Source organism: Bacillus sp. TH30 (assembly GCF_016650875.1).
Taxonomy (GTDB): domain Bacteria; phylum Bacillota; class Bacilli; order Bacillales; family Bacillaceae_G; genus Bacillus_A; species Bacillus_A mycoides.
Genome location: NZ_JAEKEY010000002.1, coordinates 2520001 through 2577671 on the forward strand (window position 1 = coordinate 2520001; position 57671 = coordinate 2577671).

At 35.5% G+C, this 57671-nt stretch carries 52 protein-coding genes, 4 tRNA genes and 1 pseudogene (1 of these 57 running past the window's edge); 44 read left to right on the forward strand and 13 right to left on the reverse strand.

Annotated elements, in window-relative coordinates:
- Positions 1-167: 167 nt before the first annotated feature.
- The 6 genes from gyrA to dnaA all read right to left on the reverse strand — a co-directional run bounded on the left by gyrA (position 168) and on the right by dnaA (position 8838).
- Positions 168-2639 (reverse strand): DNA gyrase subunit A, encoded by a 2472-nt coding sequence (gyrA, locus tag JFU20_RS15140; protein ID WP_002016488.1) that lies wholly within the window; start codon positions 2637-2639, stop codon positions 168-170.
- A gap of 88 nt (positions 2640-2727) precedes the next feature.
- Positions 2728-4650 (reverse strand): DNA topoisomerase (ATP-hydrolyzing) subunit B, encoded by a 1923-nt coding sequence (gene gyrB, locus JFU20_RS15145; RefSeq protein ID WP_002034986.1) that lies wholly within the window; start codon positions 4648-4650, stop codon positions 2728-2730.
- Between the two features lie 38 nt (positions 4651-4688).
- On the reverse strand, positions 4689-5816 hold the full coding sequence (gene recF, locus JFU20_RS15150) for a DNA replication/repair protein RecF (protein WP_002016486.1): 1128 nt from the start codon (positions 5814-5816) through the stop codon (positions 4689-4691).
- A gap of 12 nt (positions 5817-5828) precedes the next feature.
- The gene (yaaA, locus tag JFU20_RS15155) at positions 5829-6041 is read right to left on the reverse strand and encodes a S4 domain-containing protein YaaA (protein WP_002016484.1); all 213 of its coding nucleotides are present in this window, start codon (positions 6039-6041) and stop codon (positions 5829-5831) included.
- A gap of 128 nt (positions 6042-6169) precedes the next feature.
- Positions 6170-7315: a DNA polymerase III subunit beta gene (gene dnaN, locus JFU20_RS15160; RefSeq protein WP_002016482.1), complete on the reverse strand. Its 1146-nt coding sequence runs from the start codon at positions 7313-7315 to the stop codon at positions 6170-6172.
- 182 nt (positions 7316-7497) lie between these two features.
- Complete coding sequence (dnaA, locus tag JFU20_RS15165; protein ID WP_002016481.1) at positions 7498-8838, reverse strand: chromosomal replication initiator protein DnaA; 1341 nt, start codon at positions 8836-8838, stop codon at positions 7498-7500.
- 563 nt (positions 8839-9401) lie between these two features.
- Here dnaA and rpmH point away from each other — a divergent pair.
- The 10 genes from rpmH to spo0J all read left to right on the forward strand — a co-directional run bounded on the left by rpmH (position 9402) and on the right by spo0J (position 18458).
- Positions 9402-9536, forward strand: coding sequence for a 50S ribosomal protein L34 (rpmH, locus tag JFU20_RS15170; RefSeq protein ID WP_000831901.1), 135 nt, complete (start codon positions 9402-9404; stop codon positions 9534-9536).
- A gap of 76 nt (positions 9537-9612) precedes the next feature.
- On the forward strand, positions 9613-9960 hold the full coding sequence (gene rnpA, locus JFU20_RS15175) for a ribonuclease P protein component (protein ID WP_002089963.1): 348 nt from the start codon (positions 9613-9615) through the stop codon (positions 9958-9960).
- A 52-nt stretch (positions 9961-10012) separates the two neighbouring features.
- Complete coding sequence (gene spoIIIJ, locus JFU20_RS15180) at positions 10013-10780, forward strand: YidC family membrane integrase SpoIIIJ (RefSeq protein WP_002016477.1); 768 nt, start codon at positions 10013-10015, stop codon at positions 10778-10780.
- Positions 10777-11394: an RNA-binding cell elongation regulator Jag/EloR gene (gene jag, locus JFU20_RS15185; protein WP_002166368.1), complete on the forward strand. Its 618-nt coding sequence runs from the start codon at positions 10777-10779 to the stop codon at positions 11392-11394. The genes spoIIIJ and jag overlap by 4 nt, the downstream gene beginning before the upstream one ends.
- Before the next feature lie 227 nt (positions 11395-11621).
- Positions 11622-12998, forward strand: coding sequence for a tRNA uridine-5-carboxymethylaminomethyl(34) synthesis GTPase MnmE (gene mnmE / locus JFU20_RS15190; RefSeq protein WP_002016475.1), 1377 nt, complete (start codon positions 11622-11624; stop codon positions 12996-12998).
- Positions 12999-13056: 58 nt separating this feature from the next.
- On the forward strand, positions 13057-14946 hold the full coding sequence (gene mnmG, locus JFU20_RS15195) for a tRNA uridine-5-carboxymethylaminomethyl(34) synthesis enzyme MnmG (RefSeq protein ID WP_002016474.1): 1890 nt from the start codon (positions 13057-13059) through the stop codon (positions 14944-14946).
- Between the two features lie 22 nt (positions 14947-14968).
- Positions 14969-15688, forward strand: coding sequence for a 16S rRNA (guanine(527)-N(7))-methyltransferase RsmG (rsmG, locus tag JFU20_RS15200; RefSeq protein ID WP_002016472.1), 720 nt, complete (start codon positions 14969-14971; stop codon positions 15686-15688).
- A 105-nt stretch (positions 15689-15793) separates the two neighbouring features.
- Positions 15794-16666, forward strand: coding sequence for a nucleoid occlusion protein (gene noc / locus JFU20_RS15205; protein ID WP_002016471.1), 873 nt, complete (start codon positions 15794-15796; stop codon positions 16664-16666).
- Positions 16667-16852: 186 nt separating this feature from the next.
- Positions 16853-17614, forward strand: coding sequence for a sporulation initiation inhibitor protein Soj (gene soj, locus JFU20_RS15210; protein ID WP_002016469.1), 762 nt, complete (start codon positions 16853-16855; stop codon positions 17612-17614).
- Positions 17607-18458: a stage 0 sporulation protein Spo0J gene (spo0J, locus tag JFU20_RS15215; RefSeq protein WP_170935246.1), complete on the forward strand. Its 852-nt coding sequence runs from the start codon at positions 17607-17609 to the stop codon at positions 18456-18458. The genes soj and spo0J overlap by 8 nt, the downstream gene beginning before the upstream one ends.
- 20 nt (positions 18459-18478) lie before the next feature.
- Here spo0J and yyaC read toward each other — a convergent pair whose 3' ends face one another.
- Positions 18479-19075 (reverse strand): spore protease YyaC, encoded by a 597-nt coding sequence (yyaC, locus tag JFU20_RS15220; RefSeq protein WP_002089953.1) that lies wholly within the window; start codon positions 19073-19075, stop codon positions 18479-18481.
- 260 nt (positions 19076-19335) lie between these two features.
- Here yyaC and JFU20_RS15225 point away from each other — a divergent pair, with 260 nt between their 5' ends.
- The 24 genes from JFU20_RS15225 to JFU20_RS15340 all read left to right on the forward strand — a co-directional run bounded on the left by JFU20_RS15225 (position 19336) and on the right by JFU20_RS15340 (position 38710).
- A complete protein-coding gene (locus tag JFU20_RS15225) occupies positions 19336-20193 on the forward strand; it encodes a mechanosensitive ion channel family protein (RefSeq protein ID WP_002016466.1) in 858 nt (285 codons plus the stop codon).
- 20 nt (positions 20194-20213) lie between these two features.
- Positions 20214-20411: a DUF951 domain-containing protein gene (locus JFU20_RS15230; RefSeq protein ID WP_000436054.1), complete on the forward strand. Its 198-nt coding sequence runs from the start codon at positions 20214-20216 to the stop codon at positions 20409-20411.
- Between the two features lie 115 nt (positions 20412-20526).
- Positions 20527-21627: a redox-regulated ATPase YchF gene (gene ychF, locus JFU20_RS15235; RefSeq protein WP_002166369.1), complete on the forward strand. Its 1101-nt coding sequence runs from the start codon at positions 20527-20529 to the stop codon at positions 21625-21627.
- A 191-nt stretch (positions 21628-21818) separates the two neighbouring features.
- A complete protein-coding gene (gene rpsF, locus JFU20_RS15240; protein ID WP_001233782.1) occupies positions 21819-22109 on the forward strand; it encodes a 30S ribosomal protein S6 in 291 nt (96 codons plus the stop codon).
- Between the two features lie 26 nt (positions 22110-22135).
- Positions 22136-22657, forward strand: a complete 522-nt coding sequence (gene ssb, locus JFU20_RS15245; protein ID WP_000981963.1) for a single-stranded DNA-binding protein — start codon at positions 22136-22138, stop codon at positions 22655-22657.
- 44 nt (positions 22658-22701) lie between these two features.
- Positions 22702-22935 carry a 30S ribosomal protein S18 gene (gene rpsR, locus JFU20_RS15250; RefSeq protein ID WP_000918874.1) on the forward strand — a complete coding sequence of 78 codons (234 nt, stop codon included), beginning with the start codon at positions 22702-22704 and terminating at the stop codon, positions 22933-22935.
- A 79-nt stretch (positions 22936-23014) separates the two neighbouring features.
- Positions 23015-23950, forward strand: coding sequence for a YybS family protein (locus JFU20_RS15255; RefSeq protein ID WP_002016461.1), 936 nt, complete (start codon positions 23015-23017; stop codon positions 23948-23950).
- A gap of 78 nt (positions 23951-24028) precedes the next feature.
- A complete protein-coding gene (locus tag JFU20_RS15260; RefSeq protein WP_002016460.1) occupies positions 24029-26002 on the forward strand; it encodes a DHH family phosphoesterase in 1974 nt (657 codons plus the stop codon).
- On the forward strand, positions 25999-26445 hold the full coding sequence (gene rplI, locus JFU20_RS15265; RefSeq protein WP_002130186.1) for a 50S ribosomal protein L9: 447 nt from the start codon (positions 25999-26001) through the stop codon (positions 26443-26445). The genes JFU20_RS15260 and rplI overlap by 4 nt, the downstream gene beginning before the upstream one ends.
- A gap of 27 nt (positions 26446-26472) precedes the next feature.
- Positions 26473-27834 (forward strand): replicative DNA helicase, encoded by a 1362-nt coding sequence (dnaB, locus tag JFU20_RS15270; protein WP_002016457.1) that lies wholly within the window; start codon positions 26473-26475, stop codon positions 27832-27834.
- A gap of 215 nt (positions 27835-28049) precedes the next feature.
- Positions 28050-29339 carry an adenylosuccinate synthase gene (locus tag JFU20_RS15275; protein WP_002016456.1) on the forward strand — a complete coding sequence of 430 codons (1290 nt, stop codon included), beginning with the start codon at positions 28050-28052 and terminating at the stop codon, positions 29337-29339.
- Between the two features lie 153 nt (positions 29340-29492).
- A tRNA-Lys gene (locus JFU20_RS15280) sits at positions 29493-29568 on the forward strand.
- 13 nt (positions 29569-29581) lie between these two features.
- Positions 29582-29653: transfer RNA gene (locus JFU20_RS15285), tRNA-Glu, on the forward strand.
- 21 nt (positions 29654-29674) lie between these two features.
- A tRNA-Asp gene (locus JFU20_RS15290) sits at positions 29675-29750 on the forward strand.
- Between the two features lie 41 nt (positions 29751-29791).
- Positions 29792-29864 (forward strand) — tRNA-Phe (locus JFU20_RS15295).
- Between the two features lie 282 nt (positions 29865-30146).
- Positions 30147-30854 carry a cell wall metabolism DNA-binding response regulator WalR gene (gene walR, locus JFU20_RS15300; RefSeq protein WP_000971867.1) on the forward strand — a complete coding sequence of 236 codons (708 nt, stop codon included), beginning with the start codon at positions 30147-30149 and terminating at the stop codon, positions 30852-30854.
- Positions 30855-30857: 3 nt separating this feature from the next.
- Entirely contained in the window at positions 30858-32693 is a 1836-nt protein-coding gene (gene walK / locus JFU20_RS15305) for a cell wall metabolism sensor histidine kinase WalK (protein WP_002166370.1), read from the forward strand.
- A complete protein-coding gene (locus tag JFU20_RS15310) occupies positions 32690-34027 on the forward strand; it encodes a YycH family regulatory protein (protein ID WP_201038713.1) in 1338 nt (445 codons plus the stop codon). Before walK ends, JFU20_RS15310 begins: the two co-directional genes overlap by 4 nt.
- Positions 34008-34844, forward strand: a complete 837-nt coding sequence (locus tag JFU20_RS15315) for a two-component system regulatory protein YycI (RefSeq protein ID WP_002166372.1) — start codon at positions 34008-34010, stop codon at positions 34842-34844. The genes JFU20_RS15310 and JFU20_RS15315 overlap by 20 nt, the downstream gene beginning before the upstream one ends.
- Positions 34828-35622, forward strand: a complete 795-nt coding sequence (locus JFU20_RS15320; protein WP_002143955.1) for an MBL fold metallo-hydrolase — start codon at positions 34828-34830, stop codon at positions 35620-35622. Before JFU20_RS15315 ends, JFU20_RS15320 begins: the two co-directional genes overlap by 17 nt.
- Positions 35623-35685: 63 nt before the next feature.
- Positions 35686-36873, forward strand: a complete 1188-nt coding sequence (locus tag JFU20_RS15325; RefSeq protein ID WP_002035000.1) for a S1C family serine protease — start codon at positions 35686-35688, stop codon at positions 36871-36873.
- Between the two features lie 53 nt (positions 36874-36926).
- Positions 36927-37112 (forward strand): CxxH/CxxC protein, encoded by a 186-nt coding sequence (locus JFU20_RS15330; RefSeq protein WP_002035001.1) that lies wholly within the window; start codon positions 36927-36929, stop codon positions 37110-37112.
- A 59-nt stretch (positions 37113-37171) separates the two neighbouring features.
- Positions 37172-37651 (forward strand): 23S rRNA (pseudouridine(1915)-N(3))-methyltransferase RlmH, encoded by a 480-nt coding sequence (gene rlmH / locus JFU20_RS15335; protein ID WP_002130178.1) that lies wholly within the window; start codon positions 37172-37174, stop codon positions 37649-37651.
- A 180-nt stretch (positions 37652-37831) separates the two neighbouring features.
- Positions 37832-38710 (forward strand): radical SAM/SPASM domain-containing protein, encoded by an 879-nt coding sequence (locus tag JFU20_RS15340; RefSeq protein ID WP_002016446.1) that lies wholly within the window; start codon positions 37832-37834, stop codon positions 38708-38710.
- A gap of 36 nt (positions 38711-38746) precedes the next feature.
- Here the strand turns inward: JFU20_RS15340 and pepF are convergent, their stop codons facing one another.
- Together pepF and guaC are read right to left on the reverse strand one after the other, a co-directional pair.
- Positions 38747-40564 carry an oligoendopeptidase F gene (pepF, locus tag JFU20_RS15345; protein WP_201038714.1) on the reverse strand — a complete coding sequence of 606 codons (1818 nt, stop codon included), beginning with the start codon at positions 40562-40564 and terminating at the stop codon, positions 38747-38749.
- Between the two features lie 138 nt (positions 40565-40702).
- The gene (gene guaC / locus JFU20_RS15350) at positions 40703-41686 is read right to left on the reverse strand and encodes a GMP reductase (RefSeq protein WP_002068771.1); all 984 of its coding nucleotides are present in this window, start codon (positions 41684-41686) and stop codon (positions 40703-40705) included.
- Between the two features lie 238 nt (positions 41687-41924).
- Between guaC and JFU20_RS15355 the strand changes: the two genes are divergently transcribed.
- Both JFU20_RS15355 and JFU20_RS15360 read left to right on the forward strand, forming a co-directional pair.
- Entirely contained in the window at positions 41925-42956 is a 1032-nt protein-coding gene (locus JFU20_RS15355; protein WP_002016443.1) for an acyltransferase, read from the forward strand.
- Positions 42957-43185: 229 nt separating this feature from the next.
- Positions 43186-44631, forward strand: a complete 1446-nt coding sequence (locus JFU20_RS15360) for a DEAD/DEAH box helicase (RefSeq protein ID WP_002016442.1) — start codon at positions 43186-43188, stop codon at positions 44629-44631.
- 43 nt (positions 44632-44674) lie between these two features.
- On the opposite strand, the gene JFU20_RS15365 is transcribed toward JFU20_RS15360, so the two are convergent.
- Positions 44675-45235 carry a DUF1836 domain-containing protein gene (locus JFU20_RS15365; RefSeq protein WP_002035007.1) on the reverse strand — a complete coding sequence of 187 codons (561 nt, stop codon included), beginning with the start codon at positions 45233-45235 and terminating at the stop codon, positions 44675-44677.
- A gap of 164 nt (positions 45236-45399) precedes the next feature.
- Between JFU20_RS15365 and trhA the strand changes: the two genes are divergently transcribed.
- The 3 genes and pseudogenes from trhA to JFU20_RS15380 form a co-directional block, all read left to right on the forward strand.
- Positions 45400-46047 carry a PAQR family membrane homeostasis protein TrhA gene (trhA, locus tag JFU20_RS15370; RefSeq protein ID WP_002016441.1) on the forward strand — a complete coding sequence of 216 codons (648 nt, stop codon included), beginning with the start codon at positions 45400-45402 and terminating at the stop codon, positions 46045-46047.
- A 183-nt stretch (positions 46048-46230) separates the two neighbouring features.
- The gene (galE, locus tag JFU20_RS15375) at positions 46231-47247 is read left to right on the forward strand and encodes a UDP-glucose 4-epimerase GalE (RefSeq protein ID WP_002016440.1); all 1017 of its coding nucleotides are present in this window, start codon (positions 46231-46233) and stop codon (positions 47245-47247) included.
- Positions 47248-47334: 87 nt separating this feature from the next.
- Positions 47335-47796 (forward strand): annotated as a pseudogene (locus JFU20_RS15380) (putative glycoside hydrolase); the annotation flags it as partial.
- A gap of 117 nt (positions 47797-47913) precedes the next feature.
- On the opposite strand, the gene JFU20_RS15385 reads toward JFU20_RS15380, so the two are convergent.
- On the reverse strand, positions 47914-48315 hold the full coding sequence (locus JFU20_RS15385) for a hypothetical protein (protein WP_002016437.1): 402 nt from the start codon (positions 48313-48315) through the stop codon (positions 47914-47916).
- Between the two features lie 522 nt (positions 48316-48837).
- Between JFU20_RS15385 and JFU20_RS15390 the strand changes: the two genes are divergently transcribed.
- Positions 48838-49428: an AmiS/UreI family transporter gene (locus JFU20_RS15390; protein ID WP_002016436.1), complete on the forward strand. Its 591-nt coding sequence runs from the start codon at positions 48838-48840 to the stop codon at positions 49426-49428.
- A gap of 43 nt (positions 49429-49471) precedes the next feature.
- On the forward strand, positions 49472-50416 hold the full coding sequence (locus JFU20_RS15395) for an NAD-dependent epimerase/dehydratase family protein (protein ID WP_176280942.1): 945 nt from the start codon (positions 49472-49474) through the stop codon (positions 50414-50416).
- Positions 50417-50504: 88 nt separating this feature from the next.
- On the opposite strand, the gene sodA is transcribed toward JFU20_RS15395, so the two are convergent.
- The gene (gene sodA, locus JFU20_RS15400; RefSeq protein WP_002016434.1) at positions 50505-51131 is read right to left on the reverse strand and encodes a superoxide dismutase [Mn]; all 627 of its coding nucleotides are present in this window, start codon (positions 51129-51131) and stop codon (positions 50505-50507) included.
- A gap of 218 nt (positions 51132-51349) precedes the next feature.
- On the opposite strand from sodA, the gene JFU20_RS15405 reads away from it, so the two are divergent.
- Complete coding sequence (locus JFU20_RS15405; RefSeq protein WP_002016433.1) at positions 51350-52420, forward strand: nitric oxide synthase oxygenase; 1071 nt, start codon at positions 51350-51352, stop codon at positions 52418-52420.
- Positions 52421-52781: 361 nt separating this feature from the next.
- Positions 52782-54350, forward strand: coding sequence for a BCCT family transporter (locus JFU20_RS15410; RefSeq protein WP_002089904.1), 1569 nt, complete (start codon positions 52782-52784; stop codon positions 54348-54350).
- A gap of 119 nt (positions 54351-54469) precedes the next feature.
- Here JFU20_RS15410 and JFU20_RS15415 read toward each other — a convergent pair whose 3' ends face one another.
- Positions 54470-55768: an MFS transporter gene (locus JFU20_RS15415; protein WP_002166376.1), complete on the reverse strand. Its 1299-nt coding sequence runs from the start codon at positions 55766-55768 to the stop codon at positions 54470-54472.
- Between the two features lie 329 nt (positions 55769-56097).
- On the opposite strand from JFU20_RS15415, the gene lytS reads away from it, so the two are divergent.
- On the forward strand, positions 56098-57671 hold the 5' portion of the coding sequence (gene lytS, locus JFU20_RS15420; RefSeq protein ID WP_002089899.1) for a two-component system sensor histidine kinase LytS. 196 nt of this gene lie beyond the right edge of the window; the window shows 1574 of its 1770 coding nt (coding positions 1-1574); it begins with the start codon at positions 56098-56100; its stop codon lies off the right edge, out of view.

Consider the following 57671-nt stretch of genomic DNA (forward strand, 5'->3'; position numbering starts at 1 on the left):
CATCGCGTTTCAGCGACTTTCATAATATATCATAGTATATTATTTTCGTCAACAAGTTTTTTCGATAACTTGTATCTCTCATTTGCTGACTTTTCCTATTATATACACTTTCCTATTGCTATGCAAGTATTATTATAAAAAAATAAGAGGGGGAGAAATCCCCACTCTTACTCTTCAGAAGAATCCTCTTCATTAGATTCTTCTTCTTCATCTTTTTGCGCTTTTGCTACTGTCGCTACCTCTTGCTCATCTTCTAATCGAATTAGACGAACACCTTGTGTATTACGTCCCATTTGAGAGATTTGATCAACCGGCATACGAATAATAACGCCTGCTGCTGTAATTAACATAATGTCTTCTTCGCCTGTTACAGACTTAACCGCTACTAACTTACCGTTTTTATCTGTAATATTACAAGTCTTCAGACCTTTACCACCACGACTTTGCAGACGGTATTCATCAATCGGTGTACGCTTTCCATAACCATTTTTGGTTACAATTAGAACATTTACATCCTCTTCGACAATTTCCATACCTACAACTTGATCTTCATCACCTAATGTAATTGCTTTTACACCAGCCGCATTACGTCCCATTGAACGCACATCTTGCTCATTGAAACGAATTAACATACCGTTACTTGTCCCAACGATAATATCCTTATCACCAGATGTTAAGCGTACAGAGATTAATTCATCCTCTTCACGAAGAGAAATTGCAATTAAACCATTTGTACGTATATTGGCAAATGATGAAAGTGGTGTTCTCTTAGAGATACCTTGTTTCGTTGTAAAGAATAAGAACTGGTCGTCACCAAATTCACGAATTGGAATAATAGCGTTGATCCACTCACCCTTATCTACCCCTAATAGATTAATAATCGGTATACCTTTTGCTGTACGACTATACTCTGGAATTTCATATCCTTTTGTACGGTATACTTTACCCTTGTTTGTGAAGAATAAAATATGATCATGAGTAGACGTTGTTAATAAATGTTCGACAAAGTCATCATCATTCGTACCCATTCCTTGTACACCACGTCCCCCACGGTTCTGTGTTTTGTACGTAGAAGCCGGTAACCTCTTAATATAACCATTATGAGTAAGTGTAATTGCGATATTTTGTTCTGGGATTAAATCTTCATCCTCTATAGCTTCCATACCGCCAATTGTAATTTCTGTTCTTCTCTTATCATTAAAACGCTCTTTTACTTCAGCTAATTCCTCGCGAATAATTTCAAGAACTTTTTCTTCGTCTGCTAAAATTGCTTTTAACTCTGCAATTATCTTCATTAAATCTTGATATTCTTGTTCGATTTTTTCGCGTTCTAATCCAGTTAAACGTTGCAAACGCATATCTAAAATCGCCTGCGCTTGTTTCTCACTTAAGCCGAAACGTTCCATTAAACCTTGTTTTGCAATATCAGCTGTTTTTGAACTACGGATTAAAGTAATAACTTCATCAAGATGATCTAAGGCAATTCGTAAGCCTTCTAAAATATGAGCACGCGCTTCTGCTTTCTCTAATTCATAAGCAGTACGTCTACGAATCACTACCTTTTGATGCTCTAAATAATAATATAGATTTTGTTTTAAATTTAAGACTTGTGGCTCTCCATTTACAAGAGACAACATATTAATACCGAAGCTAGTTTGGAGTGCTGTATGTTTATATAGATTATTTAATAGTACATTGGCATTGGCATCACGACGTACTTCCATAACAATACGCATACCATTTCGATCTGATTCATCACGTAAATCTGTAATACCTTCAATTTTCTTATCACGAACTAGTTCTGCGATCTTTTCAATTAATCGCGCCTTATTAACTTGATAAGGTAGTTCTGTTACGATAATAGTTTGTTTACCATTTGCTTTCTCTTCAATTTCAACTTTAGCACGAAGTATAATAGAACCGCGACCTGTTTCGTAAGCTCTTCGAATTCCACTTCGCCCTAAGATTAAACCTGAAGTTGGGAAGTCTGGCCCAGGAATATATTCCATTAATTCCGCGATAGTGATATCAGGGTTATGACTTAATGCCAACACACCATCAATTACTTCTCCAAGTTGATGCGGTGGAATGTTTGTTGCCATACCAACCGCAATACCCGTCGTACCATTGACTAATAAGTTAGGGAAACGCGCTGGTAATACAACTGGCTCTCTTTCAGAACCATCGTAGTTATCTTGATAATCAATTGTATTCTTTGTAATATCGCGTATTAATTCCATAGAAATCTTAGACATTCTTGCTTCTGTATAACGCATTGCTGCCGCTGAATCTCCATCAACAGAACCGAAATTACCATGTCCATCAACAAGCATGTAACGTTGACTAAAATCTTGTGCCATACGTACCATTGTTTCATAAACAGCTGAATCACCGTGCGGGTGATACTTACCAATTACTTCGCCGACAATACGCGCCGACTTCTTATATGCTTTATCAGCTGTAATTCCTAAATCATTCATCGCATATAAAACCCTACGATGAACTGGTTTTAATCCATCACGAACATCTGGTAATGCACGAGACACGATAACACTCATTGCGTAATCTAAAAATGAGGTACGCATTTCATGACTAATATTAATTTCTCGAATTCGTGCTTGTTGTTGATTGTCTGACATCAACGAGCACCTCCTCTTACATTTCCGTTACACATACATTGATTTATATGTAGAAGACAGGAATACTTAGATTCCTGTCATTACTCACTTAAATATCAAGGTTTTTCACGTATTTTGCATTTTCTTGGATAAAGTTACGACGCGGCTCTACTTTATCACCCATCAAAATTTCAAATGTTTCATCCGCTTCAATTGCATCTTGAAGGGAAACTTGAAGTAACGAACGTACTTCTGGGTCCATTGTCGTCTCCCACAGCTGAGTTGGATTCATTTCCCCTAGACCTTTATAACGCTGAATCCCAGGCTTAGGTTGAGCTGGTAATTCAGCTAGTATTTTTTCAAGTTCTTTATTGTTATAAGCATATTGAATTTTTTTACCTTGTTGTACTTTAAACAACGGTGGCTGTGCGATATATATATATCCACACTCAATGATTTGACGCATATAACGATAGAAGAACGTTAATAATAGGGTACGAATATGTGCACCATCAACATCGGCATCTGTCATAATAATAACTTTATGATAGCGAGCTTTTTCAATAGCAAAATCCCCACCAATATTTGTACCAATTGCTGTAATAATTGTACGAACTTCATCATTTGATAAAATCTTATCTAAACGTGCCTTTTCAACGTTAATAATTTTACCCTTCAGTGGTAAAATCGCTTGAAAATGACGATCGCGTCCTTGTTTTGCAGATCCGCCCGCAGAGTCACCCTCCACGATATAAATTTCGCTAATTGCTGGATCTTTAGAAGAACAATCAGCTAGCTTCCCTGGTAAACTTGAAACTTCTAGAGCACTCTTTCGGCGCGTTAGTTCACGAGCCTTTTTAGCCGCTACACGTGCACGCGCTGCCATAGTCCCTTTATCTATAATTTTACGTGCAACATTGGGGTTTTCTAGTAAGAACTTTTCAAACGCCTCTGAGAATACAGACTCTGTAATCGTTCTCGCTTCACTATTTCCAAGTTTCGTCTTTGTTTGTCCTTCAAATTGTGGATTTGGATGCTTAATTGACACGATTGCTGTTAAGCCTTCACGAACATCTTCACCAGTTAAATTACTATCCGCATCTTTTAAAATATTATTTTTACGACCATAATCGTTAATTACACGCGTTAGAGCAGTCTTAAAACCTACCTCATGTGTACCGCCTTCATACGTATGAATATTATTTGTAAATGAATAAATATGATTTGTATAGCCTTCGTTATATTGAAGAGCAACCTCAACCTGAATCCCATCTTTTGAACCGTCAACATATACAGGTTCTTCATGAATCGGTTGTTTTGAACGATTTAAATGTTCAACATATGATTTAATTCCACCTTCATAATGGAATTCTTTCTTTTGCTTATGTTCACGCTTATCTTCAATTGTTAATTTAATATTACGATTTAAAAACGCCAACTCACGCATACGAGTCGCTAATGTATCAAATTCGTATTCTGTCGTCTCTGTAAAAATTTCTGAATCTGGCTTAAAGCGTGTGATCGTTCCTGTACGATCAGTTTCACCTATTACTTTTAAATCCGCAGCCGGGACCCCGCGTTCATATTTTTGATAGTGTATTTTTCCATCTCGATGTACAAATACCTCTAATTCTGTTGATAAAGCATTTACAACAGATGCACCTACACCATGCAAACCACCAGAAACTTTATAACCACCACCGCCAAATTTACCACCGGCATGTAGTACCGTCATAATAACTTCTACAGCAGGACGTCCCATTTTTTCTTGTATACCAACAGGGATACCACGACCATCATCTGTTACAACAATACTATTATCTTCTTCAATACTGACATTAATTTCATCACAATATCCTGCTAAAGCTTCATCAATACTGTTATCAACAATTTCCCACACGAGGTGATGAAGACCTTTTCCACTTGTAGAACCAATATACATACCAGGACGCTTTCGAACTGCCTCCAGTCCTTCTAACACCTGAATCTGACTTTCATCATATGCATTTTCCTGCATTTGCTTTTGTTCCATTGACACAAAGATCACCTACTTTTCCATTTAAACAGAAATTATTTTCTGTCTATTTCACAATCTACCGTGCCGTTCGTTACATGAATTGTTTTCGCTTCTTTCAATGTTTCGTGTTCAATTCCCTCGACACTCGTCGTTGTCACAAAGGTTTGTACTTTTCCTTGAATTGTATTTAGCAGATGCGATTGACGATAATCATCTAATTCTGATAACACATCATCTAGTAAAAGAATTGGATATTCCTTAACCTCTGAGTATATCAATTCAATTTCAGCCAATTTTAGGGATAGTGCGGTTGTTCGTTGTTGTCCTTGTGAACCAAAGACTTGAACATTTTTACTATTAACGAAGAATTGTAAATCATCACGATGAGGACCAAGTAAAGTTGTACCCCGAAAAATTTCACGTTGTTTCACAGATTGAAAACTTTCATAGTATACTTCTTTTATTTTCGACAAATCCATTGATTCTGATACATCTACACTTGGTTTATAAACGATTTCTAACTCCTCTAATCCCCTGCTAATTCCGCGATGAATTGGAGCAGCCCATTCTTGTAGTAAATGCAAAAACTCAAAACGTTTTCGCAAAATTTTTGCACCATGCTCAATAAGTTGAAGTGTAAATACATCCAACATCGTTTCCTCATTTTTACTATTCCCTTGCATCTTCTTAAGTAAATGATTTCGTTGCGTGAGTACCTTTTGATATTGACTTAATTCATACAAATAGACCGGAGCTATTTGTCCAAGTTCCATATCCAAAAAGCGTCTTCGTACTTGAGGGCTTCCTTTTACAAGATTTAAATCTTCTGGGGCAAACATAACAACATTCATTTCACCAATATACTGGCTCAATTTTTGTTGTTCTAACTGATTTAACTTTGCCTTTTTACCTTTTTTTGAAATATTTAATTCTAAGGATACTGAACTATTTCGCCTTTGTAATCTACCTTTTATATTACCATAATCCTCATCCCAACGAATGAGTTCACGATCGTTCGAAGTTCTATGAGATTTCGCCATCGCCAATACATAAATAGCTTCCATCAAATTTGTTTTCCCTTGCGCATTTTCACCAATAATTACATTGACTTTATCCTCAAAGGAAAGCTCTAAATGCTCATAATTGCGATAGTTTTTTAATTGTATTTCTGTAATAAACAAAGGGATCCCCCTTTATGCCTGAACTTGGAAAGTTCCGCTTCCCGGAATTTCAACAATATCATTTGCATATAACTTTCGGCCTCTTCTATTTTCAAGTTCTTGATTCACGTATACTTCATATTCTTGTAAGAACCATTTCACAGCGCCACCTGTATCAATTACATCAGCTAACTTTAAAAATTGTCCTAGTGTAATGTATTCTGTTGAAATCTTAATAAGTTTCATAAAATCGCTCACTTTCTGAAAGTGTTCATTCTTTCATTGTACTAAATAAACTAGCATTAGGAAAGTAATACCCCACAAATCAAATAAGGGTCACTAGTACCTTTACACTAGCAACCCTTAATCCTTACTTAGTAAGTACGGACTGGTAAAATTAATTGGATAATGGAATCATCATTTACTGTGCGAATTAAAAACGGTCTCATCGCTCCAGTAAAACTAACTTTAATTTCTGTACTATCTAAAGCCTTTAATGCGTCCATCATATATTTTGCACTAAAAGATATTTTTAATTCTTCTCCATCTACATTTTCACATTGAACCTCTTCTACTACTTTTCCGATTTCTGGTGCATTCGAAGAAATCTCTAACATCTGTTGTTCTAATGTCGATAATTTAACAACGTTGTTACGACCATCTCTTGCTAACAGCGACGCACGATCAATCGCTTGTAAAAATTCCTTTGTATTTACAAATATATCAGTTTTACTTTCAGCTGGAATTAAACGCGTTGTATCTGGATAATTTCCTTCTAATAATCTTGAGAAGAATAATAAATGTTTTGTACGGAATAATACTTGATACTCCGTAATAACGATATCTACCATTTCTTCAGATTCATCTAGAATTTTACTTAATTCACTTAAGCTCTTACCAGGAATAACGACATTCGCTTGAAATTCATCGGCAATATTATACCCTTCGATTTTTGCTTTACGAAGTGCTAGTCTGTGACTATCTGTTGCAATACAAGTTAGCTCGCTGTTATATACCTTCCAGTTTACACCTGTCAAGATCGGTCTTGTTTCAGAACTTGAAACTGCAAATACTGTTTGACGAATCATGTGCTTTAGTAAATCTGTTGGAATCTTAAATACATGATGTTCTTCGATTTGTGGTAATAGCGGATATTCAGCAGCATCTAAACCATTTAAGTTGAACTCTGATTTTCCAGATTTTATTTTTGTCATAAAATGATTTTCCACAGAAATTTCGACAGTTTCTTTAGGTAATTTTTTTACGATCTCACTAAAATATTTTGCTTGTAAAATAATACTTCCTGATTGTTTAATTTCCACAATTTCTTTTCCAGCATCTTCGACTGGGATAAATGATTCGATAGAGATGTCTGCATCACTACCTGTTAAAGTAACTCCTTCTTCAGTTGCTACAACTTTAATCCCTGTAAGAATTGGAATTGTTGTACGAGAAGAAACTGCCTTCATTACATCTTGTACACTTCTTACAAGATAGTCTTTTTGTATTGTAAAACGCATAACGAAAAACCTCCGGTAAGTATAAGATTTTATTTATTTAATAAAGATAAAAAAGTAGTAGTAATAGTACTAGGGCTTGTGGATATGTGGATAACCCTGTTTAAAGATGTAAAAACAGTCTATCTACATGTGGATAGACTGTGCGTAAAATAAGCTAAGTTATTCACACTATTCAGCTACTACTATTTTAAAATATCCTTAACTTCTTCAACGTGTTTTTGTAATTGAGTATCCGTTTTTAATAGCTTCGAAATTTTTTCGTGAGCATGGATTACTGTTGTATGATCGCGGCCACCAAATTCTTCACCTATTTTTGGCAAAGATGAGTCCGTAAGTTCACGTGATAAATACATCGCAATTTGGCGAGGGAATGCAACGGATTTTGTCCGTTTTTTTGCTTTGAAATCTTCTAATTTTACTTGATAGACGCCCCCAACAGCCTTTTGAATATCAGAAATAGAAATAATTCTAGGTATAGAGTTTGGAATAATATTTTTAAGCGCTTCAGCCGCTAAATCAGCATTCATATCTTTATTAATTAAAGATGAATAAGCTACAACTCGAATAAGTGCACCCTCTAGTTCACGAATATTTGAATCGATTTGATTTGCGATATAAAGCATAACTTCATTTGGTATATCAAGACCTTCTGCTTTTGCTTTTTTACGTAAAATTGCGATTCTAGTTTCTAAATCTGGTGGCGTAATGTCCGTAATTAACCCCCATTCAAAGCGAGAACGAAGGCGATCTTCTAAAGTTGGGATTTCTTTTGGTGGTCTATCGCTTGAAATCACAATTTGTTTACTTTCTTCATGTAACGCATTAAATGTATGGAAAAACTCTTCCTGTGTTTGTTCTTTTCCAGCAAGAAATTGAATATCATCTATCAATAAGACATCTACATTACGATATTTATTACGAAAATCGACAGCTTTATTATCACGAATTGAATTAATAAATTCATTTGTAAATTTTTCAGATGATAAATATACAACTTTTGCATTTGGGTTGTGTTCAATTACATAATGCCCAATTGCGTGCATTAAATGTGTTTTTCCAAGTCCAACGCCCCCGTAAATAAAGAGCGGATTATAGGCTTTAGCTGGTGCTTCAGCTACAGCTAAAGAAGCAGCATGTGCAAAACGATTACCAGAGCCAATAACAAATGTATCAAATGTATATTTTGGGTTTAACATACTCTGTGGTAAGTGATTAGACTCATCATGTGCGTGTTTTTGCTTAACAGAAGGGAGATCTATATCCTCTTCTGCCTGACTTTGGGGAATGATAAAACGAATAGCTAGTTTTGCCCCTGTTAAATCATAAAGTGTTTCGGAGATTAGTTCCGAATAATGAGATTCTAGCCAGTCACGAGCGAATTCATTTGGAGCTGTAATAGTTAATACATCTTTTTTTAAGTTATGAGCAGTTGTTGATTTTAACCATGTTTCATAACTTGGCTTGCTTACCTTTTTTTCTAATTCTTTTAAGGCACTATTCCATAAATCAGAGATATTTTCCAAAGGTGTCCCTCCTTTACAAAGATGGTAAAAGAATAAGGTTGCGCAACAATTGTACAACCTGTAAATATTTCTAATGCATATTTATACGAAACGTATTTTAAAATATAAAAACGTCGTTAGTATCCGAGATAGAGTTTTCGACAAAATAACACATGTGGACAACTATTTACTCACATGTGATTTAAACTATCCACATGTTATACACAAATTGTGGATAAAATAAAGGTGTGGAAAACTTATTCAAAGTGAAAACACAACTATAATATCAAAAAAAAGCAGCTATAGCAATGAATTTAAGAAAGTTATCCACAAAATCAATACCTTGTGGAATAAACTTGTCCACAACACGATATACTGTGTAAAAGTAAAAAAAGAGTTTGTGGATACAAAAAAGAGAAAATATATTTATCCACAAGGAAATATAGGTACTGTGAAAAAGTTTGTGAATAGGTTAAAAATGAATATTTGATGAAAATTTCGAGAACCATTGACATTTTCCTATTTGATTTACTATAATTTATTAGACTGTCTTTAACAGATATTCCTCAGGGAGGTGTCATATAATGAAAAGAACTTACCAACCAAATAAACGTAAGCGCAGCAAAGTACATGGTTTCCGCAGCCGTATGAGCACAGCAAACGGACGTAAAGTGCTAGCAGCTCGTCGTCGTAAAGGAAGAAAAGTATTATCTGCGTAGACCACTGATCGTTCAGTGGTCTTTTTTTCTAATAATAATGAGTTTCCGCTGATGAAATACAGGAGTGTCAAATGATATGAAGAAAAAAAACCGTATAAAAAAGAATGATGAATTCCAGGCTGTTTTCCAAAAAGGACAATCAAATGCCAATCGCCAGTTTGTTGTATACAAATTAGATAAAGAAAAACAGCCGCATTTTCGCATTGGTCTTTCTGTTAGTAAGAAAATAGGCAATGCAGTAGTGCGTAATCGAATTAAGCGTATGATTCGCCAATCGATTATAGAATTAAAAGATGAGATAGATTCTGGAAAAGATTTTGTTATAATAGCAAGGAAGCCTTGTGCAGAGATGACATATGAAGAGTTAAAGAAAAGCTTAATTCATGTCTTTAAACGCTCTGGTATGAAAAGAATAAAAAAGTAGCGTAAGGAAATGAATTACACTATATACATACCGAAACAAGGAGGAGCAGGCTTTGAAAAAGAAAATAGGTTTATTAGCCATGGTTATTATGCTAATGGCAATTGCTACCGGCTGTAGTGAAACAAATCAACCGATTACACCGAAAAGCACTGGGATTTGGAATGAATATTTCGTATACCCGCTTTCTCAGTTAATCACGTATTTTGCAGAATTATTTGGTAGTAATTACGGTTTAGCAATCGTTGTTACAACTCTTATCATTCGTTTTGCATTATTACCATTAATGATTAAACAAACGAAGAGTACGAAAGCAATGCAGGCGTTACAACCAGAAATGGTGAAATTAAAAGAGAAATATAGTTCTAAAGATCAAGCAACACAGCAAAAACTACAACAAGAAATGATGCAGTTATATCAAAAGAATGGTGTAAACCCATTAGCAGGATGTTTACCAATATTTGTTCAGATGCCTATTTTATTCGCGTTTTATCATGCGATTATGAGAACAACAGCAATTAGTGAACATACATTTTTATGGTTCGATTTAGGACAGGCGGATCCGTTCTATATCCTTCCAATTGTTGCAGCTATTACGACGTTTATTCAGCAAAAGCTTGCAATGGCAGGAACGGCTGGACAAAATCCGCAAATGGCAATGATGATTTGGCTTATGCCAATTATGATTTTAGTCTTTGCAATTAACTTCCCAGCAGCACTATCATTGTACTGGGTAGTTGGTAATATCTTTGGTATCGCTCAAATGTATATGATCAAAGGGCCTGACATTAAGGCTAGTAAGGCAGGAGGATCAAGCAAGTGAGTATGATTACTGCTAAAGGACAAACAGTCGAGCTGGCAGTACAAGATGCTTTAAGACAATTAAATGCTTCGAAAGATCGAGTAGATATAAATATTATCGATGAGGGTAAGAGGGGGTTCCTAGGTTTATTTGGGAATCGCCCCGCTGTTGTAGAAGTTGTATTGAAAAAAGATCCAATCCAAGAATGTGAAGAATATTTAAAAAATGTTATTCAAAATATGGGTGTGGAAGTTGAGATTAGAAAAATTGTAAAAGGACGCGAAGTTGAATTTACAATTTCTGGTGAAAATATTGGTGTTTTAATTGGTAAAAGAGGGAATACGTTGAATTCTTTACAGTATTTAACAAAACTTGTTGCGAACCGTAATACAAAGCAATATATTGGTATTACACTGGATGCTGAAAACTATCGTAGTAAAAGAAAAAATACGTTAGAATCTCTTTCCTATCGATTAGCAAAACAAGTAGTGAGTACGAAAAAAAGAGTTGTTCTAGAACCAATGCCTTCTTTCGAACGAAAAATTATTCACCAAGCATTATCTAATCATCAAAATATCATTACAACTTCTGAAGGAAAAGAACCACATCGGTATGTTGTAATATCTTCCAAGTGACCGGTTACTCAATTGAGTGCCGGTTTTTTTGAGGAGAAAATAAATGTGGATAACTAAAAAACACTAAACTTATCCACTGTGAATAAGTTTAGTGTTTTTTACATAAGGACATAATAAAATGAGTTATTATTCTTTTGTAGATAGGTTCGTTATGGTATCCTAATAATTTAGTGACGGAAAAAATTCATGTTGAAATAGAGATAAATAAGCAAGTGAGGTGAAAGGACATGGAATTTGATACAATTGCCGCAATTTCCACAGCACTTGGGGAAGGTGCAATTGCCATTGTTCGAGTAAGTGGGGATGATGCGATTGAGAAAGTCGATCGTATTTTTAAAGGGAAGGATTTAACACAGGTTTCTTCTCATACAATTCATTATGGTCATATTGTCGATTTAGATACAAATCAAGTTATTGAAGAAGTTATGGTGTCCATTATGCGTGCACCAAGGACTTTTACGCGTGAAAATATAGTAGAAATTAACTGTCATGGTGGACTTGTTTCGGTAAATAAAGTATTACAGCTTATTTTAGCGCAAGGAGTACGACTGGCAGAGCCTGGTGAATTTACAAAACGTGCTTTTTTAAATGGACGTATTGATTTGTCACAAGCAGAAGCTGTTATGGACTTAATCCGTGCGAAAACAGATCGTGCTATGAATGTAGCGATTAACCAAATGGAAGGACGATTATCTAAATTAATCGGCCATCTGCGTCAAGAAATATTAGAAACATTAGCTCATATTGAAGTGAATATAGATTACCCAGAATATGATGATGTAGAAGAGATGACGCATAATATTTTAATTGAGAAAGCTACACATGTCCGTGCTGAAATTGCAAAGATATTAGAAACATCGAAGCAAGGAAAGATTTTACGTGAAGGCATTTCTACCGCAATTATCGGTAGACCTAACGTTGGGAAATCATCGCTATTAAATAGTCTTGTTCAGGAGAAAAAGGCAATTGTAACTGATATTGCAGGAACAACTCGTGATGTTATTGAAGAGTACGTTAATGTGCGTGGTGTACCACTTAAACTTATAGATACAGCCGGAATTCGTGAAACGGAAGATATTGTTGAACGAATTGGTGTAGAGCGTTCGAAGGAAATGATGAGCCAAGCAGACTTAGTGTTAATTGTAGTGAATTATAGCGAGGCTTTAACAAATGAAGATGAGGATCTATTCCATGCCGTACAAGGAAAAGATTTCATTGTTATTGTAAATAAGACAGATTTACCGCAAGAAATTGATATGGAACGTGTTACAGATTTAGCGGTAGGAAATCGTGTTATTACAACATCTTTAATTGAGGAGCAAGGAATAGATGAGCTTGAAAAGGCGATAGCTGATTTATTCTTTGAAGGAACAATTGATTCTGCGGATATGACATACGTGTCTAATGCGAGACATATCGGATTATTAACACAAGCAGGAAGAACAATTAACGATGCAATTGAAGCGATAGAAAATGGTGTTCCGATTGATATGGTTCAAATTGATTTAACAAGAGCGTGGGAAATACTTGGTGAAATTACTGGTGATACTGTCCATGAAAGTTTAATTGACCAATTGTTCTCTCAATTTTGTTTAGGAAAATAAAGTAAAACTTTAATCAGAGATGATTTAGTAAGATAGAGGTTATTAGGAGGAATAAACAATGGGATACAATGCCGGTTCATATGATGTCATAGTAATCGGTGCAGGTCATGCAGGATGTGAAGCTGGTCTTGCGGCAGCACGAATGGGCTCAAAAACATTAATGTTAACAATTAACTTAGATATGGTAGCGTTCATGCCATGTAACCCTTCTGTTGGTGGACCAGCAAAAGGGATTGTTGTTCGTGAAATTGATGCATTAGGCGGAGAAATGGGACGCAATATTGATAAAACACATATTCAAATGCGTATGTTAAATACGGGTAAAGGACCAGCTGTACGCGCGCTTCGTGCACAAGCTGATAAATTCTCTTACCAGCATGAATTAAAGAAAACAATTGAAGAAACACCAAACTTAACGTTGTTTCAAGGTCTGGTAGAGCGTTTAATTATTGAAGATGGTGTATGTAAAGGGGTAATTACGCAAGCTGGTGCTGAATACACAGCGAAAACAGTTGTAATTACAACGGGAACATTTTTACGTGGTGAGATTATTATGGGAGATTTAAAATATTCAAGTGGTCCAAATAATCAACAACCATCTATTACATTATCTGAACACTTAGAGGAACTTGGTTTTGATCTTGTTAGATTTAAAACAGGTACACCTCCGCGTGTAAACAGTAATACGATTGATTATAGTAAAACAGAAATTCAACCAGGTGATGATAAGCCACGTGCTTTCTCTTTTGAAACGACAAAATTTATTATGGATCAAATTCCATGTTGGTTAACGTATACAAGTACAGAAACACATCGTTTAATAGATGAAAACTTACATCGCTCAGCTATGTATTCTGGTATGATTAAAGGAACAGGGCCTAGATATTGCCCTTCAATTGAAGACAAGGTAGTAAGATTTAATGATAAACCACGTCATCAAATTTTCTTAGAGCCAGAAGGACGTAATACACAAGAAGTATATGTACAAGGCTTATCGACGAGCTTACCAGAAGATGTACAGCGTGCAATGCTTAGAACAATTCCTGGCCTGGAAAATGTTGAAATGATGCGTACGGGTTATGCAATTGAATATGATGCGATCGTACCAACTCAACTATGGCCAACACTTGAAACGAAAAAAATTAAAAATTTATATACAGCAGGACAAATTAACGGAACTTCTGGTTACGAAGAAGCAGCAGGACAAGGGCTTATGGCTGGGATTAATGCAGCGTGTCGTTCTTTAGGTAAAAAAGAAGTTATTTTAGGTCGTGCTGATGCTTATATTGGTGTCTTAATTGATGACCTTGTAACGAAAGGTACAAATGAACCATATCGTTTATTAACGTCTCGTGCAGAATATCGCCTATTATTACGCCATGATAATGCTGACCTTCGTTTAACTGAAGTTGGTCGTGAAATTGGCTTAATTAAAGAAGATCGCTATGAGCGATTTACAAATAAAAAGTTACAAATTGAACAGGAGAAGGAACGGTTAGAGAGTATTTTTATTAAACCGCGTCCTGAAGTTCAAGAATTAATTCGTAGTATTGGCGGAAGTGAATTGAAAGATGGAATACGTGCAAGTGACTTATTACGTCGTCCAGAGGTGACATATGAGCATATTCATCTTTTAGTACCAAGTGAAGTAGCATTAAGTGATGAAATTACGGAACAAGTTGAAATTCAGACCAAGTACGAAGGATATATCGAGAAATCTTTACAGCAAGTAGAACGTATGAAGAAAATGGAAAACAAAAAAATTCCTGTGGATATTGATTATGATGCGATTTCTAGCCTTGCCTCAGAAGCAAGACAGAAATTGAAAGATGTTCGTCCGCTTTCAATGGGGCAAGCTTCACGTATTTCTGGTGTAAATCCAGCTGATGTTTCAATTTTGCTTATTTACATTGAACAAGGAAAAATTGCACGAGTATCGAACCAATAACATAGTAAGGAGATATTGCTAGATGAACATAGAACAATTTCAATCTATGCTAGAAGAGAAGGGTATTTCCCTCTCTTCTAGACAGTTAGAGCAGTTCGGAATCTATTTTGAAACATTAGTAGAGTGGAATGAAAAAATGAACTTAACGGCTATTACGGAGAAAGAAGAAGTATACTTAAAACACTTTTTTGATTCTGTTACAGCGGCTTTTTATTATGATTTTTCGAAACCATTTTCTATTTGTGATGTTGGAGCAGGAGCTGGATTCCCAAGTATCCCTTTAAAAATCTGTTTCCCGCACTTAAAAGTAACAATTGTAGATTCATTACAAAAACGTATTAATTTCTTAAATCACTTAGCGCAAAAGTTAGAATTAAGTGATGTTGCATTTTGTCATGATCGTGCTGAAACATTTGGAAAAAAAGAAGGTGTACGTGAAGCATACGATATTGTAATGGCACGTGCAGTTGCACGTCTTTCTGTATTAAGTGAGCTATGTTTACCACTTGTAAAAGTAGGGGGAACATTCATTGCAATGAAAGGTGCAGCGGCGAACGAAGAAATCGAAAATGGCAAATATGCTTTAGAGGTACTTGGCGGAGAATTGAAAGAAATGTCTACGTTCCAATTACCGTTTGAAGAAAGCGAGCGTAATATTTTATTAATCGAGAAAAAGCGCAAGACACCAAAGAAATATCCACGCAAACCGGGAACGCCCAATAAATTACCTATTGAAAAATAAATCTTATTAGACGTAAGATTAAATTATATAAATGAAAACGTAAATGTTTCATAGGAAACATTTTATGTAGAACAGTCAATAGGCCTAAAAGGTGGTGGAATATGTATGAAAAATACGTTTTCTCGTTTATTTGGCTTTGGAGATAAAGAGAGCGAATTCGAATTACAAGACGAAAGCCATGAAGAAATAGCTAAAAAGGTATATGAAGAAATACAGGAAATTCCGATAGTAAACATTACCCCTAACCGTTATCAACCACGAACAGTTTTTGACGATGCACGTATTGAGGAGCTAGCATTAACGATTCGTACACATGGGCTTATCCAGCCGATTGTTGTGAGACAGTATGAGGATGATAAGTACGAGATTATTGCCGGGGAAAGGCGTTTCCGCGCAGCAACAAAGTTAGGGTGGGAAAAAGTTCCTGCAATAATAAAGAATTTAAATGATACTGAGACAGCCTCTGTAGCGTTAATTGAAAATTTGCAACGTGAGGAATTAACAGCAATTGAGGAAGCTGTGGCATATCAAAAGCTGATTGAGTTACATAATTTAACACAAGAAGCATTGGCACAACGACTTGGAAAAGGACAATCGACAGTCGCAAATAAATTGCGATTATTAAAATTGCCTGAAGAAATCAAAAGTGCATTATTAGAAAAAAGTATTACAGAACGGCATGCTCGCGCCCTTATTCCTTTGAAGAATGAGGAATTACAACTGAAGGTTTTACAAGAGATTGTGGAGAAGCAATTGAATGTAAAGCAAACAGAAGAACGAATTGCAAAGTTATTAGAAGAAGTAAAACCAAAGCGCAAAGCGAAGCAAAAAGCAGTAAGTCGAGATGCGAGAATTGCTATGAACACGATTAGACAATCATTACAAATGGTTGCTAATAGTGGTTTGAATGTTAATTCTGCGGAAGAAGAGTTTGATGAATACTATCAAATTACGATTAAAATTCCGAAGAAAAAATAATTACGTGCTAGAGACCTTATCCTATTGGAGAGGTCTCTTTTACTATATTTTCTTGTTAAAGCAAGAAGGAGTTTAGAAATAAATTTTGAAGTTTAATAAGGACGTAAAAGAAAAACTTTTATTTCATGTTACAATAAACGTAATTGTTTCTAGAATAAGAAAGAAAGGTTGAAAGTAGGTGACATCATGGGAAAAATCATTGCTATTGCTAATCAAAAAGGCGGTGTTGGAAAAACAACAACATCCGTTAATTTAGGGGCTGGATTGGCACAAGTAGGAAAAAAAGTCCTTCTCGTAGATATTGATGCTCAAGGAAATGCAACGACTGGTGTAGGGATTGAAAAGTCTGAATTAGATCAATGTATTTATAATGTTCTTGTAGAAGATGCAGATGTTCAAGGTGCCATACGGAAAACCGCAACTGAAAACTTAGATGTTCTACCCGCTACAATTCAATTGGCTGGTGCTGAAATTGAATTGGTACCAACCATTTCCCGGGAAGTACGCTTGCAAAGAGCGTTACAGCCGATTCGTGATGAATATGAGTATATTATTATTGACTGTCCCCCATCCTTAGGGTTATTAACGATTAATGCATTAACAGCAGCAGATTCTGTTATTATTCCTGTACAGTGTGAATATTACGCGCTGGAAGGGTTAAGTCAGCTATTAAATACAGTTCGACTTGTGCAAAAGCATTTAAATAAAAATTTAGCAATTCAAGGTGTATTGTTAACGATGTTGGATGCTCGTACAAATTTAGGAATTCAAGTTATAGATGAAGTGAAAAAATACTTTAGAGATAAAGTATATCGTTCGATTATTCCTCGTAATGTTCGCTTAAGTGAGGCACCAAGTCATGGAAAACCAATTATGCAGTATGACGCTAAATCAAGAGGAGCAGAAGTATATTTAGATTTAGCAGAGGAAGTGATTGCAGGTGGCTAAGGGATTAGGAAGAGGAATCAACGTGTTTTTTCCAGATTTAGATGTGAAAGAAGAAGAAACAATTCAGGAGATTATAGTAACTGAATTAAGGCCGAATCCATATCAACCACGTAAATATTTCAATAAAGAAGCGATTCAGGAATTAGCGGCTTCTATTAAAGAGCACGGTATATTGCAACCTTTAATTGCTCGAAAGAGTATTAAAGGATATGAAATAGTTGCAGGTGAAAGAAGATATCGTGCTGCTAAAGAGGCCGGACTTGAGAAAGTGCCTGCTGTCGTAAGGCAATTAAATGAGCAGCAAATGATGGAATTTGCTTTGCTTGAAAACTTACAACGAGAAGATTTAAATCCTATGGAAGAGGCAATGGCATATCAGATGTTAATGAACGAGCTAAATGTAACACAAGAACAATTAGCAAAACGTCTTGGTAAAAGCAGGCCTTATATCGCAAATTATACTCGTTTGTTAAGCCTCCCTTCATTCGTTCAAGATATGATTGCAAACGGTCAACTTTCAATGGCTCATGGAAGAACTTTACTTACAATAAAAGATGAAGAACAGTTGAAATCTTTATTGAAGCGAATTGAAAAAGAAGGACTGAATGTTCGCCAATTGGAACAAATTGTCCAGGAAATTAATCAACGTGTTTCACGTGAAACACAACAAGTGAAAAAAGAAAGAAATATATTTTTTGTAGAGCGCGAAACGTTTTTAAGAGAAAAGTTTGGTACGGATGTAAAAATTAAAGAAACGAAAAAAGAAAAAGGTAAAATCGAAATCGAATTTTTTAATAAAGAAGATTTAAATCGAATTTTAGAATTATTATCAAAGGGAAATTAAAAAGCAAACCATCTTATTGTTTATAGATGGTTTGCTTTTTTTAATGCAGATAATTTTTGATCGGTTTCTTTTATACTTTGTGCAATTACATCGGCCATCTTCATAACTAAACTTAGTCTTGTATTTTGAAGTACGAAAAACTCCATGAAACCATTTAAATTTACGATGCCATGAATATGCAAATCACCAATTTCAGGTAATTTCTTATTCATCGCAGCTCCAGGTTTACTGGGACCCTTTCCGGTAGTTATAGAACCGATACTTTGAGATTTTCCTAAACATGCATCAACAGCAATAATAAATGAAGTAGGGTTTTCTTTCTGTATATTCTGAATTTTTTCCTCTAGATTTAGTGCATGTATTGGTTCGTCTAGTGTGCCGAATACTTGAAGGTTTTTGATTTCAATTTGTTCTAGTTTAGTACCAACTAATGGACCAAGTGCATCACCGGTGGAACGGTCTGTTCCGATACAAACGAGAATGAGTGGCATATTAGTCTTAATGGGAATATGGGAAAGTAAGAAATTACTGATTGTCTCAGAGGCTTCTAAGTCATGATGCATAACATTTTGAGTTTCTTTTTCAAAAAAAGGTAAGCGAAAACTTCTAATATTCATGAAGCACCCATCCTTTTAATAAATTTTCACAATATGTTATATGGTGTGTGAAATGGAAAATTATAAGTGCATACTTTCTACAAACTGTGAATGAAAATGGAAATAATAGTACTAGTATATATATATTCGTTTCATTTTATACCTGAATGGAAGTTAACAAATGGAATTAAAGTCATAAATTTTTTTCAGAAATCAGAGAGAGTTCTGATACAATAATAAGGATAACTAAAAAGAAATTTTAGCTAGAGAGGTAGAGGGACATGGATTTAGCGTTGAAATGGTTTGAGTCCATTGATTGGACGAATATAGGTGTGAAGTCACTAAAAATAATCGTTATTTTAATACTTGGTGCAATCGTTGTGCGAGTTGCAAGGGCAATTGTACGAAATGCGTTTCGTATGGGAAGCCGTTCGCCGATTCAAATTTCAGAACGTCGTACAGTTACGGTAGCGAAGTTGCTTGAAAATATTGTGGCATACGTTGTTATGTTCATTATGTTAATTGCGATTTTAGGTGTGTTTGATATTAATGCATCAGGTCTATTAGCCGGTGCTGGGGTAATTGGTTTAGCAGTCGGTTTTGGTGCACAAAGTTTAGTTAAAGATGTCATTACAGGATTATTTATTTTGTTAGAGGATCAATTTTCAGTAGGTGATTATGTAAGAATAGGGCAATTTGAAGGAACTGTTTTGGAAATTGGACTACGTACAACGAAGATGAAAAGCTGGACAGGTGAAATTCATATAATACCAAATGGTAGTATTGTACAAGTAACGAACTTTTCCGTTAGTAATAGTGTAGCATTTGTTGATGTATCTATTTCTTATGAAAGTGATATAGTACGAGCGGAGCAAGTTATTGAAGATTTATTAGTAGAATTACCAGGAAAATATGAGAAAATGGTAACAACACCTCAATTGCTAGGTGTTCAAACATTGGCAGCGTCTGAAGTTGTATTACGTGTTATTGCTGAAGTTGAGCCGATGCAGCATGCAGTTATTGCGAGGGCTCTTCGCAAAGAGATTAAAAATCGTCTTGATTTACATGGGATTGAAATTCCATACCCACGTATGGTTTTATATAGTCGCGAAGAATTGGTTAGTGAAAAAGCAATTTAATAGTGGGAGGGATTTAGAGAATGGAGCAAAAGCAATATAACTTGTACGATGTTGTGGAAATGAAGAAAGCCCATCCATGTGGTGAAAATCGCTGGAAGATTATTCGTATGGGAATGGATATCCGCGTTAAGTGCGAGGGGTGTGACCATTCGGTAATGATTCCTCGAAGAGAGTTTGATCGCAAGGTGAAAAAAATACTTGTGAAGCACGAAGAATAGTGAAAAAGCAACGGCTGCAGTAGACAGCCGTTGCTTTTTTTCATTTGGTGGAAACTTGTCATTTTTTTCGTTACTATCTATAATGATGAAAGATTGAGACATAGGAGTGAAAAATATGGGATTAACGGCTGGGATTGTTGGATTACCTAACGTAGGTAAGTCCACTTTATTTAATGCAATTACACAAGCAGGAGCAGAATCTGCGAACTATCCATTCTGTACAATCGATCCAAACGTAGGGATTGTAGAAGTACCAGATGAGCGTTTAAATAAATTAACGGAATTAGTAGAACCGAAAAAAACTGTTCCGACTGTATTTGAATTTACTGATATTGCAGGTATCGTAAAAGGTGCGAGTAAAGGTGAAGGGTTAGGAAATAAATTCTTATCTCACATTCGTCAAGTAGATGCAATTTGCCAAGTTGTTCGTTGTTTTGAAGATGAAAATATTACGCACGTTTCAGGAAAAGTAGATCCAATTGATGACATTGAAACAATTAACTTAGAACTAATCTTAGCGGATTTGGAATCTGTTGATAAGCGTATCGAACGAGTTGCGAAGTTAGCAAGACAAAAAGATAAAGAAGCTGTATATGAGCATGAAATTTTAGTTCATTTAAAAGAAGCTTTTGAAGAGGGAAAACCAGCTCGTACTGTTGAATTTACAGAAGAGCAAATGAAGATTGTTAAAGGCCTTCATTTACTTACAACGAAAGAAATGCTATACGTAGCAAACGTAAGTGAAGATGATATTATGGATCCTTCTGACAATAAATATGTACAAATGGTAAAAGAATTTGCAGCAAATGAAAATTCTCAAGTAATCGTTGTATGTGCAAAAATCGAAGAAGAAATCGCTGAGCTAGACGAGGAAGAGAAAAAAGTATTCCTTGAAGAACTAGGCATTGAAGAATCTGGTTTAGATCAATTAATTCGTGCTGCATATGATTTATTAGGACTTGCTACTTACTTCACAGCTGGTGTGCAAGAAGTACGTGCATGGACGTTTAAACAAGGTATGAAGGCACCACAATGTGCTGGCGTAATTCATACAGACTTTGAGCGTGGATTTATTCGCGCAGAAACAGTTTCTTATGATGATTTAATGACAAACGGTTCTATGACAGCTGCAAAAGAAGCTGGAAAAGTACGTTTAGAAGGAAAAGAGTATATCGTAAAAGACGGAGATGTTATGCACTTCCGCTTCAACGTTTAATTTAATATTTCCTAGGAAAAATAAAGATATGAGCTTGGCAAATATATTATGTGTTTGCCAAGTTTTTTACGTATTGGTGAGTTGATTCATATAACTTACTATGATATAATCTAAACTCGTGAGTAATTACTATAAATTAATTGCTCCTTGCCCATTATGGGCCGTTTAGACCAAAAGGAGGTGAAAGTGTAATGAGAAAGTACGAAATTATGTACATCATTCGTCCTGGCGTTGAAGAAGAAGCTCAAAAAGCTTTAGTTGAACGTTTTGCAGGTGTTTTAACAAACAATGGTGCAGAAATCATTAACACGAAAGAGTGGGGTAAGCGTCGTTTAGCTTACGAAATCAACGACTTACGTGAAGGTTTCTACATGATCTTAAACGTGAACTCTAACTCAGAGGCGATTAACGAATTCGACCGTTTAGCTAAGATCAACGAAGATATCCTTCGTCATATCGTTGTTAAAGAAGAAGAAAAATAATTGATATATAAGGGAGAGTGGTTCGATTGATGAATCGTGTTATCCTCGTTGGTCGTTTAACTAAGGACCCTGACTTACGTTACACGCCCAATGGTGTTGCAGTAGCTACTTTTACGTTAGCTGTGAATCGCGCATTTGCGAATCAACAAGGTGAGCGTGAAGCTGACTTTATTAATTGTGTAATATGGCGTAAACAAGCAGAAAACGTGGCAAATTATTTGAAAAAAGGTAGCTTAGCAGGCGTAGACGGACGTCTTCAAACTCGTAATTACGATGGACAAGATGGTAAACGTGTATATGTAACAGAAGTTCTTGCGGAGAGCGTACAATTTTTAGAGCCGCGTAATGGCGGTGGGGAGCAACGTGGTTCATTCAATCAGCAACCATCAGGAGCTGGTTTCGGTAACCAAAGCTCTAACCCATTTGGTCAATCTAGTAATTCAGGTAACCAAGGTAATCAAGGTAACTCTGGATTTACGAAGAATGACGATCCATTTTCGAATGTTGGTCAACCGATTGACATTTCGGACGACGATTTACCATTTTAATGGTGTGAATCGGCTATTTTTAACAAAGAATGGAGGGAATAGACATGGCAGGACGCAAAGGTGGACGTGCGAAGCGTCGTAAGGTGTGTTTCTTCACATCTAACGGCATCACTCGCATTGACTATAAAGATGTTGATTTATTAAAACGTTTCGTTTCTGAGCGCGGTAAAATTTTACCTCGTCGTGTAACAGGAACAAGCGCGAAATACCAACGCAAACTTACAGTTGCAATTAAACGTGCTCGTCAAATGGCACTTTTACCATATGTTGGTGAATAATAGCGTATGAAATGCACAGTAGAGTCGGACTCTACTGTGCATTTTGCTATGCTTTTCTTTTTGAAAGAGAGGTTAAAATGTGAAACAAGCAAGGTTTATTACCGAAGGCGCAGCGTTATTGGCTGTATATGCAATGTTATTGCTCATATCTATGTATGTTCCGATTTTGGGTACAGTTGTAACATTTGTATTGCCGTTACCATTTATATTGTTAACGATAAAATATGGCGTACCTAATGCCTTTGTGATTTTTACAGCAGCATTTTTCATTGCTGTTATTGTGGGTCAACCGATAGGTCTAGTAAAGACAATTATGTTTGGGTGTACGGGTATTGTTTTAGGATACATGTATAAAAAACAAAGAAAGCCGTTGGAAATTTTGATAGCAGGGACACTTGCATACTTAATCGGTATTATGCTCATTTATGTTGTGAGTATAAAATTTTTCAACATAGATTTAATACAGAAAATGCAAAATATGTTTAGTGAAAGTGTAGTACAAAGTGAAAAGATAGCAAATGCTGCTGGTATGCAGGTTAGTAAGAAACAAAAAGATTTATTCGCACAAATGAATGATATATTACAAACGATACTCCCGAGTATACTTGTAATGGTTTCTGTGTGTCTTTCTTGGATTACGGTTATGATATCAGGTAGTGTTTTGAAAAAGTTAAAGCATGAAGTAACACTTTGGCCTAAATTTAAAGACATACAATTGCCAAAGAGTATTATTTGGTATTACGTCATATTTATTTTGTTAGCAACTTTTATAAAAGTAGAACCAACATCATATTTACATATGGTATTTTCTAACCTATATGTAATCTTTGCACTATTGCTCGTACTGCAAGGTTTGACATTTATCGCCTTTTTAGCACATAGAAAAGGATTTACTAAAGGTGTTCCTATTATTAGTTTTATTGTCTGCATGTTTATTCCGATGATGTTTCCTCTTGTAACAATCTTAGGTATAATTGATTTAGGGATTTCATTGCGTTCTAAAATAGGGGAATAAAATAATATTCCTTACACTATTTTAATTTGTTTAACTAACTGGAAAGTGAGTTAGTTTTACTTTATAGGAGTTGTATACATGCCTGAATTTTATAAGAAACAGTGGTTTTTATATCCTGTTTACGTATTGGCATTTTTTGTATTCGTGCTAATTTCACTCCTCTGTTACTTTCATTTAATTATGGGGATATCAGCCTTTTTTATCTTTTGTATTGTACTTTTTTTCGTTATACGATTCGAACTTACTTTTCAAAGGAATTTTGAAAAACATACGACAGATATGATTACAAGGGTAAAGAAAGTGAGTAATGAAGCATTTAACCAAATGCCAATTGGTATTTTGTTATACAATAAGGATTATGGGATTGATTGGGCGAATCCTTATTTATCATCATGTTTGGGGCAGCATGCATTAGCTGGTTGGCACCTTTACGATGTATCAGAAACATTACTCCTTTTTATTAAGGGGGAAACTTCTGACGATATAGTTTCTTTAAATAATCGAAAGTTTCGTGTTTTTGTAAGGAAAGAAGAAAAACTAATTTATTTCTTTGATGTAACGGAACAAACAGAAATTGAAAAGATGTATGAAGATCAACGCACTGTTTTAGCTGTTATTTATTTAGATAACTATGATGAAGTTACACAAGGATTAGATGACCAATTACGTACGAATATAACAAGTCTTGTGACGTCACGTCTAAATGAATGGGCCGTTAAGTATGGTGCATATTTGAAACGTGCATCTTCAGAAAGATTCTTCGTTGTACTAAATGAAAGTATTTTAGCGCAAATGGAGAAAGGGAAATTTAGTATTTTGGATCAAGTGCGTGAAGAAACATCAAAAAGGAATATACCACTTACATTAAGTGTTGGTGTTGGCTCAGGTGATTTACCTTTATCAGAGCTTGGAGCGATGGCACAATCTGGTTTAGACCTTGCATTAGGACGAGGAGGAGACCAAGTAGCTATTAAACAAGCAACGGGTAAAGTTAAGTTTTACGGTGGTAAGACGAATCCGGTTGAAAAGCGTACTCGTGTACGTGCTAGGGTTATTTCGCATGCATTAAAGGATTTAGTATTAGAAAGCAGTAATGTCATTATAATGGGGCATAGAGCTCCTGATATGGATGCGATTGGTGCAGCGATTGGTATTTTAAAGGTAGCTCAATTAAATGAGCGCAAAGGATATATTGTATTAGATGAAAATGATTCTGATAAAGGAATCAAACGTTTGATGGATAAAGTGAAACAAAATGAAGAGTTATGGTCACATTTTATTACACCAGGGCAAGCGATGGAATTTGCAAATGATGATTCATTACTTGTTGTTGTTGACACGCATAAACCTTCAATGGTGATGGAGGAAAAACTGTTACACAAGATTGAAAATGTAGTAGTTATTGACCATCATCGCCGCGGGGAAGATTTCATTGAAGATCCATTACTCGTTTATATGGAGCCATACGCTTCTTCAACGGCAGAGCTTGTTACAGAATTACTTGAGTATCAACCGAAAAATTTAAAGATGACAATGTTAGAAGCAACGGCATTGTTAGCTGGTATTATTGTTGATACGAAAAGTTTTACATTCCGTACAGGCGCTCGTACATTTGATGCCGCTTCTTATTTACGCTCGCATGGCGCAGACACTGTACTTGTACAAGAACTTTTAAAAGAAGATATGGGTCAGTATTTACGAGTTGCAAAAGCCATTAAAAATGCGTACATTTATAAAAATGGAATTGCGATTGCTAAAGTTGATGGTGATGAATATTATGACCAAGTACTTATTGCACAATCAGCAGACACATTATTGACAATGACAGGTATCATTGCATCATTTGTTATTGCAAAACGTGGAGAAAATTTCATTGGAATTAGTGGTAGATCTTTAGGTGAATTGAATGTACAGCTAATTATGGAGAATTTAGGAGGTGGCGGGCACTTAACAAATGCAGCCACACAAATGAAAAATGTTACAGTAGATGAAGCGGAGGAGAAGCTTCGATTTGTTATTGATGACTATTTACAGGGAGGCACACAATCATGAAAGTAATTTTTCTAAAAGACGTAAAAGGTAAAGGTAAAAAAGGAGAAATAAAAAACGTACCAGACGGTTATGCAAATAATTTCTTACTAAAACAGGGGTTAGCTGCCGAAGCGACAAACAGCAGTATGAAAACTTTAGATGCTCAAAAGCGCAAAGAGGAAAAAGATGCAGCAGCAGAAGTTGAGAATGCAAAAGAGCTGAAAGAAACATTAGAGAAATTAACTGTAGAAGTAAAGGCGAAATCTGGAGAAGGTGGCCGCTTATTTGGTTCTATCACGAGTAAACAAATTGTAGATGTAATGCAAAAGTCACACAAGATTAAACTTGATAAACGTAAATTTGAAATGGATGATGCAATCCGTGCATTAGGTTATACAAACGTCAATGTGAAATTGCATCCGCAAGTAACAGCAACAGTAAAAGTTCATGTTAGTGAACAATAAAAATAAATTAAGCAAGGAGGATTGCGCATGAGTGATGTAATGGCTGATCGTACCCCTCCGCATAATATAGAAGCTGAGCAGGCAGTCTTAGGTGCCATATTAATTGATCAGGATGCATTAACGTCAGCATCGGAACTATTGGTACCTGACTCATTTTATCGAACGAAACATCAAAAGATTTTTGAAGTCATGCTTGGGTTGTCTGATAAGGGAGAACCAATCGACTTAGTAATAATGACATCAGCGATGGCTGATCAAGGATTACTAGAAGAAGTTGGTGGGGTTTCTTATCTAGCAGAGTTAGCAGAAGTTGTTCCAACAGCTGCTAACGTAGAATATTATGCACGCATCATCGCTGAAAAGGCACTTTTACGTCGTTTAATTCGAACGGCGACTCATATTGTATCGGATGGATACGAGCGAGAAGATGATGTGGATGGCCTTTTAAATGAGGCTGAGAAAAAAATATTAGAAGTATCTCACCAAACAAATGCAAAAGCATTCCAAAACATTAAAGATGTTCTTGTAGATGCTTATGATAAAATTGAACTTTTGCATAATCAAAAGGGTGAAGTTACCGGGATACCAACTGGATTTACTGAATTAGATAAGATGACCGCAGGTTTTCAGCGAAATGATTTAATCATCGTGGCGGCGCGTCCATCGGTAGGGAAAACTGCATTTTCACTAAATATCGCACAAAACGTAGCGACGAAAACTGATGAAAATGTAGCGATTTTTAGTTTAGAGATGGGCTCTGATCAGCTTGTTATGCGTATGCTTTGTGCAGAAGGAAATATTGATGCACAAAGACTTCGTACCGGTTCATTAACTTCTGATGATTGGGCGAAATTAACAATGGCGATGGGTAGCCTTTCTAATGCTGGTATATATATTGATGATACACCAGGGATTAAAGTAAATGAGATTCGAGCAAAATGTCGTAGATTAAAGCAAGAGCAAGGTCTTGGGATGGTTTTGATTGACTATTTACAGCTTATTCAAGGAAGTGGGAAATCAGGAGAAAACCGTCAGCAGGAAGTATCTGAGATTTCTCGTACATTAAAAGGGATTGCACGTGAATTGCAAGTACCTGTTATTGCCTTGTCGCAGTTATCTCGTGGTGTAGAATCTCGTCAAGATAAACGTCCGATGATGTCTGACATTCGTGAATCAGGAAGTATCGAGCAGGATGCTGACATTGTAGCCTTCCTATATCGTGAAGATTACTATGATCGTGAAACAGAAAATAAAAATACAATTGAAATTATCATTGCAAAGCAACGTAATGGTCCGGTAGGTTCAGTAGAGCTTGCGTTTGTTAAGGAATTTAATAAATTCGTCAACTTAGAACGCCGCTTTGAGGATGGACATGCACCGCACGCATAAAGGCAGTATAAAAAAGAAACACATTTCTTATAATAAGATGTGTTTCTTTTTTTTTATATGAAAGATAGGGCTTTCATAAGGTGAATATGTAATTCTTACGAACGAAAACGTTTTTCGATAAAAAAATGTTCGCTTTTTGGTTGACTTCTCTTTCTGTTTTGGTACAATTATATTGTTTGAATAGATCGTTTGAAAATTGCGGAGGTGCTTTAATAATGTCTTCAGTAGTAGTTGTAGGAACACAATGGGGCGACGAAGGAAAAGGTAAAATCACTGATTTTCTTTCTGAGCATGCGGAAGTAGTTGCAAGATATCAAGGTGGAAATAACGCGGGACATACAATTGTTTTCGGCGGAGTTAAATATAAATTACACTTAATTCCATCTGGTATTTTCTATAAAGAGAAAATTTGTGTAATCGGAAATGGCTTAGTAGTAGATCCGAAAGCATTACTTGAAGAGTTGAAATACTTACACGATCGTGGTGTAAGTACTGATAATTTACGTGTAAGTAACCGTGCGCACGTTATTTTACCTTATCACTTAAAACAAGATGAATTAGAAGAAGCGAGTAAAGGTGATAACAAGATCGGTACAACGAAAAAAGGTATCGGTCCTGCATATATGGATAAAGCTGCTCGTATTGGTATCCGTATGGCTGATCTTTTAGACCGTGAAGCATTTAAAGAGAAGCTTGAGCGTAATTTAGTGGAGAAAAATCGTTTGTTTGAAAAAATGTACGATACAGAAGGTTTCAGCGTAGAAGAAATCTTTGAAGAGTACTTCGAATACGGACAACAAATCGCACATTACGTATGCGATACATCTGTCGTATTAAATGATGCACTAGATAACAATCATCGTGTATTATTTGAAGGTGCACAAGGTGTTATGCTTGATATCGACCACGGTACGTACCCGTTCGTTACATCTTCTAACCCAATTGCTGGTGGTGTAACAGTTGGAACTGGAGTTGGTCCTGCGAAAGTTACTCGCGTTGTAGGTGTATGTAAAGCATATACAAGCCGTGTTGGTGATGGTCCATTCCCTACTGAACTTAATGATGAAATCGGTCACCAAATTCGTGAAGTTGGTCGTGAATACGGAACAACAACTGGTCGTCCACGCCGTGTAGGTTGGTTCGATAGCGTTGTTGTAAGACATGCACGTCGTGTTAGTGGTTTAACAGATTTATCATTAAACTCTATCGATGTATTAACAGGTATTCCAACTGTTAAAATTTGTGTTGCTTACAAATGCAATGGCGAAGTTATCGATGAAGTTCCAGCTAACTTAAACATTTTAGCGAAATGTGAGCCTGTATATGAAGAGCTTCCAGGTTGGACAGAAGATGTTACTGCTGTGAAATCATTGGATGAACTTCCTGAAAATGCAAGAAAATACGTAGAGCGCGTTTCTGAATTAACAGGAATCCAATTATCTATGTTCTCGGTTGGACCAGATCGTAATCAAACAAATATCGTTCGTAATGTATACGAAGCTTAATTGATATAAAAAATTGATTTTTTTAAGAAAAAACTCATGTTTTTATGAGTTTTTTCTTATTTTTTATAAAAAAATAAAAAAGGTATTGCAAAAATGAAAGATAGCATGTTATGATATGTCTTGTCGTCACGAAAATATGACGTTGGTGAGTATGAGCCATTAGCTCAGTTGGTAGAGCATCTGACTTTTAATCAGAGGGTCGAAGGTTCGAATCCTTCATGGCTCACCATTTTATTTTTCGTGGCCCGTTGGTCAAGTGGTTAAGACACCGCCCTTTCACGGCGGTAACACGGGTTCGAATCCCGTACGGGTCATGTTTTTTTATGTTCATTTTTGGTCCCGTGGTGTAGTGGTTAACATGCCTGCCTGTCACGCAGGAGATCGCCGGTTCGACCCCGGTCGGGACCGCCACTTTTGTTTATACCACCATTAGTGGTTTTATATATAGTTTTGGCTCGGTAGCTCAGTCGGTAGAGCAGAGGACTGAAAATCCTCGTGTCGGCGGTTCGATTCCGTCCCGAGCCACTCTCAGGATATTAAGTGGGCCCACTTAATATCCTTTTTATTTTGTCCAGTTTTACAAATGTGGGTAGTTATTTTACAATAGAATGAGGAGCCTCTAGCAGTTGAAGCTAGAGGTTTTTCTATAGATCGTATAGGATTCCGTGTAAAAGTGGATGATACATGAGTCTATGAGAATAGAGGAGAAATACTTAGACTAAGATTGTTGTCATATAGGAACATACTATAGAAACACCAATATGTTTGAGGATTATTGATCATATTTTTATAAGGAGGAAATAGACGATGATGGGAAAGAAAATTTTAGTAGTTGATGATGAAAAGCCAATTGCGGATATTTTGAAGTTCAACCTAGAAAAAGAAGGTTTTGAAATTGTAATGGCGCATGATGGTGATGAGGCGATTGAAAAAGCAAATGAAGAACAGCCAGATATGGTTTTATTAGATATTATGTTACCGGGAAAAGACGGTTTAGAGGTATGTCGTGAAATACGTAAAAGCTCAGAAATGCCAATTATTATGCTTACAGCAAAAGACTCTGAAATTGATAAAGTATTAGGGCTTGAGCTTGGGGCAGATGATTATGTAACGAAGCCATTTAGTACGAGGGAGTTACTTGCTCGTGTGAAAGCGAATTTACGTCGCCATCAGCAGGGTGGTGCTGCAGAGAAAGAAGAAAATACCGAAATGGTTATTGGACCAATCGTTATTAATTCGAACGCTTATAGTGTAACAAAGCGTGAAGAAAGCATTGAGCTTACACATCGTGAATTTGAATTGCTACATTATTTAGCGAAGCATTTAGGTCAAGTTATGACTCGTGAACATTTATTACAAACAGTTTGGGGTTATGATTATTTTGGAGATGTACGTACAGTAGACGTAACAGTACGTCGTTTACGCGAAAAAATTGAAGATAATCCAAGTCATCCTACTTTAATTGTAACTAGACGTGGGGTAGGGTATTACTTGCGTGACCCAGAACAGGAATAGTATATGAAGAAAGTTGGTTTTTTTCAATCTATTCATTTAAAATTTGTGCTCATATATATGCTGTTAATATTAATAGCAATGCAAGTAATTGGCGTATATTTCGTCAGGGAATTAGAAAAAAGCCTTGTAAAAGGCTTTCAAGATTCCTTAACGCAGCAAACAAATCTACTTTCTTATAACCTGAAGCAAGAGTTTGTAAAAGAACGTCCTAAAACAGAATCAGTAGATAAAGCTATTAATGATTCGATTCAAAAATTCGCATCAGATCGTAAGAAAGATATTCAAGAAGTAAGTGTAATTGATTCTACTAAAAAATTAATGGCAATTTCAGACGGGTCTAAGCAAAATAAGGTAGGAAGAACGTCAGCAGATACAGCTGTACAACGGGTAATGGTACAAAAGAAACCAGAGTCAAAGATTGAGAAAGATGGAAATACAGGTCATCGAGTTCAAGTTATGATTACCCCTATTCTAAAAGAGCCAGGCGGAGAGGTACTTGGTGTCATTCATATCGTTGCATCTATGGAAGATGTGTATAAACAAATGAAGGACATCAACCAAATTTTCGCAACGGGGACAGTAATTGCTTTATTAGTAACAGCTGTACTTGGAATTTTATTGGCTCAAACAATTACGAGACCAATTTCAGATATGCGAAGACAAGCAATTGAAATGGCGAAAGGAAATTATTCGCGAAAAGTAAAGGTGCATAGTCACGATGAGATTGGACAATTAGCATTATCTTTTAACAATTTATCTAAAAAATTACAACAAGCTCGTTCCTCCACAGAAAGTGAAAGACGAAAATTATCATCCGTTTTATCACATATGACAGATGGAGTAATTGCTACTGATCGAAAAGGGGATATCATTTTATTAAATGATCCTGCGGAAAAGATGTTAAATGTTTCGCGTGAAACGGCGCTAGATCAATCAGTGTTAGAAGTGCTAGGAATACAAGAAGAATTTACACTGGATCATTTATATGAAGAGCCTGATTCAGTTTTATTAGATTTTAGTACGAGAAATGAACCATATATTTTACGTGCTAGTTTCTCTGTTATTCAAAAAGAAACAGGGAAGGCAAATGGTTTAATTGCTGTATTATATGATGTAACAGAGCAGGAGCGGATAGAACAAGAGCGCCGTGAGTTTGTTGCGAACGTATCTCATGAGTTAAGAACGCCGTTAACAACGATGCGCAGTTACTTAGAAGCACTTACTGATGGAGCATGGCAAGATCCCAATATTGCACCGCAATTTTTAACAGTTACACAAGAAGAAACGGAAAGAATGATCAGGCTTGTAAATGCATTGTTACAACTATCTAAACTAGATAGTACAGAACATCGCTTAATGAAGGAATGGGTCGACTTTACTGATTTCTTTAATAACGTTATCGATCGTTTTGAAATGTCTAAAGAGCAAAATGTAAGCTTCAAACGATCTTTCTCTAAAAAATCTCGATTTATTGATATGGATACAGACAAAATTACACAAGTTTTATATAACATTATTTCCAATGCACTAAAATATTCGCCAGAAGGTGGTACAGTAACATATCGCCTACGTGACCGCGGGGAGTTATTAGAGATTAGTGTGAGTGATCAAGGAATGGGAATTCCGAAAGAAAATGTAGATAAAATATTTGAACGTTTTTATCGTGTAGATAAAGCGCGTTCGAGACAAATGGGTGGTACAGGTCTTGGGTTAGCCATTGCGAAAGAAATGATTGAGGCACATGGCGGCTCGGTTTGGGCGAAAAGTGAGGAAGGAAAAGGGACAACTATTTATTTCACATTGCCAATGGCGACAGATGAAGAGGACGATTGGGAATGAGTATGGAAAACTTTAAAACGATAGTTCTAATTAATTTGGTTGTCATTAGTCTATTTCTTACTTTTAACTTGTGGACATATGTTCCTGATTCTACTTCTATGCAAAATACAAAGTTCGTTCAAGGTAACGAAGAGATAAATACGATAAAGATTTCGGAGGTTGTTCGCCCATCCTCTGTCGTTATTCATAAAGAGAAAAATCATTATGTAAGCGAAAAGAAGGAAAATGTGGATTCGATCTATAAAATTCTTGAAAACGGAGAATTACATAATTTCGAGGAAATAACGGGGACAGTCCCTAAAGGTGATTTTCTGTCTTATGTACACGGAGAAGAAAAAATTGAATTTGTTTTTCCTACAAATATCCCGTTAGATACGATTAAAAATATGTTTAATATTAAAGATAAAAACATAGAAAGTAACAGAAGTTTTAATCGTATTATAATTGATCCTTCTAGAAGTAAGGACCAAGAAATTAAAGTTAGCTTTGTTTCCTATGATACTTCTCATAAAATATATCAAGCAACATTGAGTGGTGCTTATATAAAGGATATTATAAATGCTCAAAATCAACTTATGACAGTAGCAAGACCATATTTTGAGTATCAAATAAATGATACAAAAAAACTTTTTTTACCAGAGGGGATTACGGAATTAAGTAAGGCAGAGTATATTACAGCTAAACTAGAAGTGGATCCATTTAAAAATGCTTTATTTAGTGATCCACGTTATTTAAGTCCTATTTCTGAGAAAACAAAGGAAACATTTACAGATGGCATCCGTTCTATGGAAATTGATAAGTCGGATGCAATGTTGAAATATAAAAATTCCGCTGTACATGGTGATAAATCTACGGATAATGCGGTAATTTTACAAAAAAGTTTTGACTTTGTAAGTGGGCATAGTGGATCCTTGAAGTCCTATCGTTTTGATTATATTAATGGGAGGAAATCTTCATTCCGTTTATATGAGGATGGTTTGCCTGTATTTAATGCAAATGGAATAGCGGAGTTAAAACAAGTATGGGGTTCAGGTGAAATTATGCAGTATGAAAGACCCTTTTTTGAGTTCAGTATTACTTTGCCTAGTAAACAACAAACAACTTCTCTCGCATCAGGTCGTACAGTGATGACATCACTAGAGAATAATCCAGAAATTGATAAAAAATCAATTCAGGATGTGGGTATTGGTTATAAAATGTCATTGGAACCGTCCATCAGTGATGTGAGAATTGCTGTCTTACAGCCGATATGGTATGTAAAATGTGAAGAAGATGGTAAGCAACAAATATATGAGTGGAGTGAGGGGGGACTAAATGGATTGGGATCGAATTAAAACCATATTTATTGTGACCTTTTTTGTTTTAGACCTCTTTCTTATCTTTCAGTTCATTCAAAAGCAAGATAGTAATCAATTAGAACTTGTGACGGAAACGAAAATCGATCAACAATTAAAAGCTGAAAAAATTACTATGGGAAATTTTCCTAAAGAACCGAAAAAAGAGTCATTTATAATGGCGAAAAATAAGGGTTTCAAAGAAGAAGATGTGCAATCTTTAAAAAATCAGACAGCGCATGTGCAAGACGAATATCAAATAGAGGGTAAATTAAAAGAGCCTTTTTTAAATACAAAATCATTGTCAAAAGATAAGTATAATGAGTTTTTGAAAAACTATGTGCTGGATGGACAAAAATATGAGTTTGGAGCAATAAAGGACTCAAAAATTTACTTTTTTCAAAAGTATAAAGATAAACCAATCTTCTACAATAATCGTGCGATGATTGTTGTAGATTTAAATGAAAAAAATGAGCTTATTTCATATACACAAACAATGTTAACGGATTTGAAGGAAATGGGCGAAAGCGAAAAGACGAAAGAACAAGAAATTATTACTGCTCAAACAGCTTTAGAAAATATATATTTGAAAAATAAAATTGCAGAAAATACGCACGTGAAAGAGGCGCAGATTGGATATGCGACTCTTGCGGAGTCTTCTTCTAATATACAAGTGCTTGCTCCAACATGGAACTTAAAGACAGAACAAAAAAAGGATTTTTTTGTGAATGCAATTGAAGGACAAGTTATGGAATTAGGGGAAACTCAAGTGCCGGAAGAACATAATGGAGTGAGAAAGAATGAGCATGCATTTTAGTGTACTTGCAAGTGGAAGTACAGGGAATATGCTATATGTAGGAACAGATGAAAAAAAACTGCTTGTCGATGCAGGTTTAAGTGGTAAAGCGACAGAGGCTTTATTTAAACAAGCTGAACTGAATATAAATGACATATCAGGTATTCTTGTAACACATGAGCATAGTGATCACATTAAAGGATTAGGTGTATTGGCGCGTAAATATGATTTACCTGTTTATGCGAACGAGAAAACATGGAATGCAATGGAACATTTAATAGGTAATATCCCAACTGATCAAAAATTCATTTTCTCAGTAGGAGACGTGAAAACATTTGGGGATATTGAAGTTGAATCATTTGGTGTTTCTCATGATGCGGCGGAACCGATGTTTTACGCTTTTCATAACAATAATAGAAAGTTAGCTCTTATTACAGATACGGGCTACGTAAGTGACCGTATGAAAGGTGTTATTAAGGGAGCAAATGCTTTCGTGTTTGAAAGCAATCATGATGTGGAAATGCTTCGTATGGGACGCTATCCATGGAGCATTAAGCGACGTATTTTAAGCGACGTTGGCCACGTTTGTAATGAGGACGCTGCATTAGCGATGGCTGATGTTATTACAGATGAGACAAAACACATTTATTTAGCACATTTAAGCTTAGATAATAACATGAAAGAATTAGCGCGTATGTCTGTATCACAAGTATTAGAAGAAAAAGGTTTTGGGGTTGGAGAATCCTTTGAAATACATGATACAGATCAAAAAGTGCCTACGAAAATTCAATACGTATAATTCTTCATTTTAGTAAACAATAAAGGTGAATATAGTTGTTTTCAGGAAGATAGGTGAACAAATATGTCCTTTATTGATGAAGAAAAATATCGTATTAAACGTGCAGGCAAAAAGAAACATAAAGGTATTGTCATTTCTAGCATAGCGGGGACGATTGTAGGGGCTTCATTATTTGCATTTGGAGCTCCTTTATTTTCAAATCATGCAGGTAAGCTTCCGCAAGCTGAAGCAAGTGAAAAAAATATGGCTGAAGCTCAAAGTGGAAATGTTCCTGTTAAACAGATTAGCTTTGTAGACGCTGTTGATCGTGCCTCAGAGGCTGTTGTTGGTGTTATTAATATTCAACGAGACAATTTTTCAGAGGCTGATTCGGAAGCTGGTACAGGCTCTGGTGTGATTTATAAGAGAACAGATGGACATGCGTATATTGTAACGAATAACCACGTTGTTGCTGGGGCGAATCGTATTGAAGTGAGCTTGAGTGACGGTAAGAAAATTCCAGGTAAAGTATTAGGAACCGATGTAGTCACGGACTTAGCTGTACTAGAAATAGATGCGAAGCATGTGAAGAAAGTGATTGAAATTGGCGACTCTAATACCGTTCGTAGAGGAGAACCAGTTATTGCGATTGGAAATCCACTGGGGTTACAATTTTCCGGAACTGTCACACAAGGTATTATTTCGGCTAATGAGCGTATTGTTCCTGTAGATTTAGATCAAGATGGACATTACGATTGGCAAGTAGAAGTATTGCAAACAGATGCGGCAATTAATCCAGGTAATAGTGGTGGAGCGCTTGTAAATGTAGCGGGACAATTAATAGGTATTAACTCAATGAAAATTGCAGCAAAAGAAGTAGAAGGAATTGGACTAGCTATTCCAGTTACGAGAGCTGTTCCTATTATGAATGAACTAGAAAAGTACGGTAAAGTAAGAAGACCTTACGTTGGGATTGAACTAAGATCATTAAATGAGATTCCGAGTTACTATTGGTCAAAAACATTACACTTACCGGGTAACGTAACAGAAGGAGTCTGCATTTTAGATGTGAAAAGTCCTTCGCCAGGTACGGATGCGGGTCTTAGAGAACATGATGTTATTGTGGCGGTAGATGGAAAAGCGGTGCACGATATTATTGGGTTCCGCACGGCCTTATATAATAAAAAAATTAATGATAAAATGACTCTTACGTTTTATCGTGGTACAAAACGAGCGACAACAACGGTGAAATTAGGCATTCAAAAGTATTAAAAACAGGAGGGCCTACCTCCTGTTTTCTATTGTAGAAAAGTGAGGTGAAGAATATGAATTTACCTTGTTGTTTAGAACATGTTGAATTAGCATTAGATATCATTGTGGATGAGTGTGAAGTCGCACCGGTTATTAACAATGTGGATAACTCTAAAGAAGAGAAAAAAACATGTGAATTTTGTCAAAATGAGGCGACATATGTTGTATCGAACACAGATTCTCACACAATATGTGGGTAACATTTGTGGATATGTGGATAAGTCCTGTGGATAACGTGTTTGTAAGGTGGGGAATAAATGTGAATATCTCGATTATTTCAATCGGAAAATTAAAAGAAAAATACTTAAAACAAGGTATAGCAGAATACTTAAAACGATTATCTTCTTACGCAAAAGTAGAAGTAATTGAATTGCCAGATGAAAAGGCACCAGAAAATTTAAGTGCAGCAGAAATGTTAATTGTAAAAGAAAAAGAAGGTATTCGTATACTGGATAAAATTTCTGATGATACGCATGTCATTGCGTTAGCTATAGAAGGAAAACAAAAATCATCAGAAGAATTTGCGGTAAGTATAGATCGCCTTGCTACATATGGAAAGAGCAAGATCACATTTGTAATTGGTGGATCACTGGGGCTTAGTTCTGAAGTAATGAAGCGTTCAAACGAATCTCTTTCTTTTTCGAAGATGACATTACCACATCAATTAATGCGATTAGTATTGCTTGAGCAGGTGTATAGAGCGTTTCGGATTAATCGTGGTGAACCGTATCATAAATAAATTTTTCATTTGTATATAAAGAGTAAAAAAGACCATTGGACAAAAATCACCGATGGTCTTTTAAACATTAATAGATGGTATGTAGATTTCCTAAAATAAGTATGTTTCTATTTCTAAAAAAATATGCTGTAATATGAAGAGGGAAAAAGTATAAGTAGTCATAGAAGTGAGGAATTAAAGGTGAAGAAGTTTAAGAAGTTTTACTTGGAGATTACGAGTGTATGTAATCTTGCGTGCAGCTTTTGTCCGCCGACGGAAAGGCAGAAGCAATTCATTTCTGTAGAGGATTTTGCTAAAAGATTAGACCAAATTAAACCTCACACAGACTACATTTATTTGCACGTGAAGGGTGAGCCATTGCTCCATCCGAAAATAGATCAACTATTAGATTTAAGCCATGAAAAAGGGTTTAAAGTTAATATTACAACGAACGGAACGTTAATTAATAAGAGAAGGCATAGACTGTTAAATAAGCCTGCGTTAAGACAAATGAATTTTTCACTGCACAGTTTTGATGGACACCCAGGTTCGCAAGATAAAGAGGGCTATGTAAGGAGTATACTTTCTTTCATTAGAGAGGCAACAAGTCAATCGGACTTAATCGTTTCACTAAGATTATGGAATTTAACTCAGGATAATAAAACAAATGCTGAAATCCAAAAAAATAGGGATTTATTATCTATAATTGAAAATGAGTTTGATCTATCTTATCAAATTGAAGAGAAGCTTACACCGGGAAAAGGTATAAAAATTGCGGAACGTGTCTTTATTAATCAAGACTATGAATTCCAGTGGCCGGCATTGCATGAAGAAGAGGATGATGGAAAAGGATTCTGTCATGGTCTTCGAAATCAGGCTGGAATCTTAGCAAACGGAACGGTTATTCCTTGTTGTCTAGATGGTGAGGGAATTATTAATCTTGGAAATATTAATAATGATTCATTCTCTAATATTATTGAAGGCGAAAGAGCGAACAATATTGTAGATGGATTTTCAAAAAGGGTTGCAGTAGAAGAACTATGTAGAAAGTGCGGATACCGCAAAAGATTTGGAAAGTAAATATAGAATAAGCCCTCATAAAGCGAGGGCTTATTTTTATTCTTGATAAGAACGTTCTAATTCATCAATTAAGGAACCTACGTAAGAAACAGCTTTACGGATTGCATCTGGTTTTGACATGTCTACTCCAGCGTGTTTCATTAATTCAAGTGGTTTCATTGTACCGCCTGCACGGAGTACATCAAGCCAGCGATCAACAGCAGGTTGTCCCTCTTCTTTAATCATTTGAGCTACAGCGGTAGAAGCAGTTAGTCCCGCAGAATATGTGTAAGAATATAAGCCCATATAATAGTGAGGTTGACGCATCCATGTTAAACCGGCGCCTTCATCAATTTCTACGGAATCTCCCCAGAATGTCGAAAGGACCTTCGTTTTTATTTCAGTTAAAGTTGTAGCTGTGAGTGCTTGCCCTTCTTCTGCTAGATCGTATACTCTTCTTTGATATTCTCCCTCAAGTAGATGGGTAACGAAGTTGTGGTAATATGTGCCGAGTAGTTGCAGAATAACCCATCTGCGCATTCTCTTATCTTCAGTAGTCGCAAGTAAATGCTGGGCTAATAGTAATTCATTCATCGTTGATGGAGCTTCAACGAAGTACATAGATGGACGCACATTCATAATACGCTGATTTTTATTTGCTAAATGAAAATGACCAGCATGTCCAAATTCATGAGCTAATGTGAAACACCCGCGCATCGTACCCTGCCATGTAATTAAAATATAAGGGTGAGAACCGTATGGGCTAGAGCAGAAGGCACCTGTTGATTTTCCTACGTTATCTGCAAGGTCTACCCATCTTTCTTTGAAGCCCTTTTCGATAATGGAACTATATTCATTTCCTAATACTTTTAAAGAATCTTGAATGAGTTTGCCAGCTTCTTCGTAAGTGATTGTTGGATTAAATTCAGGATCTAACGGTGCATGTAAGTCACAGAAAAGCATTTGATCAAGCCCTAATACATTCTTTTTTAAATCTGCAAAACGGCGCATATGAGGCGCTAATTCGTTATAAATAATATCTAGTTGGTTGTTATACATTTCAAGTGGAACTTTTTGAGGTTCTAAAAGCATATGGGTAACGGACTCGTACTTGCGCAAACGAGAAAGCGCCACTTGTTTTTTTACTTCAGTAGCATATGTTGTTGCAACTGTATTTTTATATCGTTTCAATGTGGAAACAAATGATGAATATGCTTTTTTACGTATATATGTGCTTGGAGAAAATTCATATTTGCTTTCGAATAATGCAAACGATACAGGCAAATCATTTCCCTGTTCATCTTGTATAGAAGGGAAATCCATATCGGCTAATTTAGTCATGCCGTAAATTTTGTAGGGTGAACTATGAACTTCGCCGAGTGCAGCAAGAGCTTCTTCTGTTTCAGGAGAGAGTGTGTGCTGCCTCTTTTTGAGTATCTCTAGTAATGATTTACGGAAAGGTTCAAGTTTTATTTCCTCAGTTAAATATTTTTCAATTATTCCCTCCTCAAATGAGAGAATTTCGTTATGAATAAAGGATAGTGCGGTATGTACATTCGTTCCTAGAGCGGAAATTTTGGAAGAGTTCGCTTGAATAACTGAATCTGTACGATCAGCGGATTCTTTTAAATTTGCATATGCGCCGAGTTTTGTTAACTTCATTAAAAGCTCTTCTTCTAAAAGTAGGCAATTTAATAAGGTAGCGGGGCTAGTGTGTAATTGTCCTTTAAATGCATCAAGTTTTTTTATATCGTCTGTTAATACACGTAATGCAGTTTCCCACTCTTTATCAGATTTGTATAAATCAGAAAGGTCCCATGTCAATTCAGTAGAGACTTCCGCGCGAATAAGGCGTTTCTCAATTACATTTTTCATTTGTTATATCCCCCTTATTATAAGTATCTAAAAACATGATACTAGAAAATTCAGTGAAATGAAAATATTTTACATTTTTATACATGAAAAAGAAGGACAAGCATAAAAAATGCTTGTCCTTCTAGTTAAATTTATAAATTAATATACTTTGTCACCGTTGAAAATAGAGTTTTTCACGACTACATAATCTACAGTACGAATTGCGTCTAATTTTGTTCCACCAGCGTAAGAGATAGAAGATTGAAGATCTTGTTCCATTTCGATTAAAGTGTCTTCTAAAGAACCTTTATGCTCAACGAACATTTTCTTACCTTCAACGTTTTTCTTCTCACCTTTTTGGAATTCAGAAGCTGAACCGAAGTACTCTTTATAAAGTTTGCCATCTTTTTCGATTGTTTCCCCTGGAGACTCTTCATGACCTGCGAATAGAGAACCGACCATAACCATAGTTGCTCCAAATCGAATTGATTTAGCTACGTCGCCATGTGTACGAATACCACCGTCAGCGATAATTGGCTTACTTGCAGCTTTTGCACACCAGCGAAGTGCAGCTAGCTGCCAACCGCCAGTTCCAAAGCCTGTTTTAATTTTAGTAATACAAACTTTACCAGGTCCAATGCCAACTTTTGTTGCATCAGCACCAGCGTTTTCTAATTCTCTTACCGCTTCTGGAGTTCCAACGTTTCCAGCGATAACGAAGCTTTCTGGTAAATGTTTTTTAATATGTTGAATCATGTTGATCACAGCGTTAGAGTGACCATGTGCGATATCGATTGTAATGTATTCAGGTGAAAGTTGCTCAGCAGCTAATTGTTGTACGAATTCGTACTCGTCTTCTTTAACACCAACGCTGATTGAAGCAATTAATCCACGTGATTGCATATCTCTAATGAATGAAATTCGTTTCTCTGGTTGGAAACGATGCATGATATAGAAGTAATTATTTTCAGCTAAATAAGTTGCGATTCTTTCATCAATAATCGTTTGCATATTTGCAGGTACGACAGGTAATTTAAATTTATGTTTTCCTAAAGTGACAGTTGTATCACATTCAGATCGGCTATTTACAATACATTTTGCAGGAATTAATTGAATATCTTCATAGTCAAATACGTTTTCCATCATTTACACCCCTAAAATACGAATATTTTATTTAGTTTCTTTAAAAACGTTCGTCCAAATGATAATTTACAGTATTTTTAGTAATAAGTCAAAGGTTTTAATGTTTAATTTAAAAAATTAAAGTTAATTTAATAGCTATTGGATTTATATGGTTGTAATGTATTTTAATATGTAATAGTTTAATGTAGAATTATATATGGAAAATAGTAGATAAATATATTAATTTAGGGGAGATTTTATGGGACGTTTAGTATATATGGATTGGCTACGTGTAGTAGCGACAATTGCGGTCGTTACAATTCACGTTGCTGCTGGTTATGTTTCTACATTAGATTCAAATAACGTATCTCGTTGGCTGGCTGGTAATTTTTACGACTCACTTTCGCGTGCTAGTGTACCAATTTTTGTAATGATTAGTGGAGCGCTATTATTAAAGGGAAAAAAAGATACTTCTATTGGGGAATTTTTAAAGAAACGTGCAAGTAAAGTGATTATACCTTTGATAGGTTGGAGTGCTATATTTTATATCTATGGGGCTTGCGTAGGATATTTTCCGGCTTCTTTAAAGCAAGGGATAAAGTACTTTTTAACAAATAGTATCGGGTTACATCTATGGTTCTTATATATGATTGTAGGAATATATTTAATCGCACCTTTACTGAAAGTATTTGTGAAAAATGCTAAGAAGAGAGAGATAGAATATTTTTTAATTTTATGGCTATATGCATCTGTTATCGTCAAGCTAGTAAATTATTATTATCCTATCAACTTTAATATCGAACTATTTTACGTTACAAATTATGTAGGGTATTTCCTACTTGGTTATTACTTATCGAATTATGATATTGTGAAAAAATGGAGAAATATTTCTTATATTGGAGGACTTGCAGGATTTATTGGTACGTTCTTTATTACATATCATTATACAGTCAAAGCTAATGGACAGCTGGATCAATATTGGTATGAATATTTTGCTCCGGGTGTTGTACTTATGGCAATTGGGTTATTTGTCTTTTTCAAATATGCTTTCCAAAATTCAGAAAGACAATTACCATTTTTATTACGTGGCATAAACCAAGCAAGTCTTGGGATTTATATTCTTCACTTTTTCTTATTAAATAATTATCTATACATAGTCATTCCAAAGGTGAATGCACATGTACATGCAATATTGGCAATACCTATAAATGTAATTATTACACTTGTCCTTAGTATGTTAATAACTTTAGTATTGCAAAGAATACCGATTGTAAAAAGGCTAGTTCCGTAAAGGGAAAATCTGAAAATAAAATATTTTTCGTTATGTAGGTGGACAGGCTTATTATTAAGACTGTCCTTTATTATGTTGTTTTAAAAAACAATATAAAAAGAGTTATACTTAGGTTAAGTTGATATTTTAGCGAATTAAAAATATTAGTTTGATATATCCTCTTAGTATAATTAAATGTAGGGGAATAAAAAATATAATTATTAAATACAGAATAAAATGAGGTTATTACATGAGTAAAAGAAGTTTTACCGATTATGCATTAAGTAAAGAAATTGTAAGAGCACTTACTGGTTTAGGATATGAACATCCAACGGAAGTGCAAGGAGAGGTTATTCCAGTTGCCTTGCAAAAGAAAGACCTTGTCGTGAAATCACAGACTGGAAGTGGAAAAACCGCTTCATTTGGCATACCACTTTGTGAAATGGTGGAGTGGGAAGAGAATAAGCCACAAGCTTTAGTTTTAACACCGACGAGAGAGCTTGCGGTACAAGTAAAAGAAGATATTACGAATATAGGCCGCTTCAAAAGAATTAAGGCTGCTGCAGTTTATGGTAAATCTCCATTTGCACGTCAAAAATTAGAGTTAAAGCAAAAAACACATATTGTAGTTGGGACTCCTGGTCGTGTGTTAGATCATATTGAAAAAGGTACTCTTTCTTTAGCGTGTTTGAAGTATTTAGTTATTGATGAAGCAGACGAGATGCTGAATATGGGCTTTATCGATCAAGTAGAGGCAATTATTGACGAGTTACCTACAAAACGAATGACAATGTTATTTTCAGCAACACTTCCAGAAGATGTTGAAAAGTTATCTCGTAAGTATATGGATTCGCCAACGCATATTGAAATTAAGGCTGCTGGGATTACAACAGATAAAATTGAACATACACTTTTTGAGACGAGAGAAGAGGAGAAGCTTTCACTTCTTAAAGATGTAACAACGACTGAGAATCCAGATAGCTGTATTATTTTTTGCCGTACACAAGAAAATGTAGATCACGTATTTAAACAGTTAGATCGCGTTAACTATCCTTGTGACAAAATACATGGTGGTATGGTACAAGAAGATCGTTTTGAAGTTATGGACGATTTTAGAAAAGGAAAGTTCCGTTATTTAGTAGCGACAGACGTAGCAGCTAGAGGAATTGATATTGATAATATTACACATGTTATTAACTATGATATTCCATTAGAAAAAGAAAGTTATGTACATCGTACGGGAAGAACGGGACGAGCTGGTAATAACGGGAAAGCTATTACATTCATGACGCCGTATGAAAATAGATTTTTAGAAGAGATTGAGGAGTACATTGGCTTTGAAATTCCAAAGGCACTTGCACCTTCAAAAGAAGAAGTTATGAAAGGGAAAGCAGTATTTGAGGAAAAGATACATGCTAAACCAATTATAAAGAAAGATAAAAATGCAGACCTAAACAAAGGAATTATGAAATTGTACTTTAATGGCGGGAAGAAAAAGAAAATTAGGGCGGTAGATTTCGTCGGTACAATTGCTAAAATTAAAGGTGTTACAGCAGAAGATATAGGAATTATTACAATACAAGACAATGTTTCTTACGTTGAAATATTAAATGGAAAAGGACCACTTGTTTTAAAAATTATGAAAAGCACAACGATTAAAGGGAAACAATTAAAGGTTCATGAAGCAATTAAGTAAACAAAAAAACTATCCACCTCTAACACGTGGATAGTTTTTTTGTTTAAGTTTCTTTGAGGTCATCAACTAGTTTCTCTGCTAAACGTCTATACATATTACTCATAGTCACGAAGGATGTTAGTAATAAAAACTTTTCTAGCTTTGGATCTTCTAAGGAAGAAACCTCGTTTACTTCCTTAACACGGTTATTCACGTCTTGCTTAAAGCTTTCCACATTGGTGTCAGTAAGAGAAAGGTAATCTTTATATAGAGTATTTAATTCGAATGTATCATCGTTTATTAACGGTGCATTTATATTTTCTAAGGAGCTTTTTATATCATTAATGGAAAGAGCTCCTTTTAATTGATAAATTAAGCTGATTAAAATCATATGTTCTTTTGAATACTTTTTATTTTTGATAGGGATGAATAATTTCCCTTTTGCGTAATTGTTAATCATTGTTTTTGTTAATACTTTTTCATCATCAGTTCTCGTTGTATCCGCATAAGTATTCTCAAATAGTTGGACAACTTGGTCTACATATAAGTCGACATTTGGGATATCCTCAAGTTTAATACTTTTTTCTAAATGTAATGATTCAAGTAATTTATTTATATTTTCCACGTAGAACCCCTCACTTTTATAACTTAGTGGAACTTAATGTTTAGTATATCTTTAAATATGGTATTACGAAACAAATGAATTGTAAATGTTGACCCACATGGATAATATGTATATAATTACATGTAGTTATGAAAACTACATGTAATTATATGAGGGGTGTTTATATGAATGTTTATGTAAGAGAACCGGTTAATGCATTTACTCACTTAGGAGGAGCTGTATTATCATTTATTGCATTATTAGCTATGCTTGTGAAAGTTTCTGTTAAGATGCCATCTGTTGCTGCAATTACAGCTGTTATTTTATTCGGTATCGGGATGATGGTCCTTTATATGGCATCAGCTGTGTATCATAGTGTCGTAGCCAGTGAACGTGTTATTTATTTCTTTAGGAAGCTAGATCATTCTATGATTTTCATATTAATTGCAGGTACATATGCACCCTTTTGCTTAATTACATTAAATTCGGCAAATGGTTTACTATTATTTTGTTTAGTTTATGCAACGGCAATTTGTGGTATTGCTTTTAAAATGTTTTGGTTTAATTGTCCAAGATGGTTATCGACAGCAATTTATCTTCTGATGGGTTGGTTAATTGTTCTATTCTTTGCACCGCTAGCTGAGAATCTAAGTACAGGAGGTATTATTTTCTTAGTACTTGGAGGCATTTTTTATACAATTGGTGGGTTTATTTACGGTGCGAAGCCAAAATGGTTGGAGTTTAAATATATGGGACACCATGAAATTTTTCATGTTTTTGTATTGTTAGGTAGTCTTGCACATTTTCTAAGTGTATATTGTTACGTAATTTGATCAAAAAACGCCACGTGATGTCTGTTATGTGGCGTTTTTTTATTACCTGATTTGAATCGTGTATTGTACAAAAAATCATGGGATAAAATGTAAGTTTCTGTGTTCGCATAATAAACATATGATAAGAAATATGTGATATACTTTGAGAAGTTTATAATGAATGAAATATGGAGGACTATAATTATGGCAATACTTGTAACAGGTGGAGCAGGATATATTGGTAGTCATACATGCGTAGAATTACTAAAAAACGGTTACGAAATTATAGTAGTAGATAATCTTTCGAATAGCTCAGTAGAGTCTATAAATCGAGTGACAGAGATAACAGGAAAACAGTTTAAATTTTATAAAGAAGATATTTTAAATCGAGAAGCACTTGATACGATTTTTGAAGAAAATACAATTGAAGCTGTTATTCACTTTGCAGGCTTTAAGGCTGTAGGGGAATCAGTAGAAATTCCGTTAACGTATTATCATAACAACATTACAAGCACACTAGTGCTATGTGAAGTGATGCAGAAGCATGATGTGAAGAAGATGATCTTCAGCTCATCTGCAACAGTGTATGGTATTCCGGAAACATCACCAATTACGGAGGAGTTTCCATTAAGTGCAACGAATCCATATGGTCAAACGAAATTAATGATTGAACAAATTATGCGTGACGTAGCATTTGCGGATGCAGAATGGAGTATCACATTACTTCGTTATTTCAACCCATTTGGTGCACATGAAAGTGGACGTATTGGAGAAGATCCAAACGGAATTCCAAATAACTTAATGCCATATGTAACGCAGGTAGCAGTAGGGAAGTTAAAGGAATTAAGTGTATTTGGAAATGACTATCCAACAAAAGATGGCACGGGTGTCCGTGATTATATTCATGTTGTAGACTTAGCAAATGGCCATGTAAAGGCGCTTGAAAAGGTACTTGGCACTACTGGGATAGATGCATACAATCTCGGTACAGGTACTGGTTATAGTGTGTTGGAAATGGTTGAAGCATTTGAAAAGGTTTCGGGCAAAGAAGTTCCTTATAAAATTACGGAGCGTCGACCTGGCGATGTGGCAGTATGTTTTGCAGATGCATCGAAAGCGAAGCGTGAATTAGGATGGGAAGCAAAACGCGGATTAGAAGAGATGTGTGCAGACTCTTGGAGATGGCAATCAAATAACAAAAATGGCTATCTAGAAGTTTAATAAACAGATAAAAAAATGACCTTTTGCGGGAGCAAAAGGTCATTTTTATTTATTTATTTATTTCCATTAAGTTTATTAGCAAATTTAGTTATGAATTTAGCTGATGAACACTACCGTGGGATTGTTGTGAATAAGGTGAAACAGCAAGTTATTGGAAAAGGAATAGATGGGGTGTTTTTAGATACAGCTGGTGATATTGATGACTATTTTTATGATCAGCCGTCTACACAAGGGAAATTTCGAGAAGCATATGTAAATTTATTAAAAGAAATTAAAAGTGTTGATTCCAACCTGTTTCTTATACAGAATTGGGGATTTGACACAATCAAAAATACATCCTTGAATTTTATACATGGTGTATTGTGGGAAGACTTCAATAAACAAGTTATTGCGAAAGATGAATGGAGTCAAAATTGGATGCGTTATTTTAAACAACAAAGCAATAAAATTGTAACGTTTACCGTGACCCCAGATAATGTATCTAAAAAATATAGTTCTACAAATGGATTTGTTCCTACAATAAATCCGAATGATATTTATGATAAATAGCAAGTGTTCAAAATGAGAAACTATCAAGATTGACTATCACGCTTCAGGTCAGTAATACGATTATCTTATAAAGATAAATGTATTACTGACTAGCCCCTTTCACATAATAGGGGAGATTTAATGAATTCGAACGAGTTGTTTATGGTATACTGTATTACCTTCTTGGCTTGTATATGGCGGGATACTTCGCCCAAAACAATTTGCAACAATATTGGAGTGGCCAGGATAAGAAATACGAATTTCATACAAATCAATAGAGTCATCTAAATCAGCATAAAAAACTGCTAAGTGGTTGCCTTGTAAAATATATGGGAATGCTACTTCCGTATTTTCACCAATTAGTACAGGTAATTTTACAGGATTAGAATAGTTAGACCAATCCCAAACCTCTATAGTTACATGGTGTGTGTAATATGCATCTAAATTTACAATGTTTACTACTGCTGAAACAGCTGCAGGCTCTCTTGTTAATACACCTGTGGAGTGAAAAACAAAATGATTTGGATAATGAAGAGGCATAAATATCAAACCTTTCTAAATTAATATGAGTGTACGATATTCTATGCAAATAATTAATAGAATGAGATAGGGAAAATGTATCATTCTACTAAATTTTTATAGAAATTCAAAACATAGTATTGAAAAGTATTCCAACACTTGTATCATTGTTAGAGTACGTTTATAATCAAGGAATCCTATTTCATGTTTTGATAGGGTTATTTATTATTGAAAGCGTTTTAAATTTGTTATTTTTTAAGGTAGGAAGTCTGACTTATTCAGATTAAAAATTATGTATGTAGTTTTAAATAGGAAGAAAAATAATAAAGTGAAACTTTAATCAGTGGGGGGTGGTGTTCATCCCCACTGATTATTAGCCTTCACCAATCGGGCTTTACGGGCAGTTGATCTCCCACTTAACTTCTTTGCTCTAGCTGAATTTTGAGGTGGGAGTTTTACAGCTCGTTAATGCGGGATAAAGTATCACTTTATATTGTGGGGAGGTTAAAAGTGTGAAAGGGAAAGATTTTCACACGAATATATATGGGTTACGTAGGATTATTACTTTCAGGTGCAGCTTTATTTTTAAATAGTCTTGTCATATTAGGCAAAGTAGAGATGAAAAGTGCAGGTGTCTTTAATTTATTTGTGGGGGCATTACAAATTATCATTCCGTTCTATTTGATTATGATTTCTGATCAAAGTAATTGGACGGTATATTCATATGCGGCTACTTTTTTATTTGGTTTAACTTATTTATATGTAGGCGTTACTTTTGTTAAAGGAATGGATAGTAGTGGACTAGGCTGGTTCTGTATTTGGGTAGCAATTATTGCTTTATTCTATATGATTGTTTCATTTGTTCAATTCCACGATGTTGTTAATGCGTTAACATGGTTTATGTGGGCATTACTTTGGTATTTATTCTTTGTATTAAATGCACAAAAAAAGAATATCAATCAATATCTTGGCAGAATTGCCTTTGTACAATCATGGGTAACATTGACGTTGCCTTCACTCTTTTATTTTATGGGAGTATGGGGCGAGGGATTCATATATGAACTATGGGTTTATGTATCAGTAATTTCTATTTTATATTGCTGCTATTGTATTTTTAAATATCGAGTACGTTAATGTATCGTGTGTAGAAAAAACATGGAATCGTTAAACTGATTCCATGTTTTTTTATTTTAGCGTTTATAATAATAGAGGTAGTATTTTACAATTTGTGAAAACGGGGATGATGAAGGTGAAAAAAGTATTGGTGCTAGGGGGAACAAGATTTTTTGGTAAACATTTAGTAGAAGTACTGTTGCAAGCTGGACATGATGTAACGATTGCGACGAGGGGAGTTACTGAAGATTCCTTTGGAAGTGCAGTAAAAAGACTGATTGTAGATAGAGAAGATGAGAGGCTACTAGAAGAGCGTTTTGAAGGTAAAAGTTATGATATCGTATACGATAATTTATGCTATAGCTCGAATGCAGCGAAGATAATATGTGAAGTGCTAAAAGGAAAAACGAAGAAATACATTATGACATCTTCAATGGCTGTCTATGAGCCTGCGCTAGGCCTGTTAGAAGAAAACTTCAATCCGTACGAGTATACAATTACGTATGGAGGTAGGAATGATTTCAATTATAGTGAAGGTAAGCGATTAGCTGAAGCAGTTTTATTTCAACATGCAACATTTCCAGTTGTCGCAGTGCGTTTTCCAGTTGTTATTGGAGAAAACGATTATACGAAAAGATTACAATTTTACGTTGAACATGTTGTGAAACAAGAGTCTATCGTTGTGGATCATGTAGATGGAGAGTTGTCATTTATACATGAAAAGGAAGCAGGACAGTTTTTAGCTTGGTGCGGGATGGAAAACATAGAAGGGCCAATTAATGCTTGTAGTAACGGGGTGGTTTCTACCAGAGAAGTTATTCGTTTCATAGAAGAGAATACCGGGATAAAAGCGCTCATTCAAGAAGTAGGAGATAATATAGCTCCTTATAATGGAGTGATTAATTGTACGTTACATAATGGAAAGGCTCGTGAATTAGGATTCCCGTTCCGAGAGTTGAAATTAGAGACGGAAAAAGTTTTACGTTATTACATAAATACAATGAAATAATCATAAATCCCCCGGTGGCAATCCGGGGGATTCTGGAGGATTTCGACAATACTAATTTTACATTACCAAATTTACCTTATACGCACGACTAATGTGTTTGTGATTGAATTGCTTGTAAATACTTTTCATTTACCCGTTCCCAGTTCACCGTATGCCACCAGTTGGTAACAAATTCTGGACGCCGATTTTGATACTTTAAATAATAGGCGTGTTCCCATACATCGATGACGAGTAATGGAATTTTACCTTCTTGCAAAGGTGTATCTTGATTGGGTGTACTCATAACGGAAAGTTCCTCACCGTCCAGAACAAGCCATCCATAGCCACTTCCAAAACGACTAATAGCTGCTTTGGAAAGTTGATCTTTTAAGTTGTCAAAGGTATTGAAATAATAATCAATTACTTTTGCAACGTCTCCATTAGGCTCACCGCCACCTCGCGGGCTCATTAATTCCCAAAAAAGACTATGACAATAATGTCCACCACCGTTATTTCTGACAGCTGTAACAATTTCTTTTGGTAAAGTTTCTAAATTACATAGTAAATCTTCTAAAGATTTATTATGTAATTCCGTATAGTTTTCTAAAGCGGCATTCAAGTTATTTACGTATGTCGCATGGTGCTTTCCATGATGAATAGAAAGCGTGTTGCTATCGATATATGGCTCTAGTTCATCATAGTCATATGAAAGCTTTGGCAATTGAAATGAAGACATAACATTCTCTCCTTTCTTATTAAAAAAGTTGGTCTAGGTAAAAATAATTTACCTGAGTCAAAAATACACCTATTTTTTATACAAGTCAATAGTAAGTTCTTTAATTTTCTGAAAAATATTATAATAAAAGTAACACTTCGACTTTCATTTGTGACTCTTATTCTTTTTGCTTATACTGTAAAGTAGTAACGTTTTGTTGAAATAGAAGGAGATCGTTTATGAGTAAAACGAAACAATTAATAGAGGAAGCGAGTCATTTTATTACGGTTTGCTATAAAGAGCTTAATAAAGAACAATTCATAGAAGAGAGAGTAAAAGAAATTCAAGTTGAGATAGAGAAGACGGGGACGTATGAGCATACATTTGAAGAACTTGTTCATGGATCACGAATGGCATGGCGCAATAGTAATCGATGCATCGGAAGACTATTTTGGAGTAAGATGCACATATTAGATGCACGTGAAGTAAATGATGAGGAAGGTGTATACAATGCATTAATTCATCATATTAAATATGCAACGAACGATGGGAAAGTTAAACCGACAATTACAATTTTTAAGCAATATCAAGGTGAAGAAAATAATATACGAATTTATAATCACCAATTGATTCGGTATGCAGGATATAAAACAGAAATGGGAGTGATTGGTGACTCTCATTCCACTGCGTTTACAGATTTTTGTCAGGAACTTGGCTGGCAAGGAGAAGGTACGAATTTCGATGTATTGCCACTTATTTTTTCTGTTGATGGAAAAGAACCCGTATATAAAGAAATTCCTAAAAAAGAAGTGAAAGAGGTACCGATTGAACATCCAGAGTACCCAATCTCATCTTTAGGAGTAAAATGGTATGGGGTTCCAATGATTTCAGATATGCGCTTAGAAATTGGCGGTATTTCCTATACAGCCGCTCCGTTCAATGGATGGTATATGGGGACGGAGATTGGGGCTCGTAACTTAGCGGATCATGATCGTTATAATTTACTGCCAGCGGTTGCAGAGATGATGAATCTCGATACATCTAGAAACGGTACGTTATGGAAAGACAAGGCACTAATTGAGTTGAATATTGCTGTATTACATTCCTTTAAAAAACAAGGAGTTAGTATTGTAGATCATCATACAGCTGCACAACAATTTCAACAATTCGAGAAGCAAGAAGCATCATGTGGACGGGTTGTAACAGGGAATTGGGTGTGGCTCATTCCACCGTTGTCGCCAGCTACCACTCATATTTATCATAAACCGTATCCAAATGAAATTTTGAAGCCGAATTTCTTTCATAAATAATAGCTAGTATAGTTTTTTTTCTGCAAAATATAATTTTTTTAATTACTGTTACGTAGCAAATGGAAGCCTTTACTATCGGTTATTTTTGGAAAGGACTTTTTGAACCAAGGAGTTCCTTATGTTATAATCAAATTTCTGTTTCGAAGACCTTATAGAAATATAAGGTCTTTTGTTTTGCTTTTTTATGTAATAGGAATAGAAATTTTCTTTTAAATAAGGGGTTTAGCATATTTTTAGGGACAACATAAGTGTGTAGGAAATTGATGAATTATTATGCTTATATAATCATTGTGTTTTGGGTGTAAACAAGAAAACATAATAAAGTTGTTTTTTTAGATTGCTGAGGAAGGAGGAAGTGTAAATGAGGATGAAGAGTCGAAAAACGGATTGGCCTGTATTTCTTATTAGTGGTGGCTCACTTTTATTATTTGTAATTGCAGTTATTTTAAATAAAAGTTACGTAGAGGGAGCCATTAATAGCAGTTTTGCAGCTTCAATTAAATATTTTGGTGCCTTTTGGCAGGTTTTATTAATTGGTACATTTGTTGTTGCAATGTGTATGGCGTTTTCAAAATATGGGAGAGTTAAACTTGGGGGGCTAGAAAAACCTGAGATTAGTACGACAAAATGGCTCGCTATTATTATGTCTACATTACTTGCTGGAGGTGGCGTTTTTTGGGCAGCCGCAGAGCCGATGTACCATTTGATGACGGTGCCACCAATACATGAAGGTATAACTGCTGGAACGAAAGAAGCGGTAATGCCGGCTTTAGCACAAAGTTATATGCACTGGGGTTTCCTGGCTTGGACGATTTTAGGTACAATTAGTGCGGTAGTTATGATGTACGGGCATTATCATAAAGATATGCCTTTAAAACCTCGAACGCTTTTATATCCTATTTTTGGAGAGAAATTGCGAAAGAGTTGGCTTGGAACAATGATCGATGTATTTGCCATTATTGCGGTAGCTGCAGGGACGATTGGTCCAATCGGATTTTTAGGACTACAAGCAAGTTATGGGTTACAAGCATTGTTTAACATTCCTGATGTGTTTACTACTCAATTAGCCATTATTGTTTGTGTAGTAGCTGTTTCTACTATATCTGCGGTAACAGGAATTGATAAAGGGATTCAAATTATAAGTAATTTAAATGTTAGGTTAGCAGTTCTATTAATGGTATTTGTATTACTATTTGGACCAGGTGGATTTATTATCGATTCATTTGTTTCTTCGTTTGGATTTTATATAAATGAATTTATTCCAATGAGCACATATCGTGGTGATACAGCTTGGTTAGGATCGTGGACAATCTTTTTCTGGGGATGGTTTATTGGATATGGACCGATGATGGCAATTTTAGTGAGCCGAATTTCAAGAGGAAGAACAATCCGAGAAATCATCGTTGCAATTGGAATTATTGCACCTATTATTACAACGTTTTGGTTTACTATACTAGGGGGATCAGGTGTGTTTTATGAGTTAATGAATCCTGGTTCTATCTCGACCGCATTAAGTGAATCTGGTATGCCAGCGGCTATGATTGCAATTACAGAGCAACTGCCACTATCTAATATTATTGGACCTGCATTTCTTTTATTAACAATTTTATTTGTAGTGACAACAGGAGATTCAATGGCTTATTCGATTTCAATGGCAGTGACTGGAGATGGAGATCCTAGAATTAGTTTGCGAGTTTTTTGGTCGCTTATTATGGGCGCAGTTGCGGCGATTCTTTTATATATGGGTGAGGGAAGTATTAACGCCTTACAATCCTTTATTGTAGTGACGGCTGTTCCGGTATCTATTCTGTTATTCCCAATGCTATGGCTAGCGCCTAAAGTCGCAGGGGAATTAGCGTTAAAACAAGGTATTGTAAAAGAAGAAGATAAAACTAGCTTCTTGTTCCAAAAAGCTAGTAAATCAAAATAAATAATTGTATTTATATAAGAAGAGGAAGCATTTCATTTGAGATGCTTCCTCTTTGCTATTTATCCAAATACTTTTCCTGAGGGGACAGTATTTGGATAAACATTTCGTATAGTTTCAATCTATTCTAATACTTTATCTTTCGTCTCTGGGACACATAATAGCATTGTAACTAAACCGATTGGATAGATAATGAAGATGAGAGATAATGCTCCCATTAAATTACCACCTGCAGCAAGTAAGCCGATAATAACAGGTCCAAATCCAGCTAACCCACGTCCTGTACCGAAAATAAAGTTCTCTGCTGTCGAGCGAGCTTCAGCAGGATAGTTTTCAGCTAAAATTGCTCCGAATCCCCCCATCATGCCATTGGCAAAGAATCCAAGCAATGCACTTCCCCATAACAATGATGTTGAATCTGTGAATAAGAAGAAGTAAATGAGACAGTATATAGTACCACCGACATAATAGATTGTAAAAGTTTTACGGCGACCAATTTTATCGGCTAGAATACCAAAAGTCGCAATTCCAATTAGCATGCCGATCGTAGAGATGAACATCCAGCCGCTCGCTTTTGCTAATGTGTAGTTATATTTATTCGCTAAAATAGTTGGCATCCATGTGAAAATTCCATAATATCCGAAGTTCTGGATGAATGACATAATAATAAGACCAATTGTTGTTATCGTTACTTTTTTATTGGCAAATAACTTTCGAAGTGGGAACTTTTTCATTTGCTTTAGTTGTTCTGCTTCAGTGGTTGTTAAATTACCTTCAGCTTCTTTTTGTAACAATTCTTTTTTGTATCGTTGTTTTTGTTCCCATATTTTCGGTTCACTTAAACTTTTGCGGACGTAAACAGCTAGTAGAGCGGGAATGAGTCCAAATAAGAAAACAGCTCTCCATCCGAAATGCGGGACGATAAATGCCGGAAGGAGTGAAGCGACTAGTACGCCAAATTGCCATCCAAGTGCAACAACGGATGTCGCCTTAGCGCGCATTTCTTTAGACCACGTTTCAGTTACGATGGCCATCCCAATCCCGAATTCACCACCAACTCCCATTCCAACTAAAAAGCGAAGAATTAATAATTGCCAATAATCTGTTGCGAAATAAATAAGTGCTGTTGCTAGTGAGAATAGTAAGATTGTGAAGGCCATCGTACGGATACGCCCAAATAAATCAGCAATAAATCCAAATAAATAAGACCCGATTAGCATTCCTATTGTGGTAGCTAATGTTAAGTTTCCACCTTCAACAGGGCTTAAATGAAATTCTTTTAAAATGTAGACGAGTACGAAAGATAAGAGCAACATGTCTAAACCTTCTGCTGCATATCCTAGCGCAGAACCAAACAATGTTTTATATCTTTTCTCTTTCGTCTCCTCTGTTGTTGATTGTACATCAGTAGTGACGTTCATCATTACTCCTCCTTATTTTCTTCTACAGTCGCTATGGAAGAATAACAAAAGGCCTTCTCACCTGATATGATGAGAAGGCCAAAAAAGCATACGTATCCCTAAAAAAAGACCATACGTATAGTGTATTCCGACTTCCTTCTCAACCTCACGGGGTTGGGTTAAAGGACTGTATTATATTACTTTATTTTTAGCACTCTTCTGTTAGATTGTCAAATAAAGAGGGGATAGTTATGTGTAAAATATTTCAAAAAACATTTCATTCTCCTTGACGCAAGCTTCATTATTTTCCCATAATAAAACTAACTAATATAAAAAGGAATGAATCACAGATGCTAAATTTAGTACTTATGATGATCGAACGCGTCGGACTTATTGTTATTTTAGGATTTTTACTCTCTCATATTAAAACGTTCCGGCGTCTTCTTCATAAGCAAGACGGATATGTAGATAAGTTTAAGCTTATTTGTATTTTTTCAGTGTTTACAATTGTAAGCAATTACACAGGGATTGAAATAGCAGGAAATACTATTATGAATGAAAATTGGTTACAAGGTGTTTCATCATCCAGCACAATTGCGAATACACGAATCATGGGTGTTGGAATTAGTGGATTGCTTGGCGGTCCTATCGTCGGAATTGGAGTAGGTTCTATTGCGGGTATTCATCGTTATATGCTTGGCGGGACGACGGCAGTAAGTTGTGCAATTTCATCAATTTTGGCTGGGATTATAACAGGTTATATTGGATACATTTTCAAAAAATATAACCGTACTATTACTCCTAAATTTTCTGCGATTTTAAGTGTTTTTATCGTTACTTTAGAAATGCTTATGATTCTATTAATTATAGAAGATGGACTTAGTGTTGTGAAAACAATTGCGCTACCGATGATTCTTGTAAATAGTTTTGGCAGTTTCATTTTACTTTCGATGATACTAGCTATTTTACGACAAGAAGAAAACGCAAAAGCTTTGCAAACGCATAAAGTATTACGAATTGCTGATAAGACGTTACCATATTTCCGCCAAGGGTTAACAGAAGAGTCTTGTAAACATGTGGCACAAATTATTCACCGCTTTACGGGAACAGATGCGGTATCCTTAACAGATACAGAGGAAATCTTAGCTCATGTTGGATTAGCATCAGATCATCATATTCCTTCACACAGTTTAATAACAGGTTTATCAAAAGAAGTATTAAAAACAGGGAAAATAATGAAGGCAAAATCACGTGAGATTATTAATTGTCAACATGAAGGGTGTCCATTACAAGCGGCAGTTGTTATTCCATTAACTTCACATGGAAATACGATAGGAACATTAAAACTTTATTTTAAAAACCCTAATCAATTAAGTCGTGTTGAAGAAGAGTTAGCGGAAGGGCTAGCGAAAATATTCTCCACACAGCTTGAGTTAGGTGAAGCTGAGTTACAAAGTAAGTTATTGCAAGATGCCGAAATAAAAGCGTTGCAAGCACAAATCAATCCGCATTTTTTATTTAATGCAATTAATACAGTATCAGCTTTATGCCGAACAGATGTAGAGAAAGCGAGAAAATTATTATTGCAGCTTAGCGTTTATTTTCGTTGTAATTTGCAAGGGGCACGACAATTACTTATTCCATTAGAACAAGAGTTGAATCATGTACATGCATATTTATCGTTAGAGCAAGCGAGGTTTCCGAATAAGTATGAAGTGAAGATGTACATTGAAGAGGCACTAAAGGTGACTTTAGTTCCACCGTTTGTGCTTCAGCTATTAGTTGAAAATGCATTGCGCCATGCTTTTCCGAAAAAGCAGCCAGTGTGCCAAGTCGAGGTACATGTGTTTGAAAAAGAAGGGATGGTTCACTTTGAAGTAAAGGATAATGGACAAGGGATTGAGAGTGAACGTCTAGAGCAATT

Excerpts from the sequence above, each read along its gene's own strand:
- gyrA (WP_002016488.1), bottom strand. The coding sequence starts at position 2,639 with ATGTCAGACAATCAACAACAAGCACGAATTCGAGAAATTAATATTAGT.
- gyrB (WP_002034986.1), bottom strand. The coding sequence starts at position 4,650 with ATGGAACAAAAGCAAATGCAGGAAAATGCATATGATGAAAGTCAGATT.
- yaaA (WP_002016484.1), bottom strand. The coding sequence starts at position 6,041 with ATGAAACTTATTAAGATTTCAACAGAATACATTACACTAGGACAATTT.
- dnaN (WP_002016482.1), bottom strand. The coding sequence starts at position 7,315 with ATGCGTTTTACAATACAAAAAGACTATCTTGTAAGAAGTGTACAAGAT.
- rpmH (WP_000831901.1), top strand. The coding sequence starts at position 9,402 with ATGAAAAGAACTTACCAACCAAATAAACGTAAGCGCAGCAAAGTACAT.
- rnpA (WP_002089963.1), top strand. The coding sequence starts at position 9,613 with ATGAAGAAAAAAAACCGTATAAAAAAGAATGATGAATTCCAGGCTGTT.
- mnmE (WP_002016475.1), top strand. The coding sequence starts at position 11,622 with ATGGAATTTGATACAATTGCCGCAATTTCCACAGCACTTGGGGAAGGT.
- mnmG (WP_002016474.1), top strand. The coding sequence starts at position 13,057 with ATGGGATACAATGCCGGTTCATATGATGTCATAGTAATCGGTGCAGGT.
- rsmG (WP_002016472.1), top strand. The coding sequence starts at position 14,969 with ATGAACATAGAACAATTTCAATCTATGCTAGAAGAGAAGGGTATTTCC.
- noc (WP_002016471.1), top strand. The coding sequence starts at position 15,794 with ATGAAAAATACGTTTTCTCGTTTATTTGGCTTTGGAGATAAAGAGAGC.
- soj (WP_002016469.1), top strand. The coding sequence starts at position 16,853 with ATGGGAAAAATCATTGCTATTGCTAATCAAAAAGGCGGTGTTGGAAAA.
- yyaC (WP_002089953.1), bottom strand. The coding sequence starts at position 19,075 with ATGAATATTAGAAGTTTTCGCTTACCTTTTTTTGAAAAAGAAACTCAA.
- JFU20_RS15225 (WP_002016466.1), top strand. The coding sequence starts at position 19,336 with ATGGATTTAGCGTTGAAATGGTTTGAGTCCATTGATTGGACGAATATA.
- JFU20_RS15230 (WP_000436054.1), top strand. The coding sequence starts at position 20,214 with ATGGAGCAAAAGCAATATAACTTGTACGATGTTGTGGAAATGAAGAAA.
- ychF (WP_002166369.1), top strand. The coding sequence starts at position 20,527 with ATGGGATTAACGGCTGGGATTGTTGGATTACCTAACGTAGGTAAGTCC.
- rpsF (WP_001233782.1), top strand. The coding sequence starts at position 21,819 with ATGAGAAAGTACGAAATTATGTACATCATTCGTCCTGGCGTTGAAGAA.
- rpsR (WP_000918874.1), top strand. The coding sequence starts at position 22,702 with ATGGCAGGACGCAAAGGTGGACGTGCGAAGCGTCGTAAGGTGTGTTTC.
- JFU20_RS15260 (WP_002016460.1), top strand. The coding sequence starts at position 24,029 with ATGCCTGAATTTTATAAGAAACAGTGGTTTTTATATCCTGTTTACGTA.
- rplI (WP_002130186.1), top strand. The coding sequence starts at position 25,999 with ATGAAAGTAATTTTTCTAAAAGACGTAAAAGGTAAAGGTAAAAAAGGA.
- dnaB (WP_002016457.1), top strand. The coding sequence starts at position 26,473 with ATGAGTGATGTAATGGCTGATCGTACCCCTCCGCATAATATAGAAGCT.
- JFU20_RS15275 (WP_002016456.1), top strand. The coding sequence starts at position 28,050 with ATGTCTTCAGTAGTAGTTGTAGGAACACAATGGGGCGACGAAGGAAAA.
- walR (WP_000971867.1), top strand. The coding sequence starts at position 30,147 with ATGATGGGAAAGAAAATTTTAGTAGTTGATGATGAAAAGCCAATTGCG.
- walK (WP_002166370.1), top strand. The coding sequence starts at position 30,858 with ATGAAGAAAGTTGGTTTTTTTCAATCTATTCATTTAAAATTTGTGCTC.
- JFU20_RS15310 (WP_201038713.1), top strand. The coding sequence starts at position 32,690 with ATGAGTATGGAAAACTTTAAAACGATAGTTCTAATTAATTTGGTTGTC.
- JFU20_RS15315 (WP_002166372.1), top strand. The coding sequence starts at position 34,008 with ATGGATTGGGATCGAATTAAAACCATATTTATTGTGACCTTTTTTGTT.
- JFU20_RS15320 (WP_002143955.1), top strand. The coding sequence starts at position 34,828 with ATGAGCATGCATTTTAGTGTACTTGCAAGTGGAAGTACAGGGAATATG.
- JFU20_RS15325 (WP_002035000.1), top strand. The coding sequence starts at position 35,686 with ATGTCCTTTATTGATGAAGAAAAATATCGTATTAAACGTGCAGGCAAA.
- JFU20_RS15330 (WP_002035001.1), top strand. The coding sequence starts at position 36,927 with ATGAATTTACCTTGTTGTTTAGAACATGTTGAATTAGCATTAGATATC.
- pepF (WP_201038714.1), bottom strand. The coding sequence starts at position 40,564 with ATGAAAAATGTAATTGAGAAACGCCTTATTCGCGCGGAAGTCTCTACT.
- guaC (WP_002068771.1), bottom strand. The coding sequence starts at position 41,686 with ATGGAAAACGTATTTGACTATGAAGATATTCAATTAATTCCTGCAAAA.
- JFU20_RS15355 (WP_002016443.1), top strand. The coding sequence starts at position 41,925 with ATGGGACGTTTAGTATATATGGATTGGCTACGTGTAGTAGCGACAATT.
- JFU20_RS15360 (WP_002016442.1), top strand. The coding sequence starts at position 43,186 with ATGAGTAAAAGAAGTTTTACCGATTATGCATTAAGTAAAGAAATTGTA.
- trhA (WP_002016441.1), top strand. The coding sequence starts at position 45,400 with ATGAATGTTTATGTAAGAGAACCGGTTAATGCATTTACTCACTTAGGA.
- galE (WP_002016440.1), top strand. The coding sequence starts at position 46,231 with ATGGCAATACTTGTAACAGGTGGAGCAGGATATATTGGTAGTCATACA.
- JFU20_RS15385 (WP_002016437.1), bottom strand. The coding sequence starts at position 48,315 with ATGCCTCTTCATTATCCAAATCATTTTGTTTTTCACTCCACAGGTGTA.
- JFU20_RS15390 (WP_002016436.1), top strand. The coding sequence starts at position 48,838 with ATGGGTTACGTAGGATTATTACTTTCAGGTGCAGCTTTATTTTTAAAT.
- JFU20_RS15395 (WP_176280942.1), top strand. The coding sequence starts at position 49,472 with ATGTTTTTTTATTTTAGCGTTTATAATAATAGAGGTAGTATTTTACAA.
- sodA (WP_002016434.1), bottom strand. The coding sequence starts at position 51,131 with ATGTCTTCATTTCAATTGCCAAAGCTTTCATATGACTATGATGAACTA.
- JFU20_RS15405 (WP_002016433.1), top strand. The coding sequence starts at position 51,350 with ATGAGTAAAACGAAACAATTAATAGAGGAAGCGAGTCATTTTATTACG.
- JFU20_RS15410 (WP_002089904.1), top strand. The coding sequence starts at position 52,782 with ATGAGGATGAAGAGTCGAAAAACGGATTGGCCTGTATTTCTTATTAGT.
- JFU20_RS15415 (WP_002166376.1), bottom strand. The coding sequence starts at position 55,768 with ATGAACGTCACTACTGATGTACAATCAACAACAGAGGAGACGAAAGAG.